General features: G+C 62.0%; 42 protein-coding genes and 4 pseudogenes (2 of these 46 cut by a window edge). 21 read left to right on the top strand and 25 right to left on the bottom strand.

Translation table 11 applies throughout. The annotated features are described in order from the left end of the window. The 5 genes in view from ETW24_RS22930 to ETW24_RS22910 are tightly spaced (at most 26 nt apart) and all read right to left on the bottom strand, a layout consistent with a single transcriptional unit that may run on beyond the window. Window positions 1-215: the 5' portion of an ExbD/TolR family protein gene (locus tag ETW24_RS22930; protein WP_129373411.1), read on the bottom strand. The gene continues 175 nt to the left of window position 1, outside the view; only the first 215 of its 390 coding nucleotides appear in the window; its start codon is at window positions 213-215; the stop codon falls past the left edge of the window. Further along, window positions 215-595: an ExbD/TolR family protein gene (locus ETW24_RS22925; RefSeq protein WP_254695791.1), complete on the bottom strand. Its 381-nt coding sequence runs from the start codon at window positions 593-595 to the stop codon at window positions 215-217. Before ETW24_RS22925 ends, ETW24_RS22930 begins: the two co-directional genes overlap by 1 nt. Continuing rightward, on the bottom strand, window positions 585-1,256 hold the full coding sequence (locus ETW24_RS22920) for a MotA/TolQ/ExbB proton channel family protein (protein WP_129373410.1): 672 nt from the start codon (window positions 1,254-1,256) through the stop codon (window positions 585-587). Before ETW24_RS22920 ends, ETW24_RS22925 begins: the two co-directional genes overlap by 11 nt. Then, on the bottom strand, window positions 1,253-1,681 hold the full coding sequence (locus ETW24_RS22915) for a hypothetical protein (protein ID WP_129373409.1): 429 nt from the start codon (window positions 1,679-1,681) through the stop codon (window positions 1,253-1,255). The genes ETW24_RS22920 and ETW24_RS22915 overlap by 4 nt, the downstream gene beginning before the upstream one ends. Before the next feature lie 26 nt (window positions 1,682-1,707). Then, on the bottom strand, window positions 1,708-3,807 hold the full coding sequence (locus ETW24_RS22910; protein WP_205877459.1) for a TonB-dependent receptor domain-containing protein: 2,100 nt from the start codon (window positions 3,805-3,807) through the stop codon (window positions 1,708-1,710). 230 nt (window positions 3,808-4,037) lie between these two features. Here ETW24_RS22910 and ETW24_RS22905 point away from each other — a divergent pair, with 230 nt between their 5' ends. From ETW24_RS22905 to ETW24_RS22885, 5 genes are all read left to right on the top strand, one after another. After that, the gene (locus tag ETW24_RS22905) at window positions 4,038-5,090 is read left to right on the top strand and encodes a hemin-degrading factor (protein WP_129373408.1); all 1,053 of its coding nucleotides are present in this window, start codon (window positions 4,038-4,040) and stop codon (window positions 5,088-5,090) included. Next, entirely contained in the window at window positions 5,090-5,977 is an 888-nt protein-coding gene (locus ETW24_RS22900; protein ID WP_129373407.1) for a heme/hemin ABC transporter substrate-binding protein, read from the top strand. The genes ETW24_RS22905 and ETW24_RS22900 overlap by 1 nt, the downstream gene beginning before the upstream one ends. Continuing rightward, window positions 5,961-7,037, top strand: coding sequence for a FecCD family ABC transporter permease (locus ETW24_RS22895; protein ID WP_129373406.1), 1,077 nt, complete (start codon window positions 5,961-5,963; stop codon window positions 7,035-7,037). The genes ETW24_RS22900 and ETW24_RS22895 overlap by 17 nt, the downstream gene beginning before the upstream one ends. A gap of 10 nt (window positions 7,038-7,047) precedes the next feature. Further along, window positions 7,048-7,824 carry a heme ABC transporter ATP-binding protein gene (locus ETW24_RS22890; protein WP_129373405.1) on the top strand — a complete coding sequence of 259 codons (777 nt, stop codon included), beginning with the start codon at window positions 7,048-7,050 and terminating at the stop codon, window positions 7,822-7,824. A gap of 89 nt (window positions 7,825-7,913) precedes the next feature. Further along, entirely contained in the window at window positions 7,914-8,255 is a 342-nt protein-coding gene (locus ETW24_RS22885) for a zinc ribbon domain-containing protein YjdM (protein ID WP_129373404.1), read from the top strand. On the opposite strand, the gene ETW24_RS22880 is transcribed toward ETW24_RS22885, so the two are convergent. Continuing rightward, window positions 8,252-9,070, bottom strand: a complete 819-nt coding sequence (locus ETW24_RS22880; protein ID WP_129373403.1) for a helix-turn-helix transcriptional regulator — start codon at window positions 9,068-9,070, stop codon at window positions 8,252-8,254. The two genes, ETW24_RS22885 and ETW24_RS22880, sit on opposite strands and share 4 nt — an antisense overlap. Window positions 9,071-9,201: 131 nt before the next feature. Here ETW24_RS22880 and ETW24_RS22875 point away from each other — a divergent pair, with 131 nt between their 5' ends. Then, entirely contained in the window at window positions 9,202-10,323 is a 1,122-nt protein-coding gene (locus ETW24_RS22875; protein WP_129373402.1) for an aminotransferase, read from the top strand. Between the two features lie 54 nt (window positions 10,324-10,377). Here the strand turns inward: ETW24_RS22875 and ETW24_RS22870 are convergent, their stop codons facing one another. Together ETW24_RS22870 and ETW24_RS22865 are read right to left on the bottom strand one after the other, a co-directional pair. Next, window positions 10,378-11,469: an aminomethyltransferase family protein gene (locus ETW24_RS22870; RefSeq protein ID WP_129373401.1), complete on the bottom strand. Its 1,092-nt coding sequence runs from the start codon at window positions 11,467-11,469 to the stop codon at window positions 10,378-10,380. Between the two features lie 14 nt (window positions 11,470-11,483). Continuing rightward, a complete protein-coding gene (locus ETW24_RS22865; RefSeq protein ID WP_129373400.1) occupies window positions 11,484-13,025 on the bottom strand; it encodes a trimethylamine methyltransferase family protein in 1,542 nt (513 codons plus the stop codon). A gap of 117 nt (window positions 13,026-13,142) precedes the next feature. Here ETW24_RS22865 and ETW24_RS22860 point away from each other — a divergent pair, with 117 nt between their 5' ends. After that, entirely contained in the window at window positions 13,143-14,012 is an 870-nt protein-coding gene (locus tag ETW24_RS22860; RefSeq protein WP_164982834.1) for a LysR substrate-binding domain-containing protein, read from the top strand. Between the two features lie 205 nt (window positions 14,013-14,217). Here the strand turns inward: ETW24_RS22860 and ETW24_RS22855 are convergent, their stop codons facing one another. From ETW24_RS22855 to ETW24_RS22825, 7 genes are all read right to left on the bottom strand, one after another. Next, window positions 14,218-15,477, bottom strand: coding sequence for an aminotransferase class I/II-fold pyridoxal phosphate-dependent enzyme (locus ETW24_RS22855; protein WP_164982833.1), 1,260 nt, complete (start codon window positions 15,475-15,477; stop codon window positions 14,218-14,220). 57 nt (window positions 15,478-15,534) lie between these two features. Further along, a complete protein-coding gene (locus tag ETW24_RS22850) occupies window positions 15,535-16,446 on the bottom strand; it encodes an acetaldehyde dehydrogenase (acetylating) (protein ID WP_129373397.1) in 912 nt (303 codons plus the stop codon). After that, window positions 16,443-17,483 carry a 4-hydroxy-2-oxovalerate aldolase gene (gene dmpG, locus ETW24_RS22845; protein ID WP_129373396.1) on the bottom strand — a complete coding sequence of 347 codons (1,041 nt, stop codon included), beginning with the start codon at window positions 17,481-17,483 and terminating at the stop codon, window positions 16,443-16,445. The genes ETW24_RS22850 and dmpG overlap by 4 nt, the downstream gene beginning before the upstream one ends. A gap of 72 nt (window positions 17,484-17,555) precedes the next feature. Next, entirely contained in the window at window positions 17,556-18,743 is a 1,188-nt protein-coding gene (locus tag ETW24_RS22840; RefSeq protein WP_129373395.1) for an ATP-grasp domain-containing protein, read from the bottom strand. Further along, window positions 18,736-19,818: an AbrB family transcriptional regulator gene (locus tag ETW24_RS22835; protein WP_129373394.1), complete on the bottom strand. Its 1,083-nt coding sequence runs from the start codon at window positions 19,816-19,818 to the stop codon at window positions 18,736-18,738. Before ETW24_RS22835 ends, ETW24_RS22840 begins: the two co-directional genes overlap by 8 nt. Further along, window positions 19,818-21,239: an FAD/NAD(P)-binding protein gene (locus ETW24_RS22830; protein WP_164982832.1), complete on the bottom strand. Its 1,422-nt coding sequence runs from the start codon at window positions 21,237-21,239 to the stop codon at window positions 19,818-19,820. The genes ETW24_RS22835 and ETW24_RS22830 overlap by 1 nt, the downstream gene beginning before the upstream one ends. A gap of 48 nt (window positions 21,240-21,287) precedes the next feature. Next, complete coding sequence (locus tag ETW24_RS22825; protein ID WP_254695790.1) at window positions 21,288-22,412, bottom strand: ATP-grasp domain-containing protein; 1,125 nt, start codon at window positions 22,410-22,412, stop codon at window positions 21,288-21,290. Window positions 22,413-23,037: 625 nt separating this feature from the next. Here ETW24_RS22825 and ETW24_RS25045 point away from each other — a divergent pair. Further along, a pseudogene (locus ETW24_RS25045) lies at window positions 23,038-23,250 on the top strand (IS3 family transposase); the annotation flags it as partial. Window positions 23,251-23,632: 382 nt separating this feature from the next. Here the strand turns inward: ETW24_RS25045 and ETW24_RS22820 are convergent. Beyond that, the gene (locus ETW24_RS22820) at window positions 23,633-24,049 is read right to left on the bottom strand and encodes a c-type cytochrome (protein ID WP_129373391.1); all 417 of its coding nucleotides are present in this window, start codon (window positions 24,047-24,049) and stop codon (window positions 23,633-23,635) included. A gap of 174 nt (window positions 24,050-24,223) precedes the next feature. On the opposite strand from ETW24_RS22820, the gene ETW24_RS22815 reads away from it, so the two are divergent. From ETW24_RS22815 to ETW24_RS22805, 3 genes are read left to right on the top strand one after another with little or no spacing between them, the layout of a single operon-like run. Beyond that, the gene (locus ETW24_RS22815; RefSeq protein WP_129373390.1) at window positions 24,224-25,219 is read left to right on the top strand and encodes an HlyD family secretion protein; all 996 of its coding nucleotides are present in this window, start codon (window positions 24,224-24,226) and stop codon (window positions 25,217-25,219) included. Next, window positions 25,216-27,909, top strand: a complete 2,694-nt coding sequence (rbbA, locus tag ETW24_RS22810; RefSeq protein WP_129373389.1) for a ribosome-associated ATPase/putative transporter RbbA — start codon at window positions 25,216-25,218, stop codon at window positions 27,907-27,909. Before ETW24_RS22815 ends, rbbA begins: the two co-directional genes overlap by 4 nt. After that, window positions 27,910-29,034: an ABC transporter permease gene (locus tag ETW24_RS22805; RefSeq protein WP_129373388.1), complete on the top strand. Its 1,125-nt coding sequence runs from the start codon at window positions 27,910-27,912 to the stop codon at window positions 29,032-29,034. On the opposite strand, the gene ETW24_RS22800 is transcribed toward ETW24_RS22805, so the two are convergent. From ETW24_RS22800 to ETW24_RS22790, 3 genes are all read right to left on the bottom strand, one after another. Beyond that, on the bottom strand, window positions 29,031-29,438 hold the full coding sequence (locus ETW24_RS22800; RefSeq protein ID WP_129373387.1) for a universal stress protein: 408 nt from the start codon (window positions 29,436-29,438) through the stop codon (window positions 29,031-29,033). The two genes, ETW24_RS22805 and ETW24_RS22800, sit on opposite strands and share 4 nt — an antisense overlap. A gap of 133 nt (window positions 29,439-29,571) precedes the next feature. After that, window positions 29,572-29,844: a hypothetical protein gene (locus ETW24_RS22795; protein ID WP_205877457.1), complete on the bottom strand. Its 273-nt coding sequence runs from the start codon at window positions 29,842-29,844 to the stop codon at window positions 29,572-29,574. A gap of 131 nt (window positions 29,845-29,975) precedes the next feature. After that, a complete protein-coding gene (locus ETW24_RS22790; RefSeq protein WP_129373386.1) occupies window positions 29,976-30,260 on the bottom strand; it encodes a hypothetical protein in 285 nt (94 codons plus the stop codon). A gap of 394 nt (window positions 30,261-30,654) precedes the next feature. Here ETW24_RS22790 and ETW24_RS22785 point away from each other — a divergent pair, with 394 nt between their 5' ends. Together ETW24_RS22785 and ETW24_RS22780 are read left to right on the top strand one after the other, a co-directional pair. Beyond that, window positions 30,655-31,500: a universal stress protein gene (locus tag ETW24_RS22785; protein WP_129373385.1), complete on the top strand. Its 846-nt coding sequence runs from the start codon at window positions 30,655-30,657 to the stop codon at window positions 31,498-31,500. A gap of 41 nt (window positions 31,501-31,541) precedes the next feature. Continuing rightward, complete coding sequence (locus ETW24_RS22780) at window positions 31,542-32,360, top strand: formate/nitrite transporter family protein (protein WP_129373384.1); 819 nt, start codon at window positions 31,542-31,544, stop codon at window positions 32,358-32,360. 10 nt (window positions 32,361-32,370) lie between these two features. Here ETW24_RS22780 and ETW24_RS22775 read toward each other — a convergent pair whose 3' ends face one another. From ETW24_RS22775 to ETW24_RS22765, 3 genes are read right to left on the bottom strand one after another with little or no spacing between them, the layout of a single operon-like run. Further along, window positions 32,371-33,516, bottom strand: a complete 1,146-nt coding sequence (locus ETW24_RS22775; RefSeq protein ID WP_129373383.1) for a site-2 protease family protein — start codon at window positions 33,514-33,516, stop codon at window positions 32,371-32,373. Window positions 33,517-33,573: 57 nt separating this feature from the next. Beyond that, a complete protein-coding gene (locus tag ETW24_RS22770; protein ID WP_129373419.1) occupies window positions 33,574-34,287 on the bottom strand; it encodes a VIT1/CCC1 transporter family protein in 714 nt (237 codons plus the stop codon). Window positions 34,288-34,331: 44 nt separating this feature from the next. Then, complete coding sequence (locus tag ETW24_RS22765) at window positions 34,332-34,529, bottom strand: cation-translocating P-type ATPase C-terminal domain-containing protein (protein WP_254695789.1); 198 nt, start codon at window positions 34,527-34,529, stop codon at window positions 34,332-34,334. A 108-nt stretch (window positions 34,530-34,637) separates the two neighbouring features. On the opposite strand from ETW24_RS22765, the pseudogene ETW24_RS22760 reads away from it, so the two are divergent. The 7 genes and pseudogenes from ETW24_RS22760 to ETW24_RS22735 all read left to right on the top strand — a co-directional run. Beyond that, window positions 34,638-34,793 (top strand): annotated as a pseudogene (locus ETW24_RS22760) (integrase core domain-containing protein); the annotation flags it as partial. Between the two features lie 584 nt (window positions 34,794-35,377). Beyond that, complete coding sequence (locus tag ETW24_RS22755) at window positions 35,378-46,360, top strand: NPCBM/NEW2 domain-containing protein (RefSeq protein ID WP_129373382.1); 10,983 nt, start codon at window positions 35,378-35,380, stop codon at window positions 46,358-46,360. A 160-nt stretch (window positions 46,361-46,520) separates the two neighbouring features. Next, window positions 46,521-46,691, top strand: a pseudogene (locus tag ETW24_RS25270) (helix-turn-helix domain-containing protein); the annotation flags it as partial. A 6-nt stretch (window positions 46,692-46,697) separates the two neighbouring features. Further along, window positions 46,698-47,432 carry a LysR substrate-binding domain-containing protein gene (locus tag ETW24_RS22750; protein ID WP_254695788.1) on the top strand — a complete coding sequence of 245 codons (735 nt, stop codon included), beginning with the start codon at window positions 46,698-46,700 and terminating at the stop codon, window positions 47,430-47,432. Between the two features lie 100 nt (window positions 47,433-47,532). Beyond that, window positions 47,533-49,770, top strand: coding sequence for a type I secretion system permease/ATPase (locus ETW24_RS22745; RefSeq protein ID WP_129373380.1), 2,238 nt, complete (start codon window positions 47,533-47,535; stop codon window positions 49,768-49,770). Next, on the top strand, window positions 49,754-51,151 hold the full coding sequence (locus ETW24_RS22740; RefSeq protein WP_164982831.1) for an HlyD family type I secretion periplasmic adaptor subunit: 1,398 nt from the start codon (window positions 49,754-49,756) through the stop codon (window positions 51,149-51,151). The genes ETW24_RS22745 and ETW24_RS22740 overlap by 17 nt, the downstream gene beginning before the upstream one ends. Then, a complete protein-coding gene (locus ETW24_RS22735; protein ID WP_254695794.1) occupies window positions 51,151-53,331 on the top strand; it encodes a type I secretion system permease/ATPase in 2,181 nt (726 codons plus the stop codon). The genes ETW24_RS22740 and ETW24_RS22735 overlap by 1 nt, the downstream gene beginning before the upstream one ends. Before the next feature lie 261 nt (window positions 53,332-53,592). Here the strand turns inward: ETW24_RS22735 and ETW24_RS25435 are convergent. From ETW24_RS25435 to ETW24_RS22715, 3 genes and pseudogenes are all read right to left on the bottom strand, one after another. Then, window positions 53,593-54,190 (bottom strand): annotated as a pseudogene (locus ETW24_RS25435) (transposase); the annotation flags it as partial. Between the two features lie 470 nt (window positions 54,191-54,660). Next, a complete protein-coding gene (locus ETW24_RS22720; protein WP_129373378.1) occupies window positions 54,661-56,019 on the bottom strand; it encodes an ISNCY family transposase in 1,359 nt (452 codons plus the stop codon). Window positions 56,020-56,430: 411 nt separating this feature from the next. Further along, entirely contained in the window at window positions 56,431-57,357 is a 927-nt protein-coding gene (locus ETW24_RS22715) for a LysR family transcriptional regulator (protein ID WP_129373377.1), read from the bottom strand. A 112-nt stretch (window positions 57,358-57,469) separates the two neighbouring features. Here ETW24_RS22715 and ETW24_RS22710 point away from each other — a divergent pair, with 112 nt between their 5' ends. Further along, window positions 57,470-57,671 carry the 5' end (the start) of a TRAP transporter small permease gene (locus tag ETW24_RS22710; protein ID WP_129373376.1) on the top strand. Its footprint extends 269 nt past the window's final position, so only the first 202 of its 471 coding nucleotides appear in the window; its start codon is at window positions 57,470-57,472; its stop codon lies beyond the right edge, outside the window.

Here is a 57,671-nt window from a genome sequence, read left to right as displayed (position 1 = left end):
TTGCCGCGCAGGGTCAGGCGGCCGTCGGCATGGGCTACCAGCGCATCGGGCGGTTCGCGGCCCTCCAGGTCCTTCGCCTCGATCAGGGTCAGATCCGTGTCGAGCGGCACCGCCAGGGTGCCTGCAATCATGAAGAAGATAAGCATCAGGAACACGATGTTGATCAGCGCGATTGTTGGCTCCTTCTGTGCGGCGGAGGGCGGTTTGAGACGCATCAGCCGAGCACCAGGGTTTGCAGGCCTTTAACGCTGCGCAATTCGGACAGCAGGTCCACCAGCCGTTGGGAGGAGGCGTCCGCGCCGGGGCTGATCAGCACCAGATGGCCGCCGGTCTGCGGCTGCAGCCGGATCAGGCCGGCAATCCGTTCCAGGTCGGCGGGCTGGCCGTTCAGGGTCAGGCTTTGCGCGCCGAGCGCCACAAACAGCATCTGCTTGTCACTGCCGGTGGCGCCCTGGCCTGCGGCCATCAGTTCCACCTCGCCGAATTTCGAGAAGGTGGAGGTGAGCATGAAGAACAACAGAAGCAGGAAGATCACGTCGATCAGTGAGGTCATCGACAGGCGCCTGCGCTTTATGCCCTGCAGTTTAACCGCCATGGGCCACCTGCAGGGGCGCATTTGCCGGGGCAGGGGAGGACTGTACCGGGGAGGACGGGGCGAAGACGGTGCGCAGGGCGCGGTTGGCAAAGACCCGTTCGCGCTGCATCCGGGCGGTCAGCCAGCTGAGCACCAGCGACACCGGCATCGCCACCGCCAGCCCCGCAGCGGTGGTCAGCAGCGCCACCCAGATACCGCCAGCCAGCAGCGAGGGATCCACCGAGGCGCCGGCGGATTGCAGTTTCCGGAACGCCTCGATCATGCCGATGACGGTGCCGAACAGCCCTAGCAGCGGCGCCAGCTGGGCCACCATGTCCAGCGTGCCAAGGCCGCGTTCCAGATGGGAGAAACGTTCCTCGGCCTCGGCGTCGGCGCGGTCGGCCTGCATGTGGTCCGGGGTGCCGTCCAGCGCCAGCCGCATCACCGGAACCAGATAGGATTTGCTGTGGCTGAGGCTGCGCCGGGCCGCCTCAGCCTCGCCCCGGTCCCAGGCTGCGACCGCCGCGGCAAGGGCGCGGTGCTGGCCGACCCGTGCGGCGCGGTACTGCCAGATCTTGTAGAGCACCAGCGCGCTGGTCAGCACCGAGACCGCCAGCAGCAGCAGCACAACCGGGCCGCCCAGATCCAGCACCTTGTTCAGGGTGTTTTGCACTGTGTTCATCCTGCCAGCTCCATCACTTTGGAGCTGAGGCGCAGTCCGCGGCTGCAGGCGCCGTCGGGCAGGCCGCCGCCGGTGCAGGTGGCGGCGCCGTTGATGAGGACCCGGCTGATGTCCGCGCAGGCGTGCGGGAACTGGAACTGCCGCACGCGCAGGCGCCCGGCAGGAAGATCCTGGAAATCGAGAAGAGTGAGCCGCGCGACCTGGCCCTGGGCGCCGAACAGGACGGTTTCATAAACCGCCTGTTCGACGTCCTTGGCATGGGAGTTCTGCACCACAAAGGACAGTTTGCAGGCACCATCCGCCGCTTCTGCCGCGCTGAGTTCGATGGAAATACCCGGTTCGGCGGTATCTTCTGCCGCCGCGCCGGTTGCTGCCAGCGCGGCAGTCAGAAACAGGGATTTCAGGGCTTTACGTCCATGTGCCATGTCGCACCTCTTGGAGTTTTCCGGGATCAGAAGGTTTTGGCCAGCGTCAGCTTGAAATTGCGCCCCGCCGCGTCGCGGGAATAGAGGCTGGGCCGGTAGGCGCGGTCAAAGGCGTTCTCAACTCCGAAACGGATCTCGGCGCCTTGCAGCAGGCCGGATTGCGGTTTGTAGGTGGCGCGCAGATTGTGGACGCCGTAGCCCGCCGCCGCCGCTCCCGCAGCATCAAAGCCGGATTTTGCTGCCACCAGTTCCCAGCTGAGATCCAATGTCTCGCCGAAGCGTTTGCCCAAGGTCAGGCGCAAATCGTCCGATGCCAGGTTGCGCCAGCGCGCGGCGGTGCCGTTCAGGACTTCTTCGCCGTCGGGCAGGTTGGCATTGAGGTCGGCATAAAAGCCGGAGTCGAGCGCATAGCCTGCTTCGATCTCGAACCCGCTGGTGTCCACCTGGTCGAGCGGAACAAAGGCGAAGAAGGGCGGCGCGGGCAGGGAGACAGAGCTGACATAAGATGTGATGTCGCGCAGCCGGCTTTGGTAGTAGGTCACCTTGACCGCCAGGTTGTCATTGGCGGTCAGCACATCCGCCGCCGCATATGAGGCGCCGATTTCATAGGTGTGCGAGCGTTCGGAAACACCGATGCGGGCGGCATTGTCCAGATCGTCGATCACCGGCAGGTTTTCGGTATAGGCGGCGCTGCCGAACAGGGCGAAACCAGCGTCGAATTCATAGCGCAGCGACAAGCCGCCCATCAGTGCCGAGGCGTCGTGGTTTTGCGAGCCGTCATGGGCGTCGATCTGCTGGGATTCGTAGCGCAGGGCAGGGGTGGCGGTCCAGCGGCCGATGGAGATGTCATCGACGGCAAAAACCGCGTAACGCTTGGCGGTGCCACCGGGGGCGGAGGAGGCATTCAGACGCTCGCGGCGCGACAGCTCAACCCCGGCGCGCAGGTCGTGGGTCACGGCGCCGGTGGTGAAATAGCTGCTGTTCTTCACCGTCAGCTTGGTTGTTTCATAGCGGTGATCGGCGTCCTGGGTGGCGCTGCTGAAGGGGCTGCCGGCCGGGCCGCTGCGGGCACAGTTCGGATCGGCGCGGACCACGCCGCCGTCGTCGCAAAAGGCGCTGCCAGCGATGTAGGACTGGGTGATTTCCTGATCCGAATAGGTCAGGTTCACGTCCAGATTGACCAGATCATTGCCAGCCGGGTTCCATTGATAACGGATGCCGGCGACGCGGTTATCAATGCGGCGGTCGACCCTGCCGAAGCTGGTGCTGGTGGTGCCGAACCCATCGTAGGGCACGTCTTTTTCGTCGTTCACACTGTCGTTCAACGAGGCGGTGATCGAATGCTCGCCCGCATCGCCAAAGCTGTATTTGCCCTTGATAAGGTAAGACGGCGTGCGCGACTGGGTGTTGGCCACCTGACTGCCGTCGCCATTGTCGTATTCGGCGGTGTCGCGCAGGGTGTAGTTCAGCAGCAGCTCGAAGTTCTCCAACGGTTGCCAGGCGACGATCGAGGAGGTGGCGAAGCCTTCGCCGTTGCTGGTGGCCTGCAGGGTCTGGCGCAAGCGCAGGCCGATTTCATTGCCGGTGAAATCCGAGGCGTCCTTGGTGTCCAGCTTGACCAGACCGCCGATGACGCCAGAGCCGTATTCAAAACTGCCGATGGTGCCGCGCAGGACCGAGACCTCTTTGTACAGCTCGGGGTCGGTGAACAGCTGGGTGCCGATGCGGTACAGCTCCTCGGAGCCGGTGGTGGCGCCGTCGACGATCACCTGGACCTTCTGGTCGGTGCCAAAGCTGCTGGTGGCGCCGAAGCCGCGGATGTTGATGCCGGCGCCGCGCGGGGTGTTGCCGTTCACCAGGTTCACACCGGGCACGGAATCGATCAGCTCGCCGATGGTGCCGGCCTGGCGGTCGTCGATCTCTTCCTGGCTGATCACGGTCAGCGGCGCCGCGGTGCCGGTCTGCACCTCGCGCTTGCCCTGGCCCAGGTCCACCGTGCCCAGAAAATCCGTGTCTTCCAGTATGTCCTGGGCGGTCAGGCTGGTTGTGCCACCCATCAGGCCCAGTACTGAAACGGTGCCTGGCAGGAGCCACCCGCCATGCCGTTTCTTGTGGTGTTTCCCCATCTCGCGTCCCTTCGCATCTGTCTGTTCTGTTGAACCGGATGCTTGCGTCGGGGCTGGCGGGGTCGTTGGTTTGATTTTGCGGATTCACAAATTCCGCTTGAGCCTGTTAATAAAGGTGATAGAAACAGTCAACATAAATTAAAGCGCCGTAAAATGCGGCGGCCAGCTGCTGCGCGCCTTATCTGCCGCCGTTGCCAGCCCTTTCCAATCTCCCAGCTGAGAGGGCTGACATGACTGATACCCCGATGACGCCGGCGGCGATCCGTGCCGCACGCGCTGAGCATTCCGCGCTGCGCGACCGTGATTTTGCGGATAAGTTCAGCATTTCCGAGGGCCAGCTGGTGGCGGCCTATGCAGGCCAAGGCGTGACCCGCATCAGTGCCGATCCGGACGGCATCATGCCGCGGCTGGCTGCCTTGGGCGAGGTGATGGCGCTGACCCGCAACCGGTCCTGCGTGATCGAGAAGGTCGGGGTGTACGGCAATTACCGTTCGGGCCAGCATGCATCGATGATCTTGAACGATGCGATTGACCTGCGGCTGTTCCCGAAACATTTCGTCACCGCCTTTGCGGTGGAACGGGAGACGGACAAGGGCATCAAGCGGTCCATTCAGATCTTCGATGCGGCAGGGGATGCGGTGCATAAGGTGCATCTGCGCGACGCCTCGGATCTGGATGCCTGGGCGCGGCTGGTGGCAGACCTGAAACTGGAGGACCAGAGCCAGGCGCTGGCGGTGGAGCCGCGCAAACCGGCGGAGGCGCCCAAGGGCAATCCGGACAAGGCCGATGCGCTGCGTGCGGAATGGGCCGGGATGACCGATACCCACCAGTTCATGCGGCTGACCTCGAAGCTGAAGATGAACCGGCTGGGCGCCTATCGCCTTGCCGGGGCGCCGCTGGCCCGCGCGCTGGAGCCGGCTGCGGTGAACACCATGCTGCAAATGGTGCGCGATCAGGGCGTTGAAGTGATGATATTCGTGGGCAACATGGGTTGCATCGAAATCCACAGCGGCCCGGTGAAGAGCCTGCGCGAAATGGGGCCGTGGCAGAACATCCTTGACCCCGGTTTCGACCTGCATTTGCGGCTGGACCATATTGCCGAGGTCTGGGCCGTCACCAAACCCACCCAGCGCGGCGATGCGGTCTCGGTTGAGGCGTTTGACGCGGACGGCGCTTTGATTCTGCAGGTCTTTGGCCGCCGGGCCGAGGCCAGGGATCACCGGCCCGCGTGGAATGCCGTCGTTGATGGCCTGGCCTCCCTGATTGCGGCGGAGATGGCCTGATGTCTGTACTGTCCCGTTTGTATCTGGGTTTGAACCTGCTGGTTGCTGCGGCGTTTGCGGGCCATGCAGCGCTGGCGGACCCGGCAAGCCGCATCGTCTCGGTCGGCGGTTCGGTCACGGAAATCGTCTATGCGCTGGACCAGCAGCACCGGCTGATTGCCCGCGACACAACCTCAATCTTTCCGGCGGAGGCGCGGCAGCTGCCCGACATCGGTTATCAGCGGGCGCTGGCGCCGGAGGGGGTGCTGTCGGTGGCGCCGGACATGATCCTGGCGATTGAGGGCGCCGGGCCGCCGGAGACGCTGGACGTGCTGAAGGCGGCTGAGGTGGCCTATATCAGCGTGCCCGAGGATTACAGCGCCGAAGGCATCGCCCGCAAGATCCGCACTGTGGGCGCTGCTTTGGACCAGCAGGCGGCAGCCGAGGTGCTGGCCGGGCAGGTGAGCACGGAAATCGCCGCCGCCCAGGCTGCGGCGGCAAAGGCGGCGGCGGGTACGCCCCGGAAAGTGCTGTTTGTGCTGTCCACCCAGGGCGGGCGCATCATGGCCGGCGGCGCGGATACGGCGGCGGACAGCATTATCCGGCTGGCGGGCGGCGTGAATGCCGTGACGGGGTTTGCAGGCTACAAGCCGATGGGCGACGAGGCCATTGCACAAGCCGCGCCGGAGGTGATCCTGGTGATGGAGCGCGGCGGCGATCATGGCGTCCGCACCGAAGACCTGCTGGCGATCCCGGCCATCCAGCCCACTCCGGCGGCGCAGAATGGTGCCATCGTGCGGATGAACGGGCTGCATCTGATCGGTTTCGGTCCGCGCACGGCCTCGGCGGTCACTGAATTGAACCGGGCGCTGTATGGCGGGGGGGCGCAGGATGTCGTTGGCCATTGATGCACCCGCCGCGGCGGGGCAGAGGGCGGACCGCCGGGTGCAGGCGCGGCGGCTGACCGTGGGGCTGGCCGCGTTGCTGGCGGTGATGGCGGTGTTTTCGCTGGCCTGGGGTGCTTCGGGCACCTCGCTGTGGGGGGCGCTTGGCGATCTGGCGGCGGGCCGCGAGCTGAACCGTCTGGACCGGATCATCCTGTTTGACATCCGGCTGCCGCGTCTGGTGCTGGGGGTTTTGGTAGGGGCGGCGCTGGCGGTGTCCGGTGCGCTGCTGCAGGGGTTGTTCCGAAATCCGCTGGCGGACCCGGCCATTGTGGGTGTCAGCGCCGGCGCCGGTCTGGCGGCGGTGGCGGCCATCGTGCTGGGCACGGCGCTGCCTGCGGCGGTTCAGCAGGCGGCGGGCAGCTATCTGGTGTCCATTGCCGCGTTTTTCGGCAGCTGGACCGCCATTCTGGTGCTCTACCGGATTTCCACCCGCGGCGGGCAAACCTCGGTTGCGACCATGCTGCTGGCGGGCATTGCGATCAGCGCGCTGGCCAATGCGGGCACCGGCATGATCACATTCATGGCCGATGACAGCCAGCTGCGCGACCTGACGTTCTGGAACATGGGATCCTTGGCCGGCGCCACCTGGGCCAAGGTCATGGCCGCGGCGCCGGTGATCTGCCTGGCGCTGCTGGCGGCACCGTTCCTGGCCCGCGGGCTGAACGGGCTGGCCCTGGGCGAGGCTGCTGCAGGCCATACCGGCATTGCGGTGCAGCGGGTCAAGAACACGGCGATTGTAACAGTTGCTGCCGCCACCGGTGCGGCGGTGGCGGTGTCCGGCGGCATCGGTTTTGTCGGCATTGTCGTTCCGCATCTGCTGCGTCTGGCCACCGGGCCCGACCACCACAGCCTGCTGCCCAATGCGGCCCTGCTGGGGGCCTCGCTGCTGCTGGCGGCGGATATGATCTCACGCGTGGCTGTGGCGCCGGCGGAGCTGCCCATCGGCATCATCACGGCAGTGCTGGGGGCGCCGTTCTTTCTGTGGATCCTGCTGCGCCGTTTCGGCAGCACCGGCATTTAGGAGGCCCGCGATGCAGGCATATGATATCCGGGTCACGCTGGGCCGACGCGCCATCCTGAAGGGGGTGGATTTTGAGGCACGCCCCGGCGAGGTGACTGCCATTGCAGGCCCCAATGGATCGGGCAAGACCACGCTGCTGCGGGCGATGACCGGCGAGGTGCCGTTCACCGGGCGGGTGCTGCTGAACGGGCGCGATACCGCCGCCATGAAACCCTGGCAGCTGGCCGCCATCCGGGCGGTGCAGCCGCAGTCCGCTGCCATCGCCTTTCCCTTTACGGTGCTGGAGATTGTCCGGCTGGGATTGCGCGCGGGGCTGGCGGCGGCGGACAGCGCGCTGCCACTGCGCGCGCTGGAACAGGTGGATCTGGCGGGCTTTGCGCACCGGTTCTATCAGGATCTGTCGGGCGGCGAGCAGCAGCGGGTGCAGCTGGCGCGGGTGATGGTGCAGGTCTGGGAACCGGTGCTGGACGGCGTGCCGCGCTGGCTGATCCTGGACGAGCCGGTGGCCAGTCTGGACATCGGCCATCAGTTCACTGTGATGGATCTGGCGCGCCATTACGCGGCGCGCGGCGGCGGCGTGGTGGCGGTGATGCATGATCTGAACCTTACTGCGATGTTCGCCGACCGGATCACCCTGATCCATGCGGGCCGGGTGGCCGCAGTCGGCACGCCGGCAGAGGTGCTGACCAATGACACATTGGCGCAGGTCTATGGCTGCCCGGTGCCGGTGAACAGCGTGCCGCCCGCCGGTATGCCGTTCCTGCTGCCGCAGGCGCGCGCGGTCTGAGGCAGGGCGCACGCCGGGCCGAGGGCTTGAGGGCAGGGGGCACAATCCCGGTCTGGCCAGCATCCTGTCTTAAGGGTATTGGAGCGGGTATGACTGATACTTTGCCTCCGTGCCCCGAATGCGCCTCTGCCTATACCTATCAGGTGGATGCCCTGCTGATCTGTCCCGAATGCGCGCATGAATGGGCGGCGGAGGCGGCGGACGGCGAGACTGCCGAAGTGCGCGACAGCGTCGGCAATCTGCTGGCCGATGGCGACACGGTGACGGTCATCAAGGACCTGAAACTGAAGGGGACGTCCTCGGTCATCAAGGTTGGCACCAAGGTGCGGGGCATCCGGCTGGTCGACGGCGATCACGATATTGATTGCAAGGTGCCGGGGGTCGGCCCGATTGGCCTGAAATCCCAGTTTGTAAAGAAAGTGTCCGGCTAAGGGGTTTTCCGGGCCTTGCCCTGCCAGTGCAGGAAGGCGTTGAACAGCTGCTGCTGGGTGCTGATGCCGAGTTTGGCATAGGCGTTCCTGCGGTGGGTTTTGACCGTTGGCAGCGCAATCCCCAGGGTCAGGCTGATCGACAGGCTGGAATGCCCCTTGAGGATCAGCTGCACGGTCTCTGCCTCGCGCGGGGACAGGGTGCTGCGGGCAAAGTCCTGCAGTTTCCGCTCCGGTTCCGCCGGGGCCGGGCTGTCCCTATGGCGGGACCAATGCTGGCGGAAGGCAGCCGCAAACAGCGGCAGGAATGGGCGCAGCCGGGCCAGCAGATCATCCGGAAAACCGCCCTCGGCGGCGGGGCGGGCAAAGCTGATTTCACCCATGGCACCCTCAGGCAGCTTGGCCAGCAGGGTGAGTTCCTGCAGCCCCGCGGGCCAGCCGGGGGTGCGGTAACCGATTTCCTCGGCGTCCTCGACCAGAACGCCGGGGGTTCCGGGGGAGGGGTTCCAATTGTCGGGCGCCAGATCGGCCATCCGGTATAGCCCCGGCGGCAGCCCGTCGAGGATTGCGTTATAGACCGGATTGAGCAGATAGGTGCTGCCGGCATAAAGCTGCACCGCCTCTTTGGCGCCGCCTTCGGGATAGGTGTCGCACAGGTAAACAGGACACTGGCCCTTGCGGTTGACGACGCAGAAGGCGGCGGTGAAGGGCAGCAGGTGGCCGGCGGCGGCGATCAGATCCGGCGCGCCGCCGGTGCCGTCAATGACCCTGGCCAATGCCTGGGCCGCCCCTTCGATTTCAGCGGTTTGAATATCCACAGTCTCCTCCCGGCCCGGGCGGCTTAGCACGGCCGGGCGCGCCGCGCATCATCCTTGGGGATGATGGCAGGGAAGGGGAGGCCAGCCTAGGGTCCGGGGTGGCAGCAGGCCTGAGCATAAGGAGAGACCCCATGCGCATAGACCCCTTTGGCGTCGAAATCTGGATGAATGAATGGGAGACCAAATGCGACTGGAACCTGGCTGAGACCTGTGTCGAGAGCCTGACCATCGCAGAGCTGCTGCAGCTGGCGGGCAAGACCCATGCAGACCTGTCTGACCTGCTGAGCATGAAGATGACTTATGGCGCCATAGAAGGCTCGGACCGGCTGCGGCGCGCCATTGCGTCTTTGTATGCGCGGCAGGAGGTGGAAAACACCATTGTCACCCATGGCACCATCGGCGCCAATATGCTGGTGCATAAGGCGCTGGTGTCGCGCGGCGACCGGGTGGTGGCTGTGGTGCCGACGTATCAGCAGCATTACTCGATCCCGGCCAGCATCGGCGCCGATGTGCATCCGCTGCAATTGCGCGAGGAAGACGGGTTTCTGCCGGATCTTGACGCGCTGCGCGCCCTGGTCACGCCGGATACCAAACTGATTGCCATCAATAATCCCAACAATCCCACCGGTGCGCTGATGGACCGGGAAATGCTGGAGGAGATCGCCGGTATCGCCCGTGCGGCCGGCGCCTGGATCCTGTGCGACGAAGTTTACCGCGGCACCGATCAGGAGGGCGACGGTATGACCGCCTCGATCGCGGATATCTATGAAAAGGGGATTTCGACGGCGGGCATGTCCAAGGCTTATTCCCTGGCGGGGCTGCGGCTGGGCTGGATTGCGGCGCCGCGGGAGGTGATTGAGGCGGTGTCCATTCACCGCGATTACGACACGATTTCGGTGGGCATGATCGACGATCACTTTGCCGCGCTGGCGCTGGAGAGCCGCGATCAGGTGCTGGGGCGCAGCCAGCGCATCACCCGCGGTAATCTGGCGATCCTTGCGGCATGGGTGGACCGGGAGCCGCGGATCTCCTGGGTGAAGCCGCAATCGGGCACCACGGCCTTGCTGAAATACGATCTGCCCATGGCATCGCGTGATTTCTGCGTGGCGCTGCTGCAGCAGACGGGGGTGATGTTCACGCCGGGGTCGGCCCTGGGCATGGAGGGGTATGTGCGCATCGGCTATGCCAACGGGCCGGAGATCCTGCAGGAAGGGCTGGCGCGGGTGTCGGCGTTTCTGGCGGCACAGGGCTAGGGCGCAGAGGGCGGGCAGTTCCGGTGCCCGCCCTCTGCCGTTCTGCAGGGCGGGTCAGCCGTGGGTGCGGGTCTTTTGCGGGTCGTAAACCGGGCTGGCGGTTACCGTCGCCGTGGTTTCCAGAGTGCCGCTTGCGACCTTCAGAACACTGCCGATGGCAATGCCGGGGCGGATATGGGCCAGCGCCAGGGATTTGCCCAGCCGGTGCGAATAGCAGGGGCTGTTGATCACCCCGGTATATTCACCGTTCAGGGACAATGCCTCGCCGCCCTCAACCATGTCCGGGTGATCAATGTCGAGGCAGACATTGCTGATCTTCTCTGTACCCTTTGCTGCCATCACCGCGTCTTTGCCGCGGAAACCGCCCTTGGACGCGCTGACGGTGAAGCCCAGGCCAACTTCCCAGGGGGTATTGTCCGCGGTCATGTCGTAGCCATAGAACAGCAGCCCGGCCTCGATCCGGACCTTGTCCAGCGCAGTGAAGGAACAGGGCATCACGCCACCCGCCGCCAGCTGGTCCCAGATACCGGTGATCACTGCCGCACCAGCAAAAATCTCATAGCCGCGCTCTCCGGAGTAACCTGTGCGCGAAATCCGGCAGGGATGGCCGAACAGGGTGGCAGGGGCGTGTTCGAAATACCCCAGGGCGGCCAGATCAATATCGCAATGGGCATTCAGGATCTCCAGCGCTGCCGGGCCTTGCACCGAGATGTCATGCAGATCGTCGGTGAATTCGATCCGCACATCGCGGCCTTCGGCGGAGGCCTGAAGCAGGGCCATAGTATCGCCGGAGCCATGCACGATCATCCACTCATCACGTCCGTTGTTCGACACGATGGCGTCGTCTGCGATGCCGCCATCCTCGGTCAGCACGCACAGGTAGGCGGCCTTGCCCGGGGTGACTTTGCCAAGGTCGCGGGTGGTCAGGTGGTCAAGCACCGCCTGCGCGTCAGCCCCGCGCACAAACACCTTTTTCAGCGGCGACATGTCGAACATGCCGGCCCGTTCGCGCACCGCGTCGTGTTCGTCGTTGGGATCGGTGCTGTAGCTCCAGGCGGTGCCCATGCCGTTCCAGTCCTCCAACCCCGATCCAAGGGCGGTGTGGCGGGAGGCAAGCGCGGATGTGCGGCTTAGTTCTGCGGTCATTCGGGGATCCTTTTTCAATACCATTCGTCGGGCACGGCGGCTTTGCGCCTTGCCACGAAATCATTCAGGGCGGTGCGGGTGCTGTCCGGCATCGGCGGCGGCTGATACTCTGCCAGCATCTGCTGCCAGCGTGCTGTTGCGCGCTGATCTGCAGTCAGGCGGCCGTTTTCGTCCCATGTCTCATAGGGGCCGGCATCGGGGATCTGCGGCTCGTAATTGGCGGTGGTGTAGTGGCGCAGGGTGTGGCCGGTGGACAGGAAATTCCCGCCCGGCCCGGCCTCGCCGTAGGCATCGCGGCCAAAGTCTTCGTCTTCCACGGTGAAGCCTTGCAGCATCTTCAGCAGTGCGCCGCAGTGGTCAAGGTCCATGATGAATTTCTCGTAAGACATCACCAGCCCTCCCTCGAGCCAGCCCGCCGCGTGCCAGACCTGATGGCCGCCGGACAGCAGCGTCGCCCACATCGCGCCGGCGCTGTCCTGCATCGCCTGCCCGTCGGGCGCGTTTGAAGCGGTGACATGGCCGCCGCCCGACCGCACCGGCACCCCCAGCCGGCGGCCCAGCTGGGTGATTGCCATGGTGGTCAGATTGGCCTCGGGCGAGCCGAAAGTCAGCGCGCCGCTGCGCAGGTTCATCGAGGAATGGAAGCTGCCGAACACCACCGGGCAGCCGGGGCGCACCAGTTGGGCAAGGGCAATGCCCACCATCGCCTCGGCCAGGGTTTGCGCCGCAACGGCGGCGGGAGAGAGCGGACCCATGGCGCCGGCAAAGATCGCCGGTGAGATGCAGACGCATTGATTGGCCGCTGCGTAGACGCGCAGGGCGCCGGACATGGTTTCGTCATAGATCATCGGCGAGTTGACGTTGATATTGGCCTGCATCACCGCGTGGCGGTCCAGGAAGTCCGCGCCAAAGGCGATCCGCGCCATATCAATGCTGTCCTGCGCGCCCTGGGCGGAGGTGACGCCGCCCATGAACGGTTTGTCCGACAGGGTGAGATGCGCCAGCATCATGTCGAGATGGCGCTTGTTCACCGGCACGTCTGTCGGCTCTACCACGGTGCCGCCGGAATGGTGCAGCGCGGGGGACAGATGCGACAGCTTCACGAAGTTTTCGAAATCCGCCAGCGTGGCATAGCGGCGGCCCTGCGCCAGATCGCTGACAAAGGGCGAGCCGTAGCCCGGCATCAGCACCAGATTGCTGCCGCCCAGGGTGACCGTGCGGGCAGGGTCGCGGCCATGCAGCTGGAATTCACCAGGTGCGGTGGCGCAGAGCTGCCGGGCCAGGCCCGGCGCAAAGCGGACGCGGGCGCCATCAACCTGCGCGCCGGCCTCAGCCAGCAGCCCGAGGGCAATACCGTCGCCGCGGAATTCAACCCCGATATGTTCCAGGATCCAGTCCGCCTGGGTCTCGATCCGGGCCAGTGCAGTCTCGTCCAGCAGATCATAAGCGGGGATCTTGCGGCGCTGATACACTGGTATTGCCTGCGGGGTATTGTGCCGGGTCAGCCGCCCCCGGCGCGACCGGCCTCGCTGGGTGATATGTGTATCAGCGTTCATATTTCCCAACTTGAAACCTCCCGAGTGAATATTCCGGGGTCTATATTTTGGGAATCTGCGCGTCCGGCAATCGATTTTATTTGTGCGCAGCGTTCAGGAAATTTATACGCTTGCCTTATGTCTGTAGAATTCCGCCACCACGACAGCCTGCGGCTGTTTGTTGAAATCGCCCGCCACCGCAGTTTTTCAGATGCCGCCGGGGCGCTGAACATGACCAAGGGCGCGGTCAGCTATCAGGTCAAAACGCTGGAGGCGGAGCTGGGGCTTGCCCTGTTCCGGCGCAATGCCCGCGGGGTGGAGATCACTGCAGCAGGGCAAAAGCTGCTGGCCGCCTGTCAAAGCCATTACGAGGATATCGAGGCCGGGATTCTGGCGCTGAAGGGCGTCTCCAGCCGTACGCTGACGGTAGGTGTCTCGACCTATTTTGCCGCCCGCTGGCTGTCGCCGCGGCTGATGTCGTTCATGCAAGAGCACCCGGATATCCAGCTGCGGCTGCAGCCGATGATCCGGCTGTTCGATCTGGAAGCGCAGGGCGTGGATATCGCGATCCGCTGGGGCAGCGGCCAGTGGGAGGATGGGGAGATCACCCCGTTTCTGCCTTGCCCGGCCTATCCCGTTGGCAATTCGGCGGCGCTGGAGCAGGTGGCGCGGCACGGCATCGCGCAGGCGGTTGCCAGCATGACGCTGTTGCGCGACCACGATGACAGCAACGCCTGGACCGATTGGCAGCAGGCGGCGGGGCTGCCGCAGCAGGCGCGCCGTGATGCGCTGATCATCCCCGACCCCAACGTGCGGGTGCAGGCGGTCATCGACGGGCAGGGGATTGCGCTGATGGACGCGATGATTGCGCGCGAGCTGGAAGAGGCCAAGCTGTTCCGCCTGTCGGACCACGCATTGACGGACTATGGCTATTTCCTGGTGCGTCCGCGGCAAAGCAGGCTGCAGTCCAGCGTCGAGGCCTTTGCCGATTGGCTGCAAAGCCAGTAGCGGTATTTTACTGCCGGGGAATGTGCTGCCCCCTCTGGACTTCCCCGCGATGATTATGTGTTTGTCATTGGGGGGGCGATCCGGAAGGCCTGTGGGCCATCTGCTTCGCCATATCCGCCTGCCACCGATGTTTGGCTGGGGGCCGATGCCACTGGGCGCACGCTTCCTGATATCCGCAACCTGCTGCCTGCCCGCCCCAGCTGTGTCAGGAAACCACCTCCATCACCGGCGTCTGTGCCGTCGGGAGGGGCTGAGAAGATTGCCGTTTTCCGGGCGTCTCCTCCAGCTCTGCCAGACATCGCAGGATCTGACGTGCCCCCTGCCGGACCTGATCGGCGTCAATCGCATAGGACAGGCGAATATTGTCCGGCGCCCCGAAATGGCGCCCGGGCACAGCCGCAACGCCATATTCCTCCAGCAGCAAATTGCAGAGATCCTGATCGGTGCTGATCATCTTCCCGCCGTGCATGGACCCGAACACCCGCGAGATGTCGGGGAATAGATAGAACGCGCCCCCGGGGCGGGCGCAGCGGATCTGCGGCGCGCTGTCAAAGGCGGTCAGCAGGATGTCCCGCCGCGCCCGGTAGCCGGACGTCATCCGTTGCGAAAACCCCTGATCGCCGCAGAGCGCCTCGGCCGCGGCGGCGGCAACGACAGGCGGCATGTTGGAAATCGAATTGCTGTTTAGCGTCGCCACCGCATCCGCCACCTCAGGCGGCGCGGCCAACAGCCCTGCACGCCAGCCCGGCATCCCGTAAAGCTTTGAAATACTGTCCACCTTGATTATCCGGGGTGCCAGATCGGGCGCGATATCCAGTAAGTGCGGACAGGGATCATCCGTATAGACAAAGCGTTGGTAGACATCATCGCTGATGATCCAGACGTCGTGGCGGCGCAGCACCTCGGCCAGTGCCGCCAGCTCTGCCATGCTGTAAAGTGCACCGGTGGGGTTGGACGGGTTGTTCAGCACCAGTGCCACAACCTGCCCGCCCAGCACCGCCTCCAGTGTTGCCGGATCCAGTTTATAGCCCTGATGCAGCCCGCAATAGGGCGTGCGCACTGCAACCCCGCTCAACCGGGCAATGTCAAAATAGGTCGGCCAGCAGGGGGCAGGAATGACCACGGTATCACCGGGCTCAAACAGCACCTGAAACAGTGAATAAAGCAGATGTTTGCCGCCTTGCCCCGCCGCGATGTTCTCCGGCCCGAAGCGGTCCAGCCCCAACTGCGTCAAATAATGCAGATAGGCAGCGATCAGCCCTGCCTCGCCGCGACTGGGACCATAGCGGCACTGATCCGCATGGACGGCGGCAATGGCAGCGTCATAGACCCGCTGCGGCGGCGTGAAATTTGGCACCCCGATGGAGAAATCCACCACCGGCCTGTCCCGCGCCTGAATGCGGCCTGCCAGCTCAAGGATCGGACAGAACGGTGTGTTGCGATGTGCATTGGCCAGATCAGGCATGGCACCCTCCCCCGGCCAAGCGGGCAGCAGCATCCGGGCGGTTGTCTAAGCGGTCCATCACGCCACGCTCTCCATCGGTTGCGGCACCGCCGGGGCTGCGCCCCGCCTGCCTCCAGCACGGGCAATGGCTTCGGCCATCTTTGTGGCCGCCGCCGTGATGATGTCCAGATTGCCGGCCGATGGATCGAGATAGTCACCGGCACCGGTCACCCGCACCATGGTGAACAACCGGTCCCCGGTGACATGCGGCTCGACAATCACGTCGTAACCCGGCACCGCCGCCCGCAACCGCGCCACCGCCTTGGCGATGGCCGCCTTGGCCGCTGCAAGGTCATGATGCGCCGCCAGCGCCGAAATCGCGGTCTGCATATAGACATTGGGCTTGGCCGGGTTGATATTCAGGATCGCTTTGACGTTGGAACACCCGGTGAACTGCCTCAGCGCGCTTTCGGTCGTTTCGATATAGTGATTGAGGTTCAGCCGCGTCGCCGGACCCGCGCTTTCGGCGCTGATTGACGAGACCACCTCAAGATAATTGATATCCGGGTTGGCCTGGGTCATGGCCTGCGCAATCGGGATCGAGGCCTGACCGCCGCAGGTGATCATATTGATATTGCCGGCCTTCAACAGCGCATCGCCATTCAGTGACGGCACGCAAAGCGCCCCGTTCGGAGCCGGGGTCAGATTGACCACCACTTTGCCTGCCGCCTCCAGCGCCGGCGCATGGGCCTGATGCGCGGCCGAGGATGTCGCGTCAAACACCACGTCAAAACTGTCGAGCGCAGCAAACAACCCCTCGGCGCCGCGGTCCGTTACCGGAACGCCCCGCGCACGCGCCAGTGCCAGCCCGGGCGAGGATGCGTTGCGCCCGGCAAACAATGTGCAATCCAGCAGCGCCGAACGCTGCACCTTGCACAGCACGTCACAGCCGATGTTTCCGCTGCCGATGATGGCGGTTCTCAGGGTCATGCTGTCACTCCTTTACGCGGTTGCGCCGATGTTTCGGGTGGCGTCTTGGACAGGTGCGCCGCAGCTGAGATGATCAGATCCTCCTGCCCGGCAACGGCGTTGCAGCGCGACAGTTCCTCGTAGATGTAGCGGGGCGCGACACCGAAATCCTGCGCCGCACGGGTCACATGTTTTTCGAATCCGGCGCAGACGCCATAGATGCCGCTGATCAGATTGGAGGTCCCCACGATCGTGCGCCGCTGCACCGGCGGCAGCTCCGGCAGCGCCTCGACCGCCTCGCAGAGCGCAAAAACATCGGTGCCGGTCTCAAAGCCGTAGCGTTCCAGCACCGCGCAGAGCACCTCCAGCTGGGTATTGCCGGCACCGGCCCCAAACCCGCGCATAGTGCCATCCAATATGGTCGCCCCCGCTTCGGCTGCAGCAACCGAATTGGCAATTGCGAGCCCCAGATTGTTATGGGCGTGAAAGCCGACCGGCACATCCAGTTCAGCGGCCAGCATGCCAATCTTCTCGCTTGTGTCGCGCGGGTCGTAGTTGCCCGCGGAATCCATCAGGACAATGGCGTTTGCGCCATAGGAGACCTGACGCTGCGCCTGCGCCAGCAGCACCTCCGCAGGCGCCATATGGGTCATCATCAGCACGCCCTGCACATATTTGTCCTGGCTGCGGGCATATTCGATATAGCTTTGGGTCAGATCGCCCTCGGTACAATGCGCGGCAATGCGGAACACATCAACACCGGCATCAATGGCCGATCTGATGTCGGAAATCTTTGCGAAACCGGGGATCGCATGAATGCCCAGCTTGGTGCAGTTCAGATTGGCGCGGGCCGTTTCCAGCATCTCGCGGTCTGCATGGCGCGCCATGCCCAGCTGCAGGGAGGATGCCCCCAGCCCGTTGCCATGTCCAACCTCGACCACATCCAGCCCGCAGCCATCAACGGTCCGGCAATAGGCGGCGATATCATCAAGGCTGAGTGTGTGGGCAATGGCGTGGTTACCGTCGCGCAGAGTCGGGTCGTGAATGGCAATGGCCATGGTCTGGCTCCTTGTCATGGATCAGGGATTGAAGATGGAAATGGAGGAGGAGCGCCGCGTGATCCTGCCGGATCACCTCAGCTCGATCCGGGCAACGGCTGCCTTGGCATGGGCCAGCGCCTGTTCCCGGTTGTCGCCGCGCGCCAGCACATAGGCCACCCGCGACGCAGCCGACAATACGGTATCATAGCGGGTGCCGGGCTTGGCCGAGGAATGCACCCGCGTCACGCCCTCGGCACTGGCGGCGCAGTCCAGGCCGGTGATTGCGTCCAGCACCCGGTCCTGCGCCAGCATATAGCGGATCGCCATTGCCCGCGCGGCGGGGGGCGGCGCGCTATACTCCAGCCCCAAGATCGCGGCAAAAGTCTCCTTGAAAACATCCACGCCGGTGGTTTCCAAGGTCAGTTCCCAGATTTGATCGCCGCCATTGCGGGTCTGGGTCTCGATCACATAGACCGCCCCGTTGTGCAGTTTTACTTCGGTATGGGCCGGTCCGGTCCGGTAGCCGACCGCATCCAGCAGCACGCGGACCCGCTCACCAATGCGAACCGCGTCATCAGCGCCCAATGCGGCCGGCTGGACATGGCCGCTTTCAATGAAATACGGCGCCCCGCTGGTGGTTTTTTCGGTGATGGCCAGCACCCGGTGCGCGCCCTCCACCGACATGGTTTCGACGCTGTACTCCGGGCCGGGAATGAAAGCCTCCGCGATCAGCTCCTCGCGGCCCGCCTGCAGAGCGCGTGACAGCGCGGTGCTGATATCCGTCGTGGCATCAATGAAATGGACCCCCTCGCTTCCGCCGCCCTCTGCCGGTTTGATAATGGAGTCGCCGTGGCGCGCCGCAAAGCCGGCGATCTCATCCGCAGAGCGCACCCGGGCAAAGGGCACATCCTCAATCCCGCATCCGCGCAGCGCCTCCCGCATCCGCCGCTTATTGCGGGTCAGCCGCACTGCCGGTATTTGGCAATTGCTGGGCAGATCCAGCGCCTCGGCGATATGCGCGGCAGTGAGGAAGCCATACTCAGCAAACGAGAACACCGCATCAAACGGCGTGTTGCGATGCAGCGCCCGGGCCAGCGCCACGCTGTTTTCGATATCCTCATAGTCCGTCACCACAACGGTTTCGGCATGATCAAGCAGGTGATCAGTCAGATGGGCGCGGATCTGAAGCGCGCTATAGCGCAGCCCCATTTCATCAATGCGGACAAAGGTGTGGTCGCGCCCGCCGATCATCAGGATATTGTGCTTGGGCTCAGACATGGCGTCCCCCCTTTAGTGTGGTCGTTTCGGTGTCCTGCGGTTCGGGCCGGAAGAAGTCGCGGCTCATAAACATCGGTGCGATATGCAGCACCGACATCCGCAGCACGTGATTCAGCATCACAAAGGCAGGCTCCAACCCCAGCGCCAGCGCGGTCGCCACCATGACTTCAACACCGCCAGGCACCCAGGACATGAACAGCACCAGAAACGGCTGGCTGGTCAGCAGGCTGAAGCCAAACGCCATAGCCACGGTGATGCCAAAGGTAATCGAGGTGACAATCAGCCCGGCCCGCAGATAGCTGGCAATATCGGTGCGGGTGATGTCCTTCAGCCGGATCCCGATCAGCCCCCCAAGCAGCGCCATGGCAAACAGCACCAGCGGTTCCGGCACCACAATCGGCTCACTGCCAAGCCAAAGGTTGGCCCCCGCCGCCAGGATCAGCCCGGTGACCATGTAAGGTGCCGGCATGGCAAAGCGCTCCAGCACACGCCCCGCGGCATAGGCCCCGGCCGCCAGCAGCAAAAAGGAGGCATATCCGGTCCATACGCCGGTGCCATCCGGCCCATCGGACAGCACGGCAATCTCCTGCGGTGCTTCTTGCGGGCCGGCAATCAGGAACACCGCAACCAGCAGCGCGATCATCCGCACCATATGGGCAAAGACCATCTTGGCCGATGTCCTGCCCTCTTCTCCGGTCAGGGTCATCACCGCTGCCATGGCGCCGGGCACCGCCCCCAAGAGGCTCTCGGCACGGGACCATTTCTCGACCCGGTAGAGCCAGGTAAATCCGGCCGCCAGCTGCGCCGACATGCAGATCAGCAGTCCTGCAAGGATGGTCAGATCCGCCATCCCCTTAAGCATCTCGGCATTGAGCAGCGCCCCGACGCTGGCCCCCAGAATAAGCTGGATCACCACGATGGCCGCAGGCGGCGTGGCCAGCACGAGGCCAAAGCGGCAGGCAATCAGAACCAGCCCCGCCGCCCCCAGAAGCTGCCCCAATGGCAGCCCGCTCAGATAACCGAGGGCCGATCCGGCACAGGCCAGCAGCAGGGTGATCGCAAAATTCCGCAGCATCAGCCCACGCTCCGCTGGGTCTCAACCGGCGCCAGCGCAGAGAGGGTGGCAATCCGGGCCTGATGGTGGATCACGTCAATATTGTTGACCATGTAGAAGGTTCCACAGGTCAGCTGACCCAGTGCAAACAATCCCTGCGACGGGCGCCCGTCGCGGGTGGTGACCCGGCAGTCCTCCAGCTGTACCTTGATGCCGCCGGTTGCATCCCGCTCGGCAAACCCCTGCTCCAGCAGGCTGCGGATCAGCGGATTGGCCTCATCCAGCCCCCGTTGCAGACCTGTTGCATTGATCACGGCATCGACCTCAACAGTGCCATCGGCAAACGCCATGCGATAACAGCCCTTGCGGAAGGTGACATCGCGCAGGCCGCTGCGATGGTTCAGCGCGCCGCTGGCCTGCAAGCCCGCAATCCGGTCCGCATTGGTGCGCGAGATCGGCACCCGCATATTCGACCAGAGCCGATGGAAATGGCGCAGGAACGCCGCCTTGGCACGATCACTCAGGCTGGCCCAAAGCTGCGGGATCAGCATGTTTGTCTCGGCCAGAATGCTCGACACCAGATCATTGTCGGCGCTGTCGGCACCGCGCAGCAGTTCGGCAAAACTGACATCGACACCCTGGTGCTGCATCTCGGCTTCAAACAGGTCCATCACCGCAGAGAGCGAGATCCGTCCGCCGTCACAGCCGTCACGCAATGCCGCCAGCCCCTCTGCCGTCAGATGGCGCAGCGCCACCGGGCGATAGGCGGTGACCGCCTTGGGCAGCCCTGCCCGGCGCGAGGTCATCAGCATCTGACGTCCATTCACGCCAAGCGCGACATCATAGGCGGTCAGACGACAGCCCAGTATGCCCACCCGCAGGTGCTGCAACGCCTGAAGACGCGCCGCCGGATAGGGCGAACGGAAATAGCCCGGCGTGCCGCTCAACCCGTAGGGGTCCGCTTCCAAATTGGTGCCCAGGCACAGATAGACCATGTCATAGTCGGACCCGCTGCCCGCCCAGGACAGCTGATAAAGTGCGTCGGGGCGGCGACTGGGGGCAATCGCCTCCACCTCGGCCCCGATGATACGGATCCGCCCGCCGGCAGCGCGCACAGCGCCGCACAGATCATCAAACCGGCTTTGCAGGAACCGCCCGAACTGCGCGCGCTGCAAAAACCCGTCCTCATCCGCCGCCGCGTCCCTTGCGCCGAACTGAACCAGCCAGTCGCGGAAATCATTGCGGCGCGACAGATACATCAGCTTAAGAGGCCGGTTGAGAAGATTGGTCTCCGAATCTTCCTGATAGGCAACACCGGGTCCAAAACTGCGGCTCTTGTCAAAGACATCCACCGAAAGCGCCGACAGATCGGGCAGAGTGGAAACCAGATTTTCCAGGACCGAGACACCGGCATAGCCCGCGCCAAGAACGGCGATCTTCATGTGGTACATCCTTATTTGAGCCCCAGGGTATTGGACGGTTGCAACGGATCAGGCGGCGGCGCTGGTTTCCCACTGGCAGGCGCTGTGAAACCAGTCCTCCAGCTGCCGCAGACGGGCGCGCAACTCGGCTTCACTCTCTCCTTCGACAATCGCATTCAGGATTTCCGCATTGGTAAAGGCCATCTGACCATAGTGCCGCCCGGCCACGCCGCTCATCCGGTAGGCCCGCACAAAGTCAAACGGGCAATTCTGCGGCACGCTCTGCAGAACGCCCTCGCGTGGCGGCACGCAGAGCTGACCAACCAGCCGTTGCGGCTCTGCCATCATCGGTGGCATCGGCGTCCTTTCAAACGCCGGATCCTGCATCGCCCGCAGGTAGGTCATGCGCGGATCGACGCCCCAGGCCTCGGTCATTTCCTGATTGAAGAACACTCCCCCCAGCCGCGAGGCGATCTCCCCCAGAATGATGGTCCCGTCCGGGCTGACAAACACCTCAAGGTGAAACAGCAGTGTCGGCGGCGATGGCATCACCTCTTCGACCAGGCGGCGGGAGTAGGCCACCAGCCGGTCACGCAAGGGCGTTGCCGGCTCCAGCATATGCAGATCATGTGACTGCCCGCCCAGGAAATCCAGCGCAGAGGTCAGCACCCGCACCGGCGAAATCATGATCGGCCGCCCCGCCACGTAGAGCCCGTTGACGATGTAATGATCTCCGGCAACAAAGCGCTCGATCATGGTGTTGTAGAAGGTCGAGGCGGATTGCGTCGCCAGCCAGGCCGCCAGATCCGCGTCACCCCGGATCACACAGACACCGTTAGAGCCGCGCCCGTCCCGTGGCTTCAGAACAACCGGGTAGCCCAGCCTGTCAACAAAACGGCGGATATCCATCGCGCTGCGGACCACCGCCATCTCGCTGCCCGGCAGGCCCGCCTCTTGCGCCCGTGTCTTCATCGCGTATTTGTCGCGAAACACCTCCAGCTGCACTGCAGCATTTTCAGACAGTCCAAGGTAGTCATTCACCCGCGCTGCCCGCAGCACGTCGATCTCGGCCAGAGCCACGCACAGGGGCTCGGCCAGCGATTGCGCGATATCAATCGCCGCCAGTTCGACTGCCGGGCTGTCATTGAAATTTTGAAAGAAGCGGATTTCCAGCCCTTCAGGGAAACTGCGCATCAGCGCCTCTTTGGCACTGGCGCAGGTCAGGACAACACTATTCGGGCCGATCGCATCTATCCACTCTGTAACACTATGCTGAAAAAGGATTTTTGGCGGTGCAAATAGGATAATATTCATGACGCGACGGAGCCTTCGGCAGAGATTCAAGAAAAATGTTGGCGTAAAGTTTAACACGCTCATTACGTGTTTTGCGCAACCTACAGGATGGTTAACATCCGTCAAGCGGCAGTTTTGTGAAGTTTACACAACGTTAAGATGAGCGAATTTTTGCTGCTTAGCCTGCCGGATTCATCGCCTTCCAGGCAGGTCCCCGGTCGGAAACCACAGCGGCATCCCATCGTATACAACGGCAACGCGACCTGATGCCGCAACTGCACAATCGCAGCTGACGCAGCGCGCGCCTGCCTCTGGCGGCGCAATCACGGTTGGTATCAGCGGCAACCCGCCGCTTTATCAGGATCATGGCAGCTGAACCGCGCCGGGTTTGCCGGAGACTTCAACTCCTGAGCAGGTTGAAGCCACAATGAGCAAGACACCAAACAAGTATTCTCTCGAGGTTCGCGAGCGTGCGGTGCGTCTGGTGCTGGACAAGTGAGCCATTGAAGGCGCCATTGTCCTCGGACCAATAGCGCGACATGGCTCATTCTTGCCGATTGCCCCTTCTACGTATTACGAGCATCTGGCGAAGCGGGCCGATCCGGCGCGGTTGCCGGACCGTGCCCGGCGTGACGCGGCATTGCGGCCCGAGGTCCTGCGTGTTTTCGAAGAGAACTGGCGGGTCTATGGCGTGCGGAAGATCCGGCGGCAATTGCAGCGGGAGGGTTTACGCATAGCTGTCTTCCTTCTCTGCTTCAGGAAAAATTCCACTCAGTTTCCCGGGAAGCGGCCAGGAAAAGCGGGGAAGCAGCATAGTTCAGGAAGGAAAACCGCTGACGCGGCGCGTTCTGCAGGCGGGAAAGCCAGTCTGTTGAATGGCTTACCGAGTACCTTGGAACGCCGGTATCGGCCCGGGGGCCTCAGATTTGCACCACACCCCACGCAGAATGCTGCAGATCTCCTCAAGGAGCAGATTTAATTGGCAAAATCGGATCTTTGACAAGTTGGCCCTTTTAGGCCCGTGTCCGCCATATTTTGAAGAGGTTCAATGTGAACTCAATAGCGCGTAAGCGAAATTATGTTGATTGTACAAATTGCGCAAATTGCCTGAAGCGGGCCAGTCAATCCGTCCCTTCAGGCGGGTTTTGCACCGATTGAAGGTAAGTGATGAGGCTGCCCAGGGAGCGGGATACCATCATCGGCTGGCCGCTTGGCAGGGCCAAGGTCACAAACTGATCCTCATCCAGCGACGGGCCGAACATGGGCATATCGCCATGGGCGGCAACCGGCTGGCGGCCGTCAATCTGTTTGGCCACGGCCTCAATGGGGAATGCGCCGTTGTTGCGCGCGGCCAGATGGGTCAGGTCAGGCGGCTGCAGAGCCATCATTTCCGCCATCGGCCCCTGGCTTGCCGCATCCTTGCCGTGGCATTCAGCGCAGAAGTACAGGAACAGGTCACGCCCTTCCTCCAGGCCATTGCCCTGCGCCCAGACCGGGCCTGCCGCAATTGCAAGTGTTACTGCCAGCCGCATCATCATCGCCGTTCCCCTTTGCTCCGGAGCCTCTGCGCCGCCCGGCCCGAACCAGGTACCCGCCGCACATGATCCAATGATAGCGGCAATCCGGCAGCGCAGGATTGACACAGAGCAAGGCAGCATGCGCGGAACCCGGATAGGCTCCGCATGTGCAGCAACGGGACGGGGTGCTTTGCCATGACAAAAACTGCCGGTGCACTTTTTGCCGCTGCGGCTGTTCTGCTCACGGCCGCTGCCGTCTATCTGCTCGTTGCAGAAAACGGCGCGGACTTGCCGGATGGCTTCGTCCAGGGCAACGGCCGGATTGAGGCCGAACAGGTCGAGATCGCCCCCGCACAGGCGGGCCGGGTGGCCAAGGTGATGGCCGGCGAGGGCAGCCTGGTGGCGGCCGGCGGCATTCTGGTCGAAATGGACACCGATGAGCTGTCGGCGGCGCATGACCGGGCCAAGGCCGAGGCTGCCCTGGCGCGCCAGACCAAGGCCGAGGCGGAAGCGCTGGTTGTCCAGCGCCAGAGCGAGCACCGCCGGGCAGAACATGAGCTGGACCGTGCCACCGCCCTGCTGGCCGGGCATAACATCTCCGAAACCGTGTTTGAGGAGCGCGACACCGCCCATCAGGTCGCCGAGGCGGTGCTGGGCGCCGCAAAGGCGCGGGTGGCCACCGCGGACGCCGGCATCGCAGCGGCAGAGGCAGAGGTCCGCCGGATTGCCGCGCAGATCGAGGACAGCACCCTAACCGCGCCGGTGCCGGGCCGGGTCCTGTACCGGCTGGCGGAGCCGGGTGAGGTGGTGGGCGCCGGGGCACCGATCCTAACGCTCCTGAGCCTGGAAAACATCTATATGGAGGTGTTCCTGCCCGCCCGCGAGGCCGGGCTTCTGCCGATCGGGGCCGAGGCCCGCATCGTGCTGGATGCCCTGCCCGATTACGCCATTCCCGCCACCGTCACTTTCGTGTCGCCAGAGGCCCAGTTCACCCCCAAGCAGGTCGAGACCCTCAGCGAGCGCGAGCAGCTGGTGTTCCGCGTCCGCGTCCGCATCCCGCAGGATCTGGTGGCGGCGCGGATCGAACATGTGAAGACGGGCCTGCGCGGCATCGCCGTGATCCGGCTCGACACCGCCATGGAATGGCCCGAAGCACTGGAGCGGCGCATCCCGCCTGAACTGTTCGAATGAGTGCCGCCGCAGGCATTGCCGGCATACGCATCGCAGGGGTCAGCCACCGCTACCGCAAGCATACCGCGCTGGACGCGGTCTGCTTGGATCTGCCGCCGGGCCGGCTGGTGGGCTTCATCGGCCCGGACGGGGTCGGCAAGTCGACCCTCCTCAGCCTGATCACCGGCGCCAAGAAGCTGCAGTCCGGCACCATAGATGTCCTTGGCGGCCCCATCGGCGACGCCGCGCACCGGCACCGCATCTGCCCCGCCATTGCCTTTATGCCGCAGGGGCTGGGCCGCAACCTCTACCCCGAACTCTCCGTACGAGAAAATCTCGAGTTCTTCTCGCGTCTGTTCGGCCAAGGCGCGGCAGAGCGCGAGGCCCGCATCGCATCGCTCCTCACCGCGACCGGGCTGGCGCCCTTTGCGGACCGGCTGATGGGCAGGCTGTCCGGCGGCATGAAGCAGAAGCTGGGCCTCTGCTGCGCCCTGATCCACGACCCCAAACTGCTGGTGCTGGATGAGCCGACAACCGGCGTCGACCCCTTGTCGCGCCGCCAGTTCTGGGCGCTGATCGGCGCCATCCGGCAGCAAAGCCCCGGCCTCACCGTGCTGGTCTCCACCGCCTATATGGAGGAGGCGCAAAGTTTCGACTGGATCGTCGCCATGGATGCAGGCCGTGTGCTGTACCAGGGGCCGCCGGACGACCTGAGGCGCCAGACCGGCGATCTGGAAACCGCTTACCGCCAGCTGCAGGGAAACGGCAGCCCGCCGCCGCTTCAGCACTCTGTACCAGCGGCGCACAGCGGCGAGCCGGTCATCACCGCGCGGGGCCTCACCCGCCGCTTCGGTGATTTCACTGCGGTTGACCATGTCGACTTCAGCATTGCCCGCGGTGAAATCTTCGGCTTTCTCGGCTCCAACGGCTGCGGCAAGTCGACTACAATGAAGATGCTGACCGGCCTCTTGCCCATCAGCTCCGGCGAGGCGCAGCTGTTCGGCAAGCCGGTGGATGCCCGCAACCGCGCCATGCGCCGCGAAACCGGCTACATGAGCCAGGCTTTTTCGCTTTATGGCGAACTGACCGTTGAGCAGAACCTGCAGCTCCACGCCCGCATATTCGGGATCAGGGACAGGGAGGCCAGGGTCGCCGAACTGACGCAGCGCTTCGGCCTGGCGGCGCACAGCACCTCTCTGGCCGCCGCCCTGCCGCTGGGCATCAAGCAACGCCTGTCGCTGGCGGTTGCGCTGATCCACCGCCCGCGGGTGCTGATCCTGGATGAGCCGACCTCCGGCGTCGACCCGGAGGCGCGGGACATGTTCTGGGCGCTGCTCCTCGAACTGTCGCGCAACGAGGGCGTGACGATCTTTGTCTCCACCCATTTCATGGGCGAGGCCGAACGCTGCGACCGGGTCTCCTTCATGCACGCGGGCAAGGTGCTGGCCGAAGGCACACCCAAGGCGCTGATGACATCGCAGTCAGCGGACACCTTGGAACAGGCCTTTGTCTCCATCCTCAAGGCGGCCGATCCCCCTGTCCCGGTTTCCGCTCCAGAAGCCGCCGTGCATACTGGCACCGCCCCGGCAGGCGGCTCCCTTATCCGCGCCCTGGCTTATGCCCGGCGAGAAACGGTTGAGGTCCTGCGCGACCCGGTGCGGCTCGCCTTTGCCTTCCTTGGCTCGGTGATCCTGATGCTGGTGTTCTGCTTCGGCATTTCGCTGGATATCGATGAGCTGGACTATGCCGCACTCGACCTGTCGCAAAGCCCCGAAAGCCGCGCCTACCTGGCGGAGATTTCCGGCTCCCGCTACTTCCGGCCAACGCCGCCCTTGGCCAGCGCCGCTGAGGGCCGCAGCCGCCTGGTCTCCGGCGAGGTTTCGCTGGTGATCGAGTTGCCCCCGGATTTCGGCCGCAAGCTGCGCGCGGATGAACCCGCAGAGGTGCTGGCGATCGTCGATGGCGCCATCCCCTTCAAGGGCGAAACGGTAGAAGGCTACGCCGCCGGTCTGCATCAGACCTTCCTGAACGCCCAGGCAGCCGCCAGCGGCGCCAGCCAGGGTGAAACCGCCCGGATAGAGCCGCGTTTCCGCTACAACCAGAGTTTCGAGAGCATCGCCGCAATGGCGCCTGCGATGCCCGCAATCCTGCTGATCATGCTGCCCGCGGTGCTGATGGCGGTCAGCGTCGCGCGGGAAAAGGAGCTGGGATCGGTCACCAATTTCTACGTGACGCCAACCACCCGGCTGGAGTTTCTGATCGGCAAGCAGATCCCCTATATCGTGATCGCCTATTTGAACTTCCTGCTGCTCACGGCGATGACCATCGCGGTCTTCGGGGTGCCGCTCAAGGGGGACCTGCTGCCGCTGGCCCTTGGCGCGCTCCTGTATGTCTGGGCCGCGACCTCCTACGGGCTGCTGATTGCCACCATGACCTCCAGCCAGGTGGCGGCAACCTTTGCAACCGCCATCGCTTCGGTGGTGCCGACGATCCAATTCTCCGGTTTGCTCCAGCCGGTCTCGACACTGGAAGGCGGCGCCCGGACCGTCGGTTCGCTGTGGCCGTCCTCCTACTTTCTGCATCTGAACGTCGGCGCCTTCACCAAGGGCCTGGGCTGGGAGGCGCTGCTGCCCGACATCCTGGCGCTGGCCTGCTTCGGGCCGGTGTTCACACTGCTGGCCGCGCTGACGCTGCGCGCGCAGGAGAAGTAGATGCAGCGTCTGTCCCGCATATTCTGGCTCGGTCTCAAGGAGATGATGAGCCTGCGCCGCGACTGGGTGATGATGGCGCTGCTGGTCTGGTCCTTCACCCTGGCACCGGTGATGGAGGCGACAGGGGTCGCCACCTCGGTCAACAACGCCTCGATCGCCTTTGCGGACGAGGACAACTCTCCCCTGTCGCGCACCCTGGCCGGTGCCTTCTTTCCACCCGAATTTCAGCCGGTGGTGCAGATCGAACCGGGCACCGGTGCCGCCCGGATGGATGCGGGCGATTTCCTGTTTGTCGTCGCCGTGCCGCCGGGGTTTGAAAAGGACGTCCGCGCGGGCCGGGTGCCGGAGATTCAGGTGCTGATCGACGCCACCGCAATGGAACAGGCAGGTATTGGCGCCAGTTACATCACCAGCATCCTCAGCACCGAGATCCGCCGTTTTGCCATCGGCGCCGACCTCTCAGCGCCGCAGACCTTGGGCATCATCATCCGCAGCGCGTTCAACCCGAACCGCGACACCGTGCGTTTTGCCGGCATCAACGCGCTGATCGGCCAGATCATGTGGCTGACCACCATCCTCACCGGCGCCGCGATGATCCGCGAGCGCGAGCACGGCACAATTGAGCACCTTCTGGCGATGCCGCTGTCGCCCTTTGACATTGCCGTGGCCAAGATCTGGGCAAATGCCGCGGTGGTGCTGGCTGCGGCGGCGCTGTCGCTGGCTTTTGTGATGCAGGGGGTGCTGGACATCACCATTGCAGGCTCCACGCTGCTGTTCCTCTGCGGCACCGCGCTGTTTCTGTTCACCGCAACCGCACTTGGGGTGTTTCTGGCAACGGTCGCGCGCTCGATGGCGCAATTTGCGCTGCTGGTGATGCTGACCATCCTGCCGATGCTGATGCTGTCAGGCGGCGAAACCCCGGTGGAAAGCCAGCCCGTCTGGCTGCAGGCCGCCACCACGCTCCTGCCCTCGCGCCACTACATGGCCGCCAGCCAGGCCATCGTCTTCAAGGGCGCAGGGGTTGAGACCGTCTGGCCGGAATTCCTGTGGATGGCGCTGCTGGGTGCAGTTCTGCTGGCAACCAGCCTGGTGCTGTTCCGGCGCTCAGTGGCGCAGGATCGCTAGCGGATCACAACCACGGTGCATTTGGCATGGCGCACAACCCGCGCCGCTGTCGAGCCGAGGAAATAATCCTGCAGGCCCGGCCGGTGCGAGGCGATGACGATGCAGTCGGCGCCATGCGCGTCGGCGTAATCGGTGATCGTGCGCCCGGCATGGCCGGTGACCACATCCGCCTTGATGCCTGCCACCCCGCCCAGATCCGCCTTCAGCGACGCCAGCATCTCGGCGCGGGTGTTTTCCAGCAGGCCCTCCGGCAGCTGCTGAACCACATAGCCGGGGATCTCGTCAGCCACTGTCAGCGCGGTGATCCTGGCATCACTGTCGGCCAGCAGGCGGGCAGCCTCCAGCGACCGGGCCGTATCGGCACCGTGATCCGGGGCAATCGGAACCAGAATATGTTTGTACATCGTGATCCTCCTTTGGTGTTGCTCAACGTTACGCCTGCAGCCTCCAGCCTGCATTTATTGAGGTTGTCCAGCTCTGCGGTGTGCCTGCCGCCGCGCCAGGCCGGGGCGGGTCACGCCGTCCGCAGAGCGGCTTTCACCCGCCCGGCAACCTCATCCTCGGTGCCGGCGCAGTTGATCCGGGTCCAATCCGCAGTATTCGCGCCAGCACTTCTTTGCGGGCCTGCAGCGTGGAGAGGTCCAGGTAACTGTAGCGCACCGCCCGCTTGATCTTGAACGCCGGACCGCCGGTCAGGAACACATGCGCGGAATGGGTCGTGATCACCTCGACCGGTGCGTCAATGCCATAGGCTGACGGGTCGCTCAGAAAGGCCACCACTTCAACCTGCTGGTTTCCATCCGGATGCATTGTTTTTCCCCTGGCGCAGCGTACCAGAGGCGTTTTGCGTCCGCCTTGAGTGAAGTCAAACCAACCAGCGCTGCGCTTGCGCGCCAAACCCATGTCTGGATCAATGCAGGTGGGCTTGCAGCCGGATAGACTCAACCAATCCTGACTGGAGGCAGCAAAATGACCAACACCGATGCCCGAACCAGATCAAAAGCCGGGCTGACAAGCAGGGCCTTGGCCGTTTTTGGCGTAACCTTCTCATTTGCAGCCATTTTTCTCAGCGGCGGAATCCTTTTTTTGCACCCAAAGGTCAGATTTTCAAAGAGGTGGGTTGGGATGCGCTGGGACTGGGCAGGCAGGACTGGAGCGATCTCCATATTGTCCTGGCGGCGCTGTTTATTGCCTTTTCCCTGTGGCGTGCAGCGCATCATTTGCATGTGTTCAAAACGCTTTTCTTCGGCACCAATATGTCTTCACGCGGCCACCGGGCCGAGGCGTTGATTGCGTTTGCGGCGGTTGCCGGCCTTACCGTTCCGGCCTTCTTCAGCTTCCGCCGGGCAGCTGGCTACTTGAGCTGAGCGAGCTGTTCACACATGACTACTGGACCCGCTGAAACGTGATCCCGGCGACCGGATGCCGCCGAAAGGCCGGCCTTTGCTATACTATAGGTATGGTTTGCAGGGGGCAGCCCGGTAACCTTCATGCTAGCGGCCAAGGGGAGGCTGCCTTTCACACCGGATTGATCAGGATCATGGCATCCCGCGGCAACCCTGATCTACTGATCAACGCGGTGCGCACTCCGCCTGCCGCGATCCAGCCCGGAGGCCCGCCATGCAACGCAAAACCTCTCTCTTCGTTCTTGCCACTGACACCAGCGACGCAACCATCACTGCCGCCGCCGAGGCGGCGCAGGGCCAGGACGCCTACCTGGCCTGCCTGCTGCTCGATAACCTGCCCGGCAGCCCCTACTTAGTCTCCGGCACAACGGCCTTCGGCTCGGCTGCGATGCCCGCTGACTGGGTGGACGGCCTGCGCGACGCCCGGCAGGCAGCAGAGATCCGCGCCGCAGAGGTCAACGATCTCCTCACCCGCAACAGCTGCACCGGCGATGTGCAATATGCGGTCTGCGCCGGTGCGGATATCCGGCTGCTGTGCGCCCAGCGGGCCAAGACCTGCGACATCGCGCAGTTTGCCGATGGCCTCAGGGACCACGGGGCTGTCTTCCGCGAGGCGCTGCACGGCCTGCTCTTCCAGTCGCCGGTTCCGGTCATTGTGAATGGCGCGCCCTTTGCCAGCTGCAACCGCGTGTTCCTGGCCTGGGACAGCAGCCTTGCCGCCTCCCGCGCCGCCCATCTGGCACTGCCCTGGCTGTGCCGCGCCGAGGAGGTCGTGATCGGCTGCTTTGAATCCGGCGCCTCCGATCAGCGCGACGGCGAGGATCCGGGCACCGATGCCGCAGCCTGGCTCAGCCACCAGGGCTGCAAGGTGACCGTGTCGCAGTTCCCCGGCGGCGGCCAGGACGTCGGCCACGGTATTTTGCAGCGCGCCCGCGAGGCCGGGGCCGGTCTGGTGGTGATGGGGGCCTATGGCCATTCCCGCCTGCGCGAGGCTGTCTTCGGCGGCACCACCCGCACGATGATCGATCAGACGGAGCTGCCGGTGCTTTTTGCCCACTGACGCCCGCTGCCCCTTGCGCCCATGACCCCAGGAGCCGGAACATGACCAGCCAGGCCCCCTTTGACGCCTACAAACCCGCCGAAATCGCGGCACGTGTAGAAAATGCCGGAACCGCCAAGGCCCATCTGCCGCTGCCGCAGATGTTCGTGCTGGCAATGCTGGCGGGCGCCTTCATCGGTTTCGGCGCAGCGGCCTATACCATGACCCTGACCGGCGCATCCCCCGTCGCAGGACCGGTCCGGGTGCTGGGCGGCGCGGTGTTCTCGCTCGGCCTGATCCTGGTGGTGATTGCCGGGGCAGAGCTGTTCACCGGCAATGTGCTGATGGTGATCGCCGCGGTGGACCGCAAGATCCCGCTGCGCCTGCTGCTGCGCAGCTGGGGCATTGTCTATGCCGGCAATCTGGCAGGCGCCGCCGGCCTGGCCGCCGCCTTTGCGCTGACTGGTTTGCTGGACGGCCCGATGGGCGCAACCGCCGCCGGGATCGCAGAGGCCAAGGCCGCCCTCGCTCCGCTTGAGGCTTTCATGCGCGGCGCGCTTTGCAACGCCCTGGTCTGCCTCGCCGTCTGGCTGTCTTTCGCCGCCCGCACCGCGGCCGGCAAGGTTCTGGCCATCCTCTGGCCGGTCACCGCCTTCGTGCTGCTGGGGCTCGAGCACTCGATCGCCAACATGTATTTCTTCCCGCAGGCTTGGGCAGCCGGAGCGGGGACCCCCTTTACCGCGGCTGCCGCCAACCTGTTCTGGGTCACCCTCGGCAACATCGCCGGCGGTGCGGGCGGCGTTGCCTTGGCCTATTGGTTCGCTTTTCTCGGCGGCTCCGCGCAGCGGCAGACTGAACACGCGCCTGAGCAAAGCCGCTGACGCCGCCGCCTTACTCTGTGTTTCGGTCCGGCAGGCGGATTTCCTGCAGCACCGCCAGATAGCCCATCAAGTCGGACAGGGTGACCACCCCCAGCAGCTGGCGCCCCTCTGCCACCAGAAACTTGCGCCGCCCGGTGGCGGAAATCTTCGCCATCAGCTCCGCGGCCGGCATCTCCGGGCCGACCATATTATCTGCATCCGCCGCCGCATAGACGTCGCCCACGCGGGTTGCCGGCCATTCCGCGCGCGGGGTCTGCGTCAGCAGGCCGGTATCAGCAAAACCCAGCAGCACATCGCCCAGCACCACCGGCACAAAGCTCTTGCGCTCCGCCAGCATCACCTGATCCGCGAGGTATTGCAGGCTCACCTCCGGCAGCACGGTGACCGCATCGCGCGTCATCAGAGCAGCCACCGTCTTGCCCTTGAACGCCGCCTCCTGCAGCTGGCGGGCATAGGTGCCCTTGGCCGCAGCCAGCACAAACACCCCGATCAGCACCTGCCAGAGCGACGCAACCGGATTGCCGGAAAACAGCCCGATGACGCCAAAGACAATCATCGCATACGCAAAAAAGCTGCTGATCCTTGTGGCGGTGGCTGTCGCCTGCAGAAGATCGCGGCTGCGGCTCCACAGATACGCCCGGAAGATCCGCCCGCCATCCAATGGAAAGGCCGGCAGCAGGTTGAACACCGCCAGCACCAGGTTGATCAGCGCCAGATAGTCCAGCACAGGGATCAGCGCCGTCCCCGGCGCCAGCAGCCCGCCCGCCTGGGCCAGCAGCCAGAAGGCAAAAGCCAGAGCGAAGCTCATCAAGGGGCCTGCAATGGCAATCCAGAACTCGCTGGCGGCAGTCTTCGGCTCCGATCCCAGCTCTGCAACCCCGCCGAAGATAAACAGGGTGATCCCCTTGATCTCGACCCCGTACCGGCGGGCCACCACCGAATGGGACATCTCATGCAGGACCAGCGAGCCGAAAAAACCCAGCATCGCCAGCAGCGCCAGGGTGAAATAGATGCTGCCGCCGGCACCGGGATAAACCATCGGGAAAAACTGCGTTGACAGGCTCCAGGTAATCAGCGCGGCAATCAGCGCCCAGCTTGGGTCGATACGGATGTCAAACCCCTGCAGGGTGGCGATCTTGATGGCATTGGAAAACATGGGCTCCCCTCCGGTCTTCAGCTTAGGGGCAAACCGGTCCGCCTCCCTTGATCCGGCTCAAACCCGGAACAGACTGCCCGCCAAATAGGCCACGGCAGCGGCACAGGAGCCGATCAGCAGTGTCTCCAGCCCGGATTTCCACCAGGGCGCCAGCGACCAGACGCTTTTGCTGGCGCCGATGCCGAAAAACACTGCCGCGGTGGCCAGCGCCGCCGTCAGAAACGGATCCGGCAGCCCCAGCATGAACGGCAAGAGCGGCACGATGCCTGCCGCCATGAAGGCGGCAAAGGTTGTCAGCGCCGCCGCAACCGGATTGGGTTCCGCAGGGGCCAGCCCGTATTCGCTGGTCAGCATCAGTGACACCCATTTCTCCGGCTTGGCGGCAACGGACTGTACCGCGCCTTCCAGCACCGCGCCGCTCAGCCCCAGCTTCTGAAATATTTGGCGCAGCTCCTCGCGCTCACCCTCGGGATACTGGCGGATATGGCGCTTCTCCACCTTGTAGAGCCGCCGCCGGTCGTCCAGATCCGCCTTGGTGCCCAGGTAGTTGGCCGCCGCCATGGAAAACCCGTCCGCCAGCACATTGGCAATGCCCAGAGCGATGATCACGCCTTGCGAAAACCCGGCGCCCTCGACGCCCGCGGCTATTGCAAAGGTGGTGACAGCGCCGTCGATGCCGCCGTATACCGCGTCGCGCAGCCGCCCGGTGCCGTTGCTGCCCGCAAGCCGCCGTGCGATGTCTTCCTTGCTGTGCCCGTGATCGCCCTTCATGCCCGCAGGATGGCGCGGAACGGCAAAACCCGCATTGAGGGAGGTCAAGCCGCCACCTGCGCCCCGATGGTCAACGTCAGCGCCGCCAGCAGCAGCGGATTGCTGAAGAATCCGATCCGCCAGCTCGGCGGATGCAAGGAGCGGAAGGCAAAGACGCTGGCCTTTCCCATAACCGGCGTGTCCTTCTTGCGCGGCGGAAGCTCCATCTGGTCCGGCTCGCCCTTCTCCAGCCCCAGCGCCACTGGTCCTGACCCCTGAAGCTGGTCCGGAGTGAGAGCGGACTTTTGGGTACATTTCTGGCAAGAGAGGGAGTGTACCGATGCCGAAGAAACGATTCAGCGACGAACAGATTGAACGCCTCATGGTTCCTGTCGATGGACGACGCCCGAAAGCGGATCAACGAATGGAAAGCCGATTACAATGAAGCCAGGCCGCATTCCTCGCTGGGGAACTTGACGCCGGGCGAATTTGCGGCCCGACTGAACGAAACCCGAAAGGTCGCATGAAGCGCGGGCCAAAAATGGGGTGGGCTCCAATCCCGGCACCGGCACCGGCATGGACCGGACGAGTCTTAGGGCGCATGACCACTTGCCAGGTCTTCAGTTGAGCGATTCAGGCGTACAAAGATGCAGCGAATCCGGCAAAGCTTGGAGACCACGCAGGCTGCCGTGCAGCTGAAATCTGGTCCTGACGGGCCCAGGCTGCGGCAATTGCCCTCAAATCCATTGACATTCGCTTCAAGAATTGCGGCAAAACTCAAGGCTTACGTAACGTCATCCTCGCTGGCCCGGTTGTCGGAAATCAATTCATTCTCAAATTCATTTTTATAAGTACCTCTGCCGGGTACTGAACAGGTGTGTTGAACTAAAGTGTTGCGGCATAAGGCGTTGCTAGCCTGTGTCCGTTAGGTTGCACAAATTTCAGGCCTCAACAACTGTGACGTTATTTAGGTCAGGCATGGCGACCTTATTCGTGCCGTGAATGATGTATTTGCGATAGGAATTTGAGCGTTTCTCCCAGCTTTCCTACCAAGCCCGTCAAGTGCACAGGCGTGTACAGAAGCGGCAACCAGGATTAAGGGCTGAACGGCATGACAACGACAGAAGACCTTCTCTACGCTGAAAGCGGTGATGAAAACCTACTGGCGGCGGAATACGATCATATCGCCGATGTCATGGCCGAGGTGCTGGCGGATCTCAATCTGGCGGTGTCGGAAGATGCAGCCGGATTACGGGAGATCCTGCGTGCAAGCTTCAGTAAGCTGACCGGCGACCAGACAGCTGAAAATACCCTGTTCAACAAGTTTGCCAATATCGACGACGACTTGATGCCGGAAGGCCTGGCAATCCTGCCGGAACACAGCCTGGACGGGGCGCATGCGGCGTATTCGGCAAATGCGGGCGGCACTATCGTGCTGACCTACGATGCGATCACACAGGGGCGCGCCTATCTGAAATACCTTCTGGCTGAGGAGCTGGGACATCACTTTGACGCGCTGCTGGGCGAGGGCGACAGCAGTGGCGATGAAGGGGCGAAATTCGCGGCTGCACTCTATCCGGATATTGCCGAAGCTTTTGAGATCGATACAGCGGCGGAAGCAGCGGACGAAGATGCCGCCGTCATTGAGATGGGCGGCGAAGGGTTTGACATCGAGTTTGCAGGTGCAGAAGGCACCAGCAGCGGGGCCTTGAAAAAAAATAAAAGCAAAAGCCTTGCGGACGGCTTGAACGAAATCCGGAACGATCTGTTCACACCCGGTGAATTCGTTTCACGGCTGCGGCGGACGGCCAGCCAGGACGCAGCGGGACTTCTGGATGCAAACCAGGGCGATGCCACAGAAATCAGTGCGGATGGGTTCGACTTTTTGAATCTGATCCGTCTGCGCAAGCCTGAATCCTCCAGGGCAGCATTTCTCAAATCTGCAACCCCGTTGGTTCAATCCGGTACCACTGGCACATCCGTTGATCCCGATGCCCGCCCCAGCTTGAAATCCAGTTTCCTTGGGGCAGCGAAGCGGTTAAAGCAAGGCGCCTCCAGCACCGGCTCGCTGGTTAAAAAGCGTGTCAATGCGGTCAAAACCCGGATTGTTGAGGCACGTGCAGGAACAAGCGGCGAAACACCGTTGCTGGAAGACACCGATGGCGACATCGAAGATCTGGCAGGACTGAAGAGCCGTATTGCTCAATTCAACAGCAGCGAAACGCGCACCAAACCCTTCGACTATTTCTTTGATAGGGTCGTTAAACCCAACAGGAATCCGGCGCTTGGCGAACTGACGGATGCGCAGAAACTGGATATTCTGAAAGATATTCCGACCACAATGACGGGTGACATCGGGACGACCACGTTTGCTTTCCAGTCGGAGCGCAATCATGGAATTGGTGTCAAAGCTGTTACTGGTGAGGGGTTCAAGGCAGGTGTCGGCTTTGATTCGGACACGACTTCTGCTTTTACCATCAACGCCAAGGATGGTGTCTATTCTGTTGATTTGGTCATTGCCAGCGGCCGTTCTTTCAAAGTCCGGGGCGACTATGCAGCAGGTGTCGATGCCGCATATACCCAGCCTACCCTGGATGTGAAGCTGATCAACTACCAAAAGACCGCCACTTGGTCATCCTCCAACCTGGACCTGGTTGCAGTCCAGTACCTGATTGAGCAGCTGTACACAGGGGAACTGGAAGCGATTGATTTCCAGAACTATACCCGTGAAATCAAAAAGAAGGGCGAGGTGGCGGCAGGACTGTCAAGCGGTGTTGCGGGAAGTTCCGGAGATGCAGCAGCAGCAGATGGAACCTCATCCGGTTCAATCACAATATCCACGCCGGGCAACAAGGAAATCACCAAGATTGATATTGACAAGCTGCTTCAGAACGATCCGGCAGCGGTGGCAAAACGGAAAGCGAAGACAGCCGGTGGCATCACATTGGGTTGGACACCAATTTCCGGCGGCGCCGGATTGCGGGCTGAAGACGCCCGTCCGGACAATGTCTCCGGGTCAGCCGCGCAAAGCTACGCCACAGCCGAGGCTCGGCTGGGCCAGGCCAAAATCGCAGAGAAAGGCCAATTCACGATCCCGTTCTCCTTGCACAAGAATACAATTGCCGGGATCGGCAAGGAATTGCTGGGTTTCAAAAACGGGCTGCAAAAACTGTTCGGAAAGGACGTTTTTGACAATTGGCGGCAGGAAACACGAAGGCTGTCCAGCGCGGCGGGCGAGGCCTTTGGCAACGACAAATCAAAAAAATTCGTGGTGGACTTCAAAATCCGCGATGACGCTGCCGAAGCGTTGTACAAGAAACATATTGTGCGGGACAGCTCCGGACATCAGGTCGGGTTCGACAATACGGAGTTCCAGAAAGACGTTCAGAAGATTCTGAAGAATCCAACCAAATCCAAGAACGCAAATCAGCTGACCTTTGATGTTTCGGTAAAATCGGAGTTCCCCGATATCGAGAAGGTCTCAGGCGGACTTGTGGTCAAAGCAGGCGGTTCGGCTGGCTATACCGTGGGCCAGACGCTGGAAATCCAGAAGAACCTGACCTTTTACAAGGCGCCGCCGAACCAGGCGGGGACCAGCCGCGTGCGGGCCGGGGCAGGGGATGACCAGCTGTATCTCCTGGGCGACGACGGCAGCGACATCGAGCGCCTGCTGAGCTGGGATGCGCTGTCGGGCGAAGTGTCAGCCGGGTTCACCCGGATGGTGGACAGCAAGGCGCCGGCGGGCCAGTTCACAACCGAAGTCCGTCACGCACCGCAATCGCTCTATGTCGGGGTCGGTAAGGACGGCAAGCCCTGCGGCCAGTGTGTTGGCCTGTCGCTGGGCTATCTCTACAGCCTGTCGCAGTCCGACAGCACCAAGCAAAAGTTTCTGGACGGCGTGTTTACCCACTCCAGAATCGTGGACAACAGCAGCAGTTCAGTGCGCGAAGATGTGGAAAGTGTCGGCTTCCAAAGCCTGATCCGCCGCCTGAGCGCCTTTGGCAATTCCGGCGATGCGGCGCAATCGGTGCTGAACGGGCAGGGGAACCTCACGCTGGATCAGGTGATGTCGCGGTTGCAAGCGGCGTCCGGCGATGCATTTTACGAACTGCATACCGGCAACCACGCCTTTGCCGTGGCCAAGAAAGTTTCCGGCGGCACCGCCAGCTATCACTTCTACGAAACCAATGCAGCTGAAGTGAAACTGTCGTCATCCTCCGAGGCCGGAACAGCAGGGGCCCTGAAGTCGGTCATCGAAAGCCACTTGGCGCAGAAAAGCAGCGGCGGGCACTGGGAAGGCAGCCTTGCCTCCTATTATGACACAAAGAAGAATTCCTCGGGCAGCCTGGTGTTTGACACCTACCAGTTCGATCCAGCCAAAGTTTCCGGCAAGGAGGCCTTCACGGCGCTTGACGGCCTGCTGGAGGGCGATGGTTTCGTGACCGAGCGGCAGCGCCTGTCCAAGCTTGGGGATATCAGCCTGAACGGCAAATCCGTCTCGGCGCTGGCGCTGTATGATGCGGCCACCTCCGTTCACGGGCTCAAGGTATCCGGCAATGTGTTTACTGAGCTGGCGGGCGGCGGCGCAATGCTGTCTGATCTCCGGTTTGATGTGCGCGGCCTGGAAAGCGTTCTGTCCAGCGACCTGGCGGACGCGGAGAAGGTAAAGCTCGCTGTCATCCTGAAGCAGCGGCTGGAGGCGGAAAGCGGCGATCTGACCAAAGTCTTCAGTTCCGACTCCCTGCAGGACAGCAAGGTCGGAACAACAGATCTGGCCCAATCGCTGGCCGATGTGGTCACGTCCAAGATCACGGGCGCTTATGAGGCGGCACCCGACTTCCATCAGGCGGTCGAGACTGCAACCGGCCAGAGCCGGAACCTGCGCAAGTCGCAGGAGCTGCAGGTGAAGTATGGTCTTTCGATTGAAGATACCGCTTCGGTGCTGCGGGTTGCCGAGCTGTCCAAACAGCTGAACGGCTACAGCGAGCAGGACTTCCAGAAGCTGAGGAACAAGCACCGCGGAGCGTCCGACCTGCAGCTGCTCGAAATCGCCTCGACGGATCAGCTGAGGCGCAGCGTGCGCGGGCTGGACGACGGCACCGCGATTGTGGACATGGCCGATTGGACCCGGTCCGATGCGATGGGCTATCTTAATGAGAAAGGCGTGTTCCGGGCCGGGCCCTATGCGGATCCGCTGGATGTCAATGCCGTCCGCAAGATCGTCAACAGCGGCACCTACAGGGACCGGCTGGAGCTGGTCAGCGCTCTCACCAAGATTGACCCGGAACTGTACCGGGGCATCGAAACAAAGCTGCGTCAGGACACTGATCTGGAGACCCAGAAACTGGGGCAGTCCCTGCGCCGCAACTTCAGCCCGTCGCGGGCGCAGAAGGCGCTGAACGGGGCTAACATCAGCTTTACCACACTGACGACACTGAATTCGGTCCGCTCGGTCATTACTGACTGGAACAACCTGAACACCACCCAGAAAGCCCTGACCGTGACGGAACTGGCTGGCGGCGTGGCACTGCCGACAGTGGTCAGCAAGGGCATCAGCACCGGCTTCAAGCTGGCAGGCAAGGCGCTGGGAACCGTTGGCAAAGCGGTCAAGGCGGGGGGGCTGGATCTGTTGCTGGCGCCGATCAGCCTGACCTCCATCGGGCTGGAATGGAAGGATTTCTGGAACAACAACGGCGACACAGGCAGCATTGAGTACAAATCTCTGGTCTCCAGCACCGTGATCACCACGGTGTCCCTGGCAGCCAGTGTAGCGCTGACTGGCGTCTCCATTGCCGCCGCAGTTTCGGCATCCGCTGCGGGCACGACAGTTGCGGCCGCCGCCGCGGCCGGATCGCTGTTGGCGACAGTCGCCTCGTCTGCCGGCCCCATCGGCCTGGCCATCGGTGCTGCGGCCTTCATTATCCAGGGCATCGTTCAAGGTGCGCTGCAGATCGAGGAATACGGCGACTATTTTGAGAACACCGCGGACAAGGTGCATCAGTTCTTCGCCGCCTGGGTCGGCGTGGAAACCCGCGGGTTCAAAGAAGCCAAGGCCAAAAAGCAGGGCGAGGAAGCGGCAGCGGACACGGAAACCAGCCTGCTGGACGGCTGGAATGAAACCAAGGCCTATCTATCTGACATCTTTGCCAAAAGCGGCCACAAGGATCTCAATGTCCGCAACCGCAGCTTTAACGTGAACTACGGCATTGTCGACTATGATGGCGACAATGACGGCGACAAGGACGAGGTTGGCTATCTGCTGCAGCAGGAAGGTCCGGTTTTTGGCAGCCTGGAGCGGATCACCACGCAGCTGATTGCCGCCGGCACCACCGTTTGGGCGGAGCTTGGCCGCAAGGCCGGTGAGTCGGTTACCGGCGATCTCGCGAAGAAGAACCTGTTCAGCCTGGACAACTCCACCGAGCTGGCTCGGCTGACAGGCGGCAATCTGGCGGATGTCTACAACATGTCCGCGGAAGCCAACGTGGGTCATCTGGATGGCGGCGCCGGTGTCGATACGCTGATCCTGGATGCGGATGGGAATACAGCGACCATCGACCTGAAAGCGGGCACCGGGCGGATCGTGCATCCGGACCCGCTCGACTTCAACCTGTCCAGCATCGAGAACATATCGGTGGTGAATGCGCATAGCTTTACCAAGGTCTATGGCGACGATGGCGACAACCTGCTGGATGTGCGGGGCGATGGCTTTGCCAGCGGTTATGAGGTGCACGGCGGCGGCGGCGCCAATACAATTGTCGTCAACAGCGGCATCGTTATTCACAGCACCAGCGACGACACTTTCCTGTGGAGCGCGGGCAGCCACGGCCAGATCTGGCTGGACAAGAACGACGGCCCGCAGGCGGCGCTGATCGAGCTGCCGGACAACTATGACCGCTACACGCTGGATACCTCGGCCAACGCGCTGGTGCTGCGCGGGCCGGATGGCAAGTCCCTGCAGATCGGCGATATCTTCGAAGGCGAAGGTGTGGTGCGCAAGAACAAGATCCTGCAGTTCCGGGACAAGAGCGGCGCCAGCTTCTCTCTGACGCTGGAAAACAAGTACCGGGGTGACGGCAGCAACGTTTATCCGGTTTCTCTGGAACGGGTGTCCAAATCCTTTGTTTTCCAGAAAAAGGCGGAGGGCGACAACGACCTTACACGCCTAGCCGGTGATCAGGCAGTCTCAACCTACCGGCTCAATCCCGGTTCCGGCTCCTTTGTTCTGGAGCCGCGTACCCAGCGGATGATGTCGGTTGTGCTGAATGCCGATTTGGACAAGGTGGATTATTTCTACAATGAAGATGGGCAACTGACCCTTCTGTACTTTGCCCTCGACGATACCATCGAAGTCATCATTCCGGATTACCACGCACATGCCGGACAGATTTCGATCTATGCCAACACGCCCGGTGCCGAAAACGCGGTTCCTGCATTGCTGCAACTGCCTGCAGAAGGCGGCGGCCGTCTGTCCATAGAAAATCTTGCCGGCGGGACAGCCGAGGCGGAAGAGGCAGTGTCCGGTTTGCGTTCGACAACTCCGGTGAAGGCAGGCGATGCGGTTGAACTGAGTTCCGCCGATGCGCAAGGCCGCTATGTCGCACAGGCGGACGCCGCAGCGGGGCTGGCGGTTTCCATCGCATCCCTGTCGCAGATTGCCTATCTGCGTATGGGGGATGATCTGCTGGTCTATGACGAAAGCCGACTGGACCCCGCGCTGGGGCTGGAAGCGCAGCAGTCGCTGCTGATCGAAGGCTATTACGCGGCTGCTTCTGCTCCGGGGCTGTCGGTGAATGGACAGTCGGTGGCCGCGCAGGCGATTGCAGCGGAAACAGACAGCTATCTGGGCAGTAGCGGCGACGACGAGATGTCCGGCGCCAACTACACCGAGATGGCCGGCGGCGCAGGCAGCGACACCTACACTGTGGACCTGTCAGGCAGCAAATCCTATGTCATCGACAACACCGACGGCGCACTGACCTATGACATGCTGCAACTGGAAGGCGTTGCATCGGATGACATGCGCGACGTGGTGCTGACCCATCAGGACGGCGATCTGATCCTGTCCTATCAGAACAGCCAGGTCACGCTGAAGAACTTCAACCGGGAAACCGAAGCGCGCCACCTGCGGGTCCGCCTGGGTGTAAGCGGATTCACCTACGGGCTGCCTGCGCTGGTTTCCGGAGAGACCAACTTCTATGAGCTGGATGCCCGCAACCACCAGCGCATCCAGCTGATCGACAACGGCAAGCCGCATTTCTTCGACCTGCCGCAGCAGCCGCATTTCGCCTTTGGCAGCAACCAGGGCTATGGGTATGTTGAACTGGACACGGATGTGGCCGCCTATGCAAAGGAAGTGATCGGCCTTGATCTGAAGCTGACCTCGGCTGACGGTTCGCAGTCGCTTTACTTCAAGAACTACTATCTGGAGCCGGACCTGATCAGCTTTGCCTGGCGCAGCAGTGCCACGGCGACGCATGGCGACACCTATAACCATGACGTGCAGCTTCCGGACGGGGATCCGCAGTACCAGGCTTATCTGGACGCCGGCATCGCCCGTAAAGACGTGGTCCACTATGTCAATGCCGGGCTGACCGCGGCTGAGGCGCAATCCGTGGAGGCGTTCAACGTTGAAGACACTCTGGTTCAGGCGCCCAGAACGACCTCCGGCTGGCAGAAATTGGAAAACAGGGATTTCGCCTATCTGTCACAAGAGGACAAAAGCCAGTTCGATACCAAGGTCACGATCTTTGACCAGACGTCCTGGGGCAGCAAGCCGGGTATCCGGATAGAGGTCAACCGCGACGGGGATCTGGAACTGCATCTGCGGGAATGGAGCGGCCATTTACGCCAGTTCCAGACTTCGCCCGGCTCGCCGCATCTGAAATCCTTTGAAAAAGGCCAGATCCTGGTGGCGATGGATACGGCGACGCGGCGTCTGCGGATCGCGCATGATACCGAAGGGCTGCTGTTCCAGACCGAACTGCCCTCGATTGCCTGGAATGCGTTCACTGACGGGCTGGAGCATCCGTCAGCTGAGGAGTTCCACCCAGACTTTGATGGCACAATCTACTTTGGCGAAAACGCCTATGAGCTGGCTGGCAGCCGGGTGCAATCGGGTGCTGGATTTGAGTTTCTGGATCAATCGCTGACTGCGGCGGAGGCCAAGGTTCTGCTGCGCGGACAGCGCCTGCAAGGAGACCTGAGCGGCCTGATTGATCACCTGGTTGACAGCCTAGGGTTCCAGAACAAACCAGCCGTTGCCAATGCGATCGCGTATCTGAAAGCCGGTCTGCAGGATGCGGAGGTTATCAAGCTGTTCAGCGACGAACTGCTGAAAGATGCGTCGTCCGGGGTTCGGGACAAGATCCGTCCGGATGAGTTTGACCTGACCTTTGTCACCCAGCTGCGGGGGATTGGTGCCAATGCAGACTTTGTACTGGCTGCAATAGACGGGGGGCTGAACGCCATCCAGGGCGAGCAGTACCTGAGCGAAGGAGTTCTGCCGCAGGACGTGAAGACAGTCCGGGATCTGATCAGCGGCACGGCCACCAGCCAGGATGCGGTCTTGATCGAAAAGGCTCTCTTCATTGCCGGATACCAGCGGTCAGCCGCAAAGGAAGTCGCCGCTGTGATGGCTGAGAAGGGCCTCAGCGATCATGCCCGCATTGATGCCTATTTCCGGATTGGCATCACCAGTGCCGATGCCATCAAACGCTTTATGGATGCCGGGGTGTCGGCCGCGGATATTGTGTCTGGTGACGAAAAATTCGCCAGCTACGAGGCAGGCGACCGAGGCGGGCTGATCAATGTCTCGGTCAGCGATTCTCTGTCGACTTTCTCAACCGTGCGCAGCTACTGGGCCAACCGTGATCTGGATGGCGGTAAGATCAAGTCAGGTGAAATCCTGGAGAGCGAGGCAGCCAGCTCGCTGGCAGTTGCGCATTCCAGCAGCGCGGACATCGGGGTGTCGGAAGTGGATTCGACAAGCTGGGGCAGCCGCTCCAACCCCTCGAACATCGTGGACGGCTGGCAGTTGAACCGGGACGCAACAGCCTGGGCAACAGGCGAAGATGATGTCGCTTTGAACGGCAACACCTGGATCAGGTTTGACCTGGCTGACAAGATCCTTCTGACCAGCCTGACCATCGACAGCGATCTGTCGAGCAGGGCCTATGCCGAGGATAAGCAGGCGGCGGCTGACATCGCGATCGACGTCCTGCGCAGCCAGAACACAGCTGATCCGAAGAGCCAGTTCAAGATCCAGGCGTTGGATAACACAGGAAACTGGCAGGATGTTTCTGACGTCTATGACTGGGAACCTGCCGGCAACAGCAGCGACACGGTACAGATCCGGACCGGTGGCATCCCTTACAAGAGCTATCGGCTGGTCGGGGTCAGCGGGACCTTCAGCAAGGCACGCTGGATCAAAGAGATCACCTTTACCACGACCGGTGTAACGGAAACTGTGTCCAACACGCTCGGTGAAGAGAACGTCTATCTCAGCGATCTGACCTTCAGTTCCCAGAGCAATGGCTGGGGCGCTGCAGAACGGAACCGGTCGAACGGTGAAGCCGGTTCGGCTGACGGGAACCAGATCACAATCGGCGGCACAACCTATGCCAAAGGCATGGGCGTGCATGCCGGGTCGGAGATCGTGGTGGATATTCCCGAGGGTGCCCGCCGGTTCATCTCCGATATCGGGGTTGATGACGAAGTCGGCGCCAACGGCTCTGTTACCTTCAAGGTTTATGGCGACAACCAGCTGCTGTTCGAAAGCGGCACCCTGACCGGAAATGACGGTGCAGGCAAAGTCGATGTGTCGGTTGCCGGGTATTCCCAGCTGCGGCTGGTGGTTGGCGACGCCGGCGACGGCAATGGTGCGGATCATGCGGATTGGGCGGGTGCCCGGTTCGTGCGGCCCGCCGAAGCGCCGCTGCCGCAGGCCCAGATCCACACCGTGTCAGACAGGCAGAAGACCGCCTTTGACTACTTCAACGGCAGCTTTGCCAATCAGCGGATTGGCGGCGCCGGAGAGGACTACTTTGTCGGCACCGGCGCGGATGAATTCCTGTCTGGCGGAGATACGCGGGACTTCCTGTACGGCTATGGCGGTGATGACCTTATTCATGGCGGCGCAGGGCTGGACCACCTGGAAGGCGGCGATGGGTTTGACACCGCGAGCTACAAAGGAGCGAGCTGGGCTATTCGGTTTGATCTCACCGGCGATCAGACTGAGCAGTACTTTGCTAGCGGCGTTTGGAACAACGGCGATAGTGTTTCCGGCTTTGAAGGGGTCATCGGCAGCGGGCTGAATGACGTGCTGATTGGCAACAGCGGCGCGAATTTCCTTCAGGGCGGAAATGGCGCGGATACAATCACTGGCGGGGCTGGCGACGACCTGATCAACGGCGGGTCGTTCGTCGATGACCTGGATGGCGGGGCTGGATATGACATCGCCAGCTACTATGATGCGAACCACGCTGTTTGGATCGAGTTGGGGAGCAATCAGTTTGCACGCTACAAGGCTGATGACGGCAATTGGTATGAGGAAGACAAACTTTCCAGTTTCGAAGGGGCCATCGGTTCCTCTCACGGTGATCAGTTCTATGGCAACGCCGCCAGCAACTATCTGGACGGGCAGGGCGGCAATGACCTGTTGCGGGGCCGTAAGGGTGACGATGACCTTCGGGGCGGCCAGGGAGATGACGCCTATATCTACAGCGCCGGCGATGGCCATGATGTGATCTCGGACGCCGGAGGCACCGACCGGATCATCTATGAAGACCTCAACGGCCGGTCTATCGGGATCTCCAACCTGTGGTTCACCCGCGACGGCGAGGATCTTTACATCCTGAACAGCGAAGGTGGTTCTGAAGCTGACGGCAGTCAGCGTATCAATGGCTACTTCAGCGAAGACGGAGCAGGCAAAATCGAGGAACTGGCAGCCGGCGGCAAAAGCCTGTCGAGCGCAAACATCGATCTGCTGGTGTCTCAGATGGCGGGGCATGCACGGTTTGACTACGGTGCGGCAACACAATCGGGGGCAACGATCCAGGAAGAGATCACCCGTCTGTGGGTCACACCAGCTGTGTAACCGCAATCCCGTCAATCGAGAGCGGGCACCGGTGCAAATCCGGTGCCCGCAACATGTGCACGGCACACTCTTTCACAATCAGAGGCCTCTGCCGCAAGGCAGGTGCTTCCGTGTCGGCAGCTATAGTGATTTGTGATTAGTTGTTAAGGAGAGTAAACTCATGCTGGCACATAACGATCCCCCAAATACAGGATTGGCGCATATGAGCCAGGTCAGCATCGACCTTTTGAGGACGTTCTTCGAACTCGCGCAGCTTAAGTCCTATACCGCGTGCTCAAAGAAACTGAACCTATCGCAGCCGGCAATCAGCAATCGCATAAAGCGATTGGAGGATACGGTGCAGTTTTCTCTTTTCATTGAACGGAACCCGCACCGGGGCATGACGGAACAGGCCCAGCAACTCTACCAGATCACGCAGCGCATTGTGGGAGAGTTGGAAAAAATCGAGGGACTGATCGGCAAGACCAGCTGCACACGGTTCCGGATCGGCGTTCTGCCTGCTGTTGAGTTCTTTTTCGGACCCGAAATGATTTGGAAACTGGACACGCCTGGAACCGGGCCGAAACTGGAAATTGTTACTGACAGCGAAGACAATCTGGTGAAAAAGGTATCACTGGGGCAGATCGAAGTTGCAGTGATTTGCAGCCGGGAAGGAAAGCCGCTGAACAGCGTTTTTTCGAAACGCTGTTCGCTGAATTGGATCTGCGGCCTGCAGTTCGATGAAAACACACTGGCAAATGATGCCGAAGTCCCGGTTGTCATCTGGCACGGCAATGTCAGCCGCGGTCCGTCGGCAGATGAAATCCTGAAACGCAGCAACCGGGCGCACCAGGTGGTTTTTGAAACCTCTTCTCTCACCTCGTATTTTGATGCGATCCGGCGCGGCTATGGCGTTGGTTTCACCGTTGGTTCCTTCTTGAGAGCAAACAGAAACCCCTATTCGGTCAAGGTGCTGGACAAACACCTTCCTGAACTTGGGAGGATTGATTTCCATGTGGTCTGCCCCCCGAATTCCCCAGCTTGCGTGCGCAAACTTGCGAACCAGCTGGCTTCTGTTTTTGGGGACGCGTAATGGCTTGCCCGGACATCACGATGCGAAAATCTGCTGTGGCCTGCAAGCAGGCAGCTTGCAGCAACCGGCGGCCGGTTGCTGACCGCTTCGGAGCTATGGCATGACCCCGGCCTCCGTGAAAGATGACGGTGAATGCAGCCCCGGAACCAGCCGCAGGGCAGGCAGCCTGGTCCAGTGTTTGGCAATCTGGGCCGGAGTCATGCAGATTCCGCAGGCAGAGGAAACAGTCCGCAAGCTGCTGGATAAGAAGGGAGATGTGGCGGAAGAGCGTTTTGCCCGCTCCGCCGCGCGGGCCCTTAAGCTGAGAATGCGGTTTCACAACCTGACACAGGCAAAGCTGGAAAAGCAGCCTTTGCCGCTGATCCTTCGGGACAACGCCGGAGCCTGGTTTTTGCTGGCCAGCCTCTCGGATCAGAACGCCTTGATACAGCGCCCGGACGCGCCGGCTCCCGAAGCCTTGAGCCGTGAAGAATTTGCCGGCATTTGGTCCGGGAAGGCGGCTGTGCTGCGGGTACGCGAGCGGTTTCACAAGATTGTTCAGAAGTTTGACATCCGCTGGTTCCTGCCGGAACTGACCCGGTACAAGGGGCTGGCGTTCGAAATTCTGGCGGCCTCTGCAGCTATTGAATGCCTGGCCCTGATTTCGCCGCTGTTCTTTCAGGTCATCATGGACAAGGTGCTGGTCCATAATTCCGTTTCAACCCTGGATGTTCTGGTTGTCACGCTGATTGCCGTGGCTGTGTTCGAGGTGGCGCTGAAGACGCTGCGGCAGTATCTGGCAACACGCACCGCAACCCGGATCGATGCCCGGCTGGGCGGCAATCTGTACCGGCATCTGGTTGATCTCCCCCTCACTTACTTCAAGTCGCGCCCGGTTGGTGTGACCGTTGCGCGGGTGAACGAGCTGAGTTCAATCCGTGAGTTCATCACCGGTGCGGCGAACACGCTGGTGATCGACCTTAGCTTCACTTTTATCTTCTTTACGGTGATGTATTATTATTCACCCGTTTTGACCTTTGTCGTACTGGCCTCGGTGCCCTGCTATATGGCGGTCTCTTTCCTGATAACGGGGCCGTTGCAGCGCCGGATCGAGGAACTGTACCGGGATGGCGCCGTCAACACTTCGTTCCTGACCGAAATGCTGACCGGGGTCGAAACAGTCAAGGCGCTGGCGCTGGAAGCCCAGATGATCCGGCGATGGGAATATCAGACTCGCGACTTTGTGCTGTCGAACTACAAGGTTCAGCGGCTGATGCAGCTGTCGAACACGCTGGTGCAGGCCATTCAGAAGCTGACGATGGTGCTGGTTCTGTGGATCGGTGCGCGCAAGGTCATCGGTCTGGAGCTGTCGATCGGGCAGCTGATCGCGTTCAACATGATGGCCAACCACGTCAGCCAGCCGGTTCTGCGCCTGACCGAGCTTTGGCGCCAGTTCGTGCAGACGCGCGTTTCGGTCGAGCGCCTGGGCGATGTGCTGCACACAATCCCCGAAGTGTCCAAGGCCCATAAACCTGTGCAGCGTATCGCAAAGGGGGCCGTTTCCATCCAGAACGTCACCTTCCGCTATGCACCGGACGGCGAACCGGTGCTGCAGGACTTCAACCTGGAAATTCCCGGCGGCCAGATGGTTGCCTTTGTAGGGCGGTCCGGATCGGGCAAGAGCACGGTCGCACGGCTGGTGCAGAAGCTTTACATACCCGAAAGCGGGAAAGTGTGCATTGACGGCACCGACATAGCAACGCTGGATTCTGTGTCCCTGCGGCAGAACACCAGCATCGTTCTGCAGGAGAACTTCCTGTTCAACAGATCAGTGCGGGACAATATTGCGCTGACCCGGCCATCGGCGCCGCTGGCGGATATAGCTGAAGCCGCAGTCAAGGCTGGGGCCCATGAATTCATTCTCGAAATGAAAGACGGGTATGACACCATCCTGTCCGAAGGCGGCAGTTCGATCTCGGGAGGGCAGCGGCAGCGGATCGCCATTGCCCGCTCGCTGCTCAGCGAACCTGGCATTCTGATTCTGGACGAAGCAACCTCGGCTTTGGACGATCATTCCCAGGCGCTGATTCAGAAGAACATGGATGAAATCCGCAAAGGCCGGACCGTCATCGTGATTGCGCACCGGTTGTCCACCGTCCGGGACTGCGACTGTATTCATGTGCTGGATCAAGGCCGGATAATCGAAAGCGGAACCCACGATACGCTTCTCCGGAACCCGGATGGCGCCTACCGCAACCTGTGGAACCTGCAAAAGAATGAGCTCGCCATTGAGGGGCAGAACCCCAAGGCTGCGGAAGCGGCCCTGGCAAAGGGAGAGGCAGATGGACTTATTGTCTAAACGGCGCCGGAAAGCGGCGGAGCAAATGCCTGCCGCAAAACCGGCTCCCGCCGCCAATACGGGCAAGCGCAGCTCCTTGGAGCTGGAATTCCTGCCGGAGTATCTGGAGATCCTGGAACGGCCGCCCTCAAGTGCCGCACGCGGGTTCAGCCTTGCGATCGTATTGCTGTGCATCGGGGTGGTTCTGTGGGCGCTCTATGGGCGGATCGACATTATCGCCACCGCTTCAGGGCGGCTGATCGTTGATGACCGCTCCAAAGTGGTGCAGGCGCCGGAGCGCGGAGAAGTGAGCCTGATCTCGGTCCGTGATGGGCAGGAGGTCAGGGCAGGGGACACGCTGATTGAACTGAACCCGACCTCGGCCGCAGCCGAGCGCGACCGGCTGCGGGGCCAGCTGCAGGCGGCTGCACTGGAGGTTACCCGGCTGCAAGCCTTGCTGAGCGGCGGGCCGCTGGGTGATTTTCTGATCCCCGAGGGAACACCCGCAGCACTGGCACAGACTGCGCAGAACCGCTTGCAGGCCGAAACCGACAGCATAGCAGCCCAGCTGACTGTCCTGCAGAACAGGGTCGAGCAGGTGCGGTTGCGGCAGCAGGCCTCGGGCGCCATTGCCGCCGAGACCAAGGCCCTGATTGAAAACACCCAGGAACGTCTGGACAGCCGCCGCACCCTGATGGAACAGGGCCTGTTCCCGCGCTACCAGTTTCTTGAACTGTCGCGCGAGCTGATCGAGCAGCGCCGCGAGCTGGCAGAGACCGAGGTGTCGCTTACTCAGATGAAGTCAGAGGAGAACGACCTCAATCAGCAGATCGAGCAATTCGGCTATGAAACCCGCAAGTCATTGCTGGACCGGCTTTCACAGGAACAGATCCAGCTGTCGAACCTGCGCAACCAGCTGATCCAGGCCGATGAAAACGCGCGCAAAATGACCGTCACCGCACCAGTGAGCGGCGTGGTTCAGCAAGTTGCAGTCTCGACGATCGGTGCCGTTGTCCAGCCTGCGCAGGAATTGCTTGTTGTTGTGCCGCATGCGGCAAACCTTGAAGCGGAGGTCATGGTTCTGAACAAGGACATCGGCTTTGTCCGTGGCGGCCATCCGGTTGAAGTGAAGATCGACAGCTTCCCCTACACCAAGTTCGGCACTGTCGTGGGTGAGGTCAAAAATGTGTCCGGCGACGCCATTGAGGATGAGCGGCTGGGGCTGGTTTATCCGGCGCGGGTTGTGCTGGAGCGGTTGGTGATCGCATCCGGCAGCGAGCGCATCGCCTTGTCGCCGGGCATGACGGTTTCCGCGGAAATCAAGACCGGGGACCGGCGGATCATCGACTACGTCCTCAGTCCGCTGCGCGAATACCAGTCCGAAACCCTGAGGGAACGGTGATGAGCATGGCAGCAGAAAGCCTGCAGGATACAGCCTTCCTGCAGGGAAGCGATGCGGCGGCGGTCTCCCCGGAGCAGGACACGGGCCTGCTGGCACTGCTGGCGGCGGCCCGCCAGCTGGATGTTGCAGCGGATGCTGGCCAGGTTTGGCATCTGCATGGCAAAACCGACGCTGCCTTTGATGCCACGGACATCATCCGCTGCGCCAAACGCATGGGGATCAAGGCGCGGCTGGCGCCCCTGCCGGAACGGCGGCTGCTGTCTGCCCCGGTGCCGTATCTGATCCGCAAGGCTGATACCGGGCAATGGTACGCTGTTACCGGCGCGGTTGGCGGGCAGCTGCAGGTAACAAATCCGCTGACAGGCGGCACCACCCGCAATGCCCCCGAAGATGTTGCTGGCGACTTTGACAGCGAGGTCATCCTGTGCAGCCGGGAACCGTCTTGGATGTCCGGGCAAAAGGCTTTCGGGTTCTCCTGGTTTCTGCCTTCGATCCTGAAGCACAAAGCGCGGTTCCGGCGCATTCTGCTGGCCTCGCTGATCATTCAGGCCTTTGCCCTGGTATCGCCCAAGCTGTTCGAAGTTGTGATCGACAAGGTTCTGGTCAGCCGGGGCCTGCAAAGCCTGGACGTGCTGGCAATTGCTCTTATCGGGATTGCCTTCTTTGAACCATTGATGACATTTTTGCGGTCGCTGGTGTTTTCACACATGGCAAGCTGTGCCAATTCCGAATTGTCCGCGCGCCTGTTCCGGCATCTGGTCTACTTGCCGCTGGACTACTTCCGCAACCGCCAGGCGGGTGAAATCCTGGCCCGGGTCAAGGAATTGGACCATATCCGCAACTTCCTGACCGGCTCTGCCCTGATGATGGTGGTGGACCTCTGTTTCATCAGCGTTTTTCTGGCGGTCATGTTTGCCTATTCCAGCAAATTGGCCTTTGTCGTTCTGGCGACACTTGCGGTGTTCGGGCTGACCTGGCTGATCATCGGGCCGTTTCTGCGCAAGCGGGTGGAGCGGGAATACGAACGGAATGCGGAAAACTCTGCCTTTCTGACCGAAACCGTAACCGGCATTGAAACCATTAAGTCCCTGGGCATGGGCGGGCAATTCGCCCGGGCCTGGGAAGACAGGCTGGGCGCGTCGCTCAAGGCGGCCTTCGGCGCCAGCATGCTGGGCCATTGGGCAGGCGGGGCTATCGGTCTGGTGCAGAAGGTGTCGGCGGCTTTGCTTTTGTGGTTTGGTGTCAGCCTGGTGCTGCAAGGCGAGCTGAGCGTGGGTCAGCTGGTGGCCTTCAACATGCTTTCCGGCCATGTCACCATGCCGATCCTGCGGCTGGCGCAGATCTGGCAGGATTTCCAGCACACCGGGATTTCCATCCGCAGGATCGGCGACATTCTGCAGGAGGAACCCGAGACCGCAGCCAGCGCCGGCCGCTCCTCGCTGGGAGATATCAAGGGTCGCATCGATCTGCGAAAGGTGACTTTCCGCTATTCACCCGATGGTGCCGAAGTTCTGCGGCGCGTTGACCTGACCGTCAATGCCGGAGAGGTGATAGGACTGACCGGCCTGTCCGGATCGGGCAAAAGCACCATCACCAAACTGGTTCAACGGCTTTACGTGCCGCAAAGCGGCCAGGTGCTGGTGGACAATGTTGATCTTGCAATGGCCGATCCGGCCAACCTGCGCCGCAACATGGGCGTTGTGCTGCAGGAGAACTTCCTGTTCAACGGATCAGTCTGGGACAATATCGCCCTCGGCAACCCGACGGCGAAGCCAGAGGAGATCCTGCATGCCGCGCGGCTGTCAGGCACCAGTGAGTTCGTCGAGCAGCTGCGCCATGGTTTCGACACGCAAGTCGGCGAGCGGGGCGGCAACCTGTCCGGCGGCCAGCGCCAGCGGATTGCCATTGCGCGCGCGCTGGTGGCGGATCCCAGGATCCTGATTTTCGACGAAGCCACCTCGGCGCTGGACTATGAGACTGAGGCTGGGATTCTGCGGAGACTGCCGGAAGTTATCGATGGCCGCACCGTTATCATGATCGCGCACCGGCTGAATTGCATGCCGCTGTGCGACCGCGTTCTTGTAATGGACAAAGGCGAGATCATTGAACAGGGCACCCATGGCAAGCTGCTGGAAAACGGGCGGGCCTACGCGGATCTGTGGCAGCTTCAGAACGGTTAGCAGAACGGCCCGCAGCCGGGCCGGGGTAACGCTGTTACAGACCGCAGCCCAGTTTAACAGCAAGCGCTGTCCCGGCCTCATGTTGTAGGGGCGATAGGCTTTGATGCTGAAACCGCCCCCCGGCGGCATCGACGTGCCGAGGTGGGATCGCAACAATCCATTTTGGGAGGCGATCATGCCGGAGATTGTCACGGTCGGACTGGATCTGGTGTGAGCGATACCTGAACCGCGGCTTCTATTACTGTCGAGAGTAGGGGGGCGACCCATCTCTTCCACCATCTTTTCCCTGAAGACTTCTGCCGGGATCTTCCGCCCCAGGCATTTCCGGGGTGTGTTGTTGAGGCGGTCGCAGAGCATCTTCAGTTCATGATCTGAGACTGCCGCCAAATTGAGCTTGCGAGGCAGCCGCCGGTTTGTATTCCCGACAGTGCCTTTCTGCCAGGGCGAAGACGGATTGCAGAACCAGGCTTGCGTTCCTGTCCCGGCTTGCTGATGCGGCAGATCGCGGATGGTCTTCATAATTTTGCCCTTCTCGGCGAGACAATTATCGCCTGCCGGGCAACGAATGCCTGAACTGGCGGCGGTGCGCGACATCGTCGGGACGGAACAGGATGCTGACATCGCGGTCGAACTTTGGAGCCTGATGCTTTCTGGCACAGCGCGGCCGGCGGTACTTTCTGTGTTCGGGCAGATACCACCACAGCCCATCAACCATGCCTTCTTTGAAGTAGATGTAGCGATAGATCATTTACTGACAAATCAGCACGCGCGCCATCTCGCGAACAGGAACCTTGGCGTGTCTCCAGCGTTCTGTTCTACGGCGTTCTTCTATACTCAGTTGCGAGTATGCGGCGCCCATGCCAGTCTCTCCTCATTAGATAACCCTCTGGTTTCTAATAGGAGTCGCAGTTGGGGGTAGCGCGCGCCCCGGCTGCATAGATTGTAAACACCATTCAGAAATGTCACTGGCTGCGCAAAGCGGAAGTGTCACCGCACAGCGGAACAGGAGCAAGGCTTGGCAGCCCGTAGACTTCAAATTTCGAAGGGCTGATAAGCCTTGCGGAATAAACTGAGTTCACCAAAATTGCTGTGATGATTTGGGTATCGAGGTGTCGCCTTGCCGTGTAGTGATGATTTAGTTTGGGTTCATTTTGTTTTTTGGCCTATGGCGGCTTTGCTCACGTTGGTGGTCGCCCGGCATAACCATTATGGGTTGAAGGACGCTCTACTTGCCACTGTTGGCATGAAGAAGTTCGCCCGCACGATAACGATCAATATTCTGCATGTTCTGACCATCTTGTTGCCGCTGGGGTTAGCGGTTTGGATTATTCAATCCTGTCCGACTTGAACGGCATCATGGCCCTCCGTCACACTCGCATTCTTGAGGCACGACCCTGATGGCCGACCATTCGGCTTATATCCCATCTTTTCGGAATTGGTCCGCACCTTGGGCTTGGGCGGTGCTTTCTCCTGCATTTCTTTGACATGAGCCAGAACCGCGCTGAGCCGCTTATTCTCGGTGACCACGGCATGGGTGACGCGCTGGTCCATATCAAAGACTCTGTAGGGCAGGGCTTGGCCTTTCCAGCGCACCTCAAACCGGCCATCGGCAAAGGCATAGGTATCCGCGTATTTGCCAACCAGGGCGCGTGACAACTCGTTCTCTTCCGGCATGATCCGCTTGCGGTCATAGGAAAATGTGAGCTGCTTGCCGGCATATCGGTTCTCACGCCAGCATAGAACTTCTGCCAGCCGGTCCGGCTCCACATTCAACGCCCGGTGCAGGTTATCCGGTTTGGCCGGAGCCTTGGCAAATTTGGCGTTGAAGCGGTTCTTGAAGCCTTCAAGAAAGGCGTTTCCGGCCTCCATGTCGGAAATACCCGCCAGCCTCAGCTCTTTGACAAGCCGGTCCTGAAGCGTCCGGTTCGCCCGTTCAACCCGGCCTTTGGCCTGAGAGCTGTTTGCGCAGAGGATCTCGATGTTCAGCTCATTCAGCGCGCGCCCGGACCGGGTCATGCCTGCGCCGTTCCTGGCATCGGTTTTAGCCACGCGGAACACGGTGTGCTTGTCGCTGTAAAAGGCCACCGGACGGCCATGCTGAACCAGATAACTTTCCAGTGCCTCGAAATAGCTGAAGGTGCTTTCCGACTTCACAAAACGCAATTCCATCAAGGTGCTGGTGGCATCATCAATGAAGACGAGCAGGGTGCAGGGCAGCGCGCGATCCTCAAACCAGCGATGATCGGAACCGTCGATCTGGATCAGCTCGCCATAACATTCCCGGCGCAGGCGCGGCTGGTGGAACTGGCGCCGCTGTTTGCGGGACAGCCAAAGGCCGTCTTTGATCATCCATTTGCGCAAGGTCTCGCGGGACACCTTGATCCCGTGATGCTCACCCAGCATCTCAGCCGCCAGCGCCGGGCCGAAATCAGAATAATTTTCTTTGATCAGGCTCAGAGCATAGTCACGCTTCGCTTTGTGAAACCGGTTGTTCGGAGGCTTGCCGCGCGCCTTGTGACGGATCGCGGATGCGCCGTCCTGGCGGCACCGCTTCAACAGCCGGAATATTTGCCGCCGTGTCAGATCCAGCAGGTTCGCCGCGTTATCAACTGTCAACCGGCCGTCATCGACCTGCGCCAGAACCTCAACGCGGTTCAACTCGCGCTCGCTCATCATCACCCATCCCATGTCCGCTCGTCCTCGCTGCCTTATGCGAGGAGAGTGACACTTCTGCTTTGCCAATGGATGACATTACTGCTTTGCGGCTGCAATGAAAAAGCCTGTAAACATGATTATGTAAAATATACTGGAACGTACAGACATTGCTGAAAGCTCCTTGGATCCCGATGTTTGCCAAAGACGAGTGGTTTGGTTTTGCTATAAGGGATGCTCGCAGGATTTCGGACCCGTGGCTAAGCTGTAGCGACTGACCAAGGAACGGCCACAGATGACGAAGCAAATCCGGGCCATCCGCGCCCGGCGCGAAATTGCGGGCAATCTCAGGGGGTCCGATACTGTTCAATCTCGTGATCGAGCACGCTACCGCCATTCGCCGCGCCGCAGCTTCCCGGAAGCAGCCATTGTTTCAGGGCTGCCTTCCTAGAGGCTGCTGTTCATTTGAGCCTGCATGCTTTCGATGGACTGGCAAAGCCGGGTTGTGAAGGCCTTTGAGGTCAGGGATTGTGCCGTGTAGCCCGGTGTTAGGATCGAAACACCGGTGCTGATCCGGGGGCGGAACCGGCGAATCACCAGGTCGGCCGTGGTCTGGCGCTGCTGCAGGCAGCTGTAGGCGGTGATCATGTCGCAAATCATGTAGCACATACCCGCTGCAACGAATTGCAGGCCCGGCGTCCAGGTGCGCAGCTCCAGCCGTTTGCGGAACCGGCAGCCGCCCCTGTGAAACGCCGCCTCTGTCCGGGCCGTCAGCGGGTGCTCGTCGAACAGCGCCGCCATCGGCTGCCCGTCCAGATCCTGCGGTGTAATCTCTTCGGCGGCCGCAAGCGGATCATCGGCTGGAAGCACGCAGACGCATTCGAGATCGAAATCCATCTGCCGGACAGAGGGCCGCGGCACCGGTGTTTCGGCAAATCCGATGTCGAATTGCTGTGACGCAATCAGATCCTCGATTACGTCCGACGAGCGCATGATCAGCGAGACCTCCAGCTCATCCTTGCCTTGCAGAAAATCCGTTAGAATCCGCGGCATGAACAGCCCGGCCGCCGCCGGATGGCAAGCGACGCGCAGCTTGCCGGCCTCTTGGCTGCGGATCTTGCTCACCGTGCGCTCGATCCGCTCGATGCGTTCAAGGACGGTCTCGCATTCCTCCAGAAAGAACCGGGCTTCCGGGGTCGGGATCAGTTTTCCCTGCTCGCGGACAAACAGGCTGAAGCCCAGCTCGCTCTCCAGCGTCGAAATCATGGTGCTGACGGCGGGCTGGGTGCGCCCGACGGTGCGCGCCGCCTGCGAGATGGAGCCGCTGCGCATGACCTCGCGGAAGGTGAAGATCTGGCGGATCGAGAAATTCATGGCATAGGTATCAAGGCAATTTATGGAGTCACAGATATTTTGAAATTGATCTTATGCCCTTTGTCCAGCCAAATCCGCCAAACCCGGTGAGGGGACACCGGAAGGAGGACAGATGGACACATTTTCAAAATATCTGCTGACCGGGCTGATCTGCCTGGTGGCCCTGGGCCAGTTCGTCCAGGTGGTCACCCGCTATCTGCTGCAGATCCCGGTGATGGGGCTGGAGGAGACCATGCTCTACCCCACCGTCTGGCTCTATTTGCTTGGGGCTGTGAATGCCTCGCGCGAGGACACCCACATCCGTGCCAACGTGC

This window comes from Leisingera sp. NJS204 (assembly GCF_004123675.1).
Taxonomy (GTDB): Bacteria; Pseudomonadota; Alphaproteobacteria; order Rhodobacterales; family Rhodobacteraceae; genus Leisingera.
This window is presented reverse-complemented; position numbering and strand designations above follow the sequence as displayed.

Coding starts and splice junctions, on each gene's coding strand:
- ETW24_RS22800 (WP_129373387.1), bottom strand. CDS start 29,438: ATGTACAAACATATTCTGGTTCCGATTGCCCCGGATCACGGTGCCGAT.
- ETW24_RS22860 (WP_164982834.1), top strand. CDS start 13,143: ATGTCTGTAGAATTCCGCCACCACGACAGCCTGCGGCTGTTTGTTGAA.
- ETW24_RS22895 (WP_129373406.1), top strand. CDS start 5,961: ATGTCGTTGGCCATTGATGCACCCGCCGCGGCGGGGCAGAGGGCGGAC.
- ETW24_RS22850 (WP_129373397.1), bottom strand. CDS start 16,446: ATGACCCTGAGAACCGCCATCATCGGCAGCGGAAACATCGGCTGTGAC.
- ETW24_RS22820 (WP_129373391.1), bottom strand. CDS start 24,049: ATGATGATGCGGCTGGCAGTAACACTTGCAATTGCGGCAGGCCCGGTC.
- ETW24_RS22855 (WP_164982833.1), bottom strand. CDS start 15,477: ATGCCTGATCTGGCCAATGCACATCGCAACACACCGTTCTGTCCGATC.
- ETW24_RS22900 (WP_129373407.1), top strand. CDS start 5,090: ATGTCTGTACTGTCCCGTTTGTATCTGGGTTTGAACCTGCTGGTTGCT.
- ETW24_RS22795 (WP_205877457.1), bottom strand. CDS start 29,844: ATGCATCCGGATGGAAACCAGCAGGTTGAAGTGGTGGCCTTTCTGAGC.
- ETW24_RS22755 (WP_129373382.1), top strand. CDS start 35,378: ATGACAACGACAGAAGACCTTCTCTACGCTGAAAGCGGTGATGAAAAC.
- ETW24_RS22885 (WP_129373404.1), top strand. CDS start 7,914: ATGACTGATACTTTGCCTCCGTGCCCCGAATGCGCCTCTGCCTATACC.
- ETW24_RS22870 (WP_129373401.1), bottom strand. CDS start 11,469: ATGACCGCAGAACTAAGCCGCACATCCGCGCTTGCCTCCCGCCACACC.
- ETW24_RS22720 (WP_129373378.1), bottom strand. CDS start 56,019: ATGGGATGGGTGATGATGAGCGAGCGCGAGTTGAACCGCGTTGAGGTT.
- ETW24_RS22740 (WP_164982831.1), top strand. CDS start 49,754: ATGGACTTATTGTCTAAACGGCGCCGGAAAGCGGCGGAGCAAATGCCT.
- ETW24_RS22910 (WP_205877459.1), bottom strand. CDS start 3,807: ATGGGGAAACACCACAAGAAACGGCATGGCGGGTGGCTCCTGCCAGGC.
- ETW24_RS22920 (WP_129373410.1), bottom strand. CDS start 1,256: ATGAACACAGTGCAAAACACCCTGAACAAGGTGCTGGATCTGGGCGGC.
- ETW24_RS22790 (WP_129373386.1), bottom strand. CDS start 30,260: ATGCAAATGATGCGCTGCACGCCACAGGGAAAAGGCAATAAACAGCGC.
- ETW24_RS22865 (WP_129373400.1), bottom strand. CDS start 13,025: ATGAACGCTGATACACATATCACCCAGCGAGGCCGGTCGCGCCGGGGG.
- ETW24_RS22925 (WP_254695791.1), bottom strand. CDS start 595: ATGGCGGTTAAACTGCAGGGCATAAAGCGCAGGCGCCTGTCGATGACC.
- ETW24_RS22780 (WP_129373384.1), top strand. CDS start 31,542: ATGACCAGCCAGGCCCCCTTTGACGCCTACAAACCCGCCGAAATCGCG.
- ETW24_RS22715 (WP_129373377.1), bottom strand. CDS start 57,357: ATGAATTTCTCGATCCGCCAGATCTTCACCTTCCGCGAGGTCATGCGC.
- ETW24_RS22890 (WP_129373405.1), top strand. CDS start 7,048: ATGCAGGCATATGATATCCGGGTCACGCTGGGCCGACGCGCCATCCTG.
- ETW24_RS22785 (WP_129373385.1), top strand. CDS start 30,655: ATGCAACGCAAAACCTCTCTCTTCGTTCTTGCCACTGACACCAGCGAC.
- ETW24_RS22840 (WP_129373395.1), bottom strand. CDS start 18,743: ATGTCTGAGCCCAAGCACAATATCCTGATGATCGGCGGGCGCGACCAC.
- ETW24_RS22815 (WP_129373390.1), top strand. CDS start 24,224: ATGACAAAAACTGCCGGTGCACTTTTTGCCGCTGCGGCTGTTCTGCTC.
- ETW24_RS22805 (WP_129373388.1), top strand. CDS start 27,910: ATGCAGCGTCTGTCCCGCATATTCTGGCTCGGTCTCAAGGAGATGATG.
- ETW24_RS22770 (WP_129373419.1), bottom strand. CDS start 34,287: ATGAAGGGCGATCACGGGCACAGCAAGGAAGACATCGCACGGCGGCTT.
- ETW24_RS22825 (WP_254695790.1), bottom strand. CDS start 22,412: ATGCGCAGTTTCCCTGAAGGGCTGGAAATCCGCTTCTTTCAAAATTTC.
- ETW24_RS22875 (WP_129373402.1), top strand. CDS start 9,202: ATGCGCATAGACCCCTTTGGCGTCGAAATCTGGATGAATGAATGGGAG.
- rbbA (WP_129373389.1), top strand. CDS start 25,216: ATGAGTGCCGCCGCAGGCATTGCCGGCATACGCATCGCAGGGGTCAGC.
- ETW24_RS22835 (WP_129373394.1), bottom strand. CDS start 19,818: ATGCTGCGGAATTTTGCGATCACCCTGCTGCTGGCCTGTGCCGGATCG.
- ETW24_RS22735 (WP_254695794.1), top strand. CDS start 51,151: ATGAGCATGGCAGCAGAAAGCCTGCAGGATACAGCCTTCCTGCAGGGA.
- ETW24_RS22915 (WP_129373409.1), bottom strand. CDS start 1,681: ATGGCACATGGACGTAAAGCCCTGAAATCCCTGTTTCTGACTGCCGCG.
- ETW24_RS22745 (WP_129373380.1), top strand. CDS start 47,533: ATGACCCCGGCCTCCGTGAAAGATGACGGTGAATGCAGCCCCGGAACC.
- ETW24_RS22830 (WP_164982832.1), bottom strand. CDS start 21,239: ATGAAGATCGCCGTTCTTGGCGCGGGCTATGCCGGTGTCTCGGTCCTG.
- ETW24_RS22775 (WP_129373383.1), bottom strand. CDS start 33,516: ATGTTTTCCAATGCCATCAAGATCGCCACCCTGCAGGGGTTTGACATC.
- ETW24_RS22905 (WP_129373408.1), top strand. CDS start 4,038: ATGACTGATACCCCGATGACGCCGGCGGCGATCCGTGCCGCACGCGCT.
- dmpG (WP_129373396.1), bottom strand. CDS start 17,483: ATGGCCATTGCCATTCACGACCCGACTCTGCGCGACGGTAACCACGCC.